The organism is Paenibacillus sp. FSL W7-1332, assembly GCF_037969785.1.
GTDB lineage: Bacteria > Bacillota > Bacilli > Paenibacillales > Paenibacillaceae > Paenibacillus_AQ.
Map to the genome: position 1 here is coordinate 3,199,518 of NZ_CP150209.1, position 57,671 is coordinate 3,257,188.

Annotated in this window: 51 protein-coding genes and 4 pseudogenes (2 of these 55 cut by a window edge); 45 read left to right on the plus strand and 10 right to left on the minus strand. The window is 47.9% G+C overall.

The window, feature by feature from the left end:
* The 15 genes from treC to MKX98_RS14380 form a co-directional block, all read left to right on the plus strand.
* A protein-coding gene (treC, locus tag MKX98_RS14310; protein ID WP_339223654.1) for an alpha,alpha-phosphotrehalase crosses the window boundary here: on the plus strand, positions 1-873 show its 3' portion. The gene continues 843 nt to the left of window position 1, outside the view; only the last 873 of its 1,716 coding nucleotides appear in the window; the start codon falls outside the window, past its left edge; its stop codon occupies positions 871-873.
* A gap of 26 nt (positions 874-899) precedes the next feature.
* The gene (gene treP / locus MKX98_RS14315; protein WP_339223657.1) at positions 900-2,930 is read left to right on the plus strand and encodes a PTS system trehalose-specific EIIBC component; all 2,031 of its coding nucleotides are present in this window, start codon (positions 900-902) and stop codon (positions 2,928-2,930) included.
* A 63-nt stretch (positions 2,931-2,993) separates the two neighbouring features.
* Positions 2,994-3,731 carry a trehalose operon repressor gene (treR, locus tag MKX98_RS14320; protein WP_339223659.1) on the plus strand — a complete coding sequence of 246 codons (738 nt, stop codon included), beginning with the start codon at positions 2,994-2,996 and terminating at the stop codon, positions 3,729-3,731.
* 187 nt (positions 3,732-3,918) lie between these two features.
* On the plus strand, positions 3,919-4,701 hold the full coding sequence (locus tag MKX98_RS14325) for an SDR family oxidoreductase (RefSeq protein ID WP_339223662.1): 783 nt from the start codon (positions 3,919-3,921) through the stop codon (positions 4,699-4,701).
* A 35-nt stretch (positions 4,702-4,736) separates the two neighbouring features.
* Positions 4,737-5,714: a BadF/BadG/BcrA/BcrD ATPase family protein gene (locus MKX98_RS14330; RefSeq protein ID WP_339223664.1), complete on the plus strand. Its 978-nt coding sequence runs from the start codon at positions 4,737-4,739 to the stop codon at positions 5,712-5,714.
* A 320-nt stretch (positions 5,715-6,034) separates the two neighbouring features.
* Positions 6,035-7,117: a Gfo/Idh/MocA family oxidoreductase gene (locus tag MKX98_RS14335; protein ID WP_127590332.1), complete on the plus strand. Its 1,083-nt coding sequence runs from the start codon at positions 6,035-6,037 to the stop codon at positions 7,115-7,117.
* A gap of 175 nt (positions 7,118-7,292) precedes the next feature.
* Positions 7,293-7,808, plus strand: coding sequence for a DUF3189 family protein (locus tag MKX98_RS14340; RefSeq protein ID WP_339223666.1), 516 nt, complete (start codon positions 7,293-7,295; stop codon positions 7,806-7,808).
* 279 nt (positions 7,809-8,087) lie between these two features.
* A complete protein-coding gene (locus MKX98_RS14345; protein ID WP_339223668.1) occupies positions 8,088-9,683 on the plus strand; it encodes a spore germination protein in 1,596 nt (531 codons plus the stop codon).
* 35 nt (positions 9,684-9,718) lie between these two features.
* Entirely contained in the window at positions 9,719-10,927 is a 1,209-nt protein-coding gene (locus tag MKX98_RS14350) for a Ger(x)C family spore germination protein (protein ID WP_339224438.1), read from the plus strand.
* Positions 10,928-10,936: 9 nt separating this feature from the next.
* On the plus strand, positions 10,937-11,176 hold the full coding sequence (locus MKX98_RS14355) for a hypothetical protein (RefSeq protein WP_339223670.1): 240 nt from the start codon (positions 10,937-10,939) through the stop codon (positions 11,174-11,176).
* 17 nt (positions 11,177-11,193) lie between these two features.
* Positions 11,194-12,318, plus strand: a complete 1,125-nt coding sequence (locus MKX98_RS14360; protein ID WP_339223672.1) for an endospore germination permease — start codon at positions 11,194-11,196, stop codon at positions 12,316-12,318.
* 383 nt (positions 12,319-12,701) lie between these two features.
* Positions 12,702-13,544 (plus strand): hypothetical protein, encoded by an 843-nt coding sequence (locus MKX98_RS14365; RefSeq protein WP_339223673.1) that lies wholly within the window; start codon positions 12,702-12,704, stop codon positions 13,542-13,544.
* Positions 13,545-13,948: 404 nt separating this feature from the next.
* Entirely contained in the window at positions 13,949-14,368 is a 420-nt protein-coding gene (locus MKX98_RS14370) for a hypothetical protein (protein ID WP_339223674.1), read from the plus strand.
* A gap of 20 nt (positions 14,369-14,388) precedes the next feature.
* Positions 14,389-15,411, plus strand: a complete 1,023-nt coding sequence (locus MKX98_RS14375) for a 2,3-butanediol dehydrogenase (protein WP_339223676.1) — start codon at positions 14,389-14,391, stop codon at positions 15,409-15,411.
* Positions 15,412-15,596: 185 nt separating this feature from the next.
* Positions 15,597-16,136 (plus strand): GrpB family protein, encoded by a 540-nt coding sequence (locus MKX98_RS14380; protein ID WP_339223678.1) that lies wholly within the window; start codon positions 15,597-15,599, stop codon positions 16,134-16,136.
* A gap of 52 nt (positions 16,137-16,188) precedes the next feature.
* Here the strand turns inward: MKX98_RS14380 and MKX98_RS14385 are convergent, their stop codons facing one another.
* Positions 16,189-16,995: a phytanoyl-CoA dioxygenase family protein gene (locus MKX98_RS14385; RefSeq protein ID WP_339223680.1), complete on the minus strand. Its 807-nt coding sequence runs from the start codon at positions 16,993-16,995 to the stop codon at positions 16,189-16,191.
* Between the two features lie 142 nt (positions 16,996-17,137).
* Here MKX98_RS14385 and MKX98_RS14390 point away from each other — a divergent pair, with 142 nt between their 5' ends.
* The 12 genes and pseudogenes from MKX98_RS14390 (at position 17,138) to MKX98_RS14445 (ending at position 31,186) form a co-directional block, all read left to right on the plus strand.
* Positions 17,138-17,944 (plus strand): helix-turn-helix domain-containing protein, encoded by an 807-nt coding sequence (locus MKX98_RS14390; RefSeq protein WP_339223682.1) that lies wholly within the window; start codon positions 17,138-17,140, stop codon positions 17,942-17,944.
* An 86-nt stretch (positions 17,945-18,030) separates the two neighbouring features.
* Positions 18,031-18,669, plus strand: a pseudogene (locus tag MKX98_RS14395) (EamA family transporter); the annotation flags it as partial.
* Between the two features lie 554 nt (positions 18,670-19,223).
* Complete coding sequence (locus MKX98_RS14400; protein WP_339223684.1) at positions 19,224-22,466, plus strand: hypothetical protein; 3,243 nt, start codon at positions 19,224-19,226, stop codon at positions 22,464-22,466.
* A gap of 410 nt (positions 22,467-22,876) precedes the next feature.
* Complete coding sequence (locus MKX98_RS14405) at positions 22,877-23,836, plus strand: ABC transporter permease subunit (RefSeq protein ID WP_071221841.1); 960 nt, start codon at positions 22,877-22,879, stop codon at positions 23,834-23,836.
* A 37-nt stretch (positions 23,837-23,873) separates the two neighbouring features.
* Positions 23,874-24,770, plus strand: a complete 897-nt coding sequence (locus MKX98_RS14410; RefSeq protein WP_194542376.1) for a carbohydrate ABC transporter permease — start codon at positions 23,874-23,876, stop codon at positions 24,768-24,770.
* Positions 24,771-24,833: 63 nt separating this feature from the next.
* Positions 24,834-26,426, plus strand: coding sequence for an ABC transporter substrate-binding protein (locus MKX98_RS14415; RefSeq protein WP_339223686.1), 1,593 nt, complete (start codon positions 24,834-24,836; stop codon positions 26,424-26,426).
* 106 nt (positions 26,427-26,532) lie between these two features.
* Positions 26,533-27,675 carry a GntR family transcriptional regulator gene (locus MKX98_RS14420; protein WP_233354846.1) on the plus strand — a complete coding sequence of 381 codons (1,143 nt, stop codon included), beginning with the start codon at positions 26,533-26,535 and terminating at the stop codon, positions 27,673-27,675.
* A gap of 267 nt (positions 27,676-27,942) precedes the next feature.
* The gene (locus MKX98_RS14425) at positions 27,943-28,902 is read left to right on the plus strand and encodes an AAA family ATPase (RefSeq protein WP_339223687.1); all 960 of its coding nucleotides are present in this window, start codon (positions 27,943-27,945) and stop codon (positions 28,900-28,902) included.
* Between the two features lie 14 nt (positions 28,903-28,916).
* A complete protein-coding gene (locus MKX98_RS14430; protein ID WP_220685497.1) occupies positions 28,917-29,555 on the plus strand; it encodes an RNA ligase family protein in 639 nt (212 codons plus the stop codon).
* A 375-nt stretch (positions 29,556-29,930) separates the two neighbouring features.
* Positions 29,931-30,254, plus strand: coding sequence for a hypothetical protein (locus tag MKX98_RS14435; RefSeq protein WP_339223690.1), 324 nt, complete (start codon positions 29,931-29,933; stop codon positions 30,252-30,254).
* Positions 30,255-30,380: 126 nt separating this feature from the next.
* Positions 30,381-30,644, plus strand: a complete 264-nt coding sequence (locus MKX98_RS14440) for a DUF4181 domain-containing protein (RefSeq protein WP_339224440.1) — start codon at positions 30,381-30,383, stop codon at positions 30,642-30,644.
* A gap of 92 nt (positions 30,645-30,736) precedes the next feature.
* Entirely contained in the window at positions 30,737-31,186 is a 450-nt protein-coding gene (locus MKX98_RS14445; protein ID WP_339223691.1) for a DUF1569 domain-containing protein, read from the plus strand.
* 108 nt (positions 31,187-31,294) lie between these two features.
* Here MKX98_RS14445 and MKX98_RS14450 read toward each other — a convergent pair whose 3' ends face one another.
* Both MKX98_RS14450 and MKX98_RS14455 read right to left on the minus strand, forming a co-directional pair.
* Complete coding sequence (locus MKX98_RS14450; protein WP_339223692.1) at positions 31,295-31,780, minus strand: hypothetical protein; 486 nt, start codon at positions 31,778-31,780, stop codon at positions 31,295-31,297.
* A gap of 102 nt (positions 31,781-31,882) precedes the next feature.
* Positions 31,883-32,533: a hypothetical protein gene (locus MKX98_RS14455; RefSeq protein WP_194542383.1), complete on the minus strand. Its 651-nt coding sequence runs from the start codon at positions 32,531-32,533 to the stop codon at positions 31,883-31,885.
* Between the two features lie 125 nt (positions 32,534-32,658).
* Between MKX98_RS14455 and MKX98_RS14460 the strand changes: the two genes are divergently transcribed.
* Together MKX98_RS14460 and MKX98_RS14465 are read left to right on the plus strand one after the other, a co-directional pair.
* Positions 32,659-33,135: a hypothetical protein gene (locus tag MKX98_RS14460; RefSeq protein ID WP_339223694.1), complete on the plus strand. Its 477-nt coding sequence runs from the start codon at positions 32,659-32,661 to the stop codon at positions 33,133-33,135.
* 21 nt (positions 33,136-33,156) lie between these two features.
* Positions 33,157-33,899, plus strand: a pseudogene (locus MKX98_RS14465) (siderophore biosynthesis protein).
* 79 nt (positions 33,900-33,978) lie between these two features.
* Here MKX98_RS14465 and MKX98_RS14470 read toward each other — a convergent pair.
* Positions 33,979-34,866, minus strand: coding sequence for an AraC family transcriptional regulator (locus MKX98_RS14470; protein WP_194542386.1), 888 nt, complete (start codon positions 34,864-34,866; stop codon positions 33,979-33,981).
* Positions 34,867-34,990: 124 nt separating this feature from the next.
* On the opposite strand from MKX98_RS14470, the gene MKX98_RS14475 reads away from it, so the two are divergent.
* The 10 genes from MKX98_RS14475 (at position 34,991) to MKX98_RS14520 (ending at position 47,641) form a co-directional block, all read left to right on the plus strand.
* Positions 34,991-35,773, plus strand: a complete 783-nt coding sequence (locus tag MKX98_RS14475; RefSeq protein ID WP_339223697.1) for a phytanoyl-CoA dioxygenase family protein — start codon at positions 34,991-34,993, stop codon at positions 35,771-35,773.
* Between the two features lie 190 nt (positions 35,774-35,963).
* Positions 35,964-37,721: a histidine kinase gene (locus MKX98_RS14480; protein ID WP_339223699.1), complete on the plus strand. Its 1,758-nt coding sequence runs from the start codon at positions 35,964-35,966 to the stop codon at positions 37,719-37,721.
* Positions 37,714-39,057, plus strand: coding sequence for a response regulator (locus tag MKX98_RS14485; protein WP_194542389.1), 1,344 nt, complete (start codon positions 37,714-37,716; stop codon positions 39,055-39,057). Before MKX98_RS14480 ends, MKX98_RS14485 begins: the two co-directional genes overlap by 8 nt.
* A 120-nt stretch (positions 39,058-39,177) precedes the next feature.
* Positions 39,178-40,902 carry an extracellular solute-binding protein gene (locus MKX98_RS14490; RefSeq protein WP_339223701.1) on the plus strand — a complete coding sequence of 575 codons (1,725 nt, stop codon included), beginning with the start codon at positions 39,178-39,180 and terminating at the stop codon, positions 40,900-40,902.
* An 82-nt stretch (positions 40,903-40,984) separates the two neighbouring features.
* A complete protein-coding gene (locus MKX98_RS14495; RefSeq protein WP_071221825.1) occupies positions 40,985-41,875 on the plus strand; it encodes an ABC transporter permease subunit in 891 nt (296 codons plus the stop codon).
* Positions 41,876-41,895: 20 nt separating this feature from the next.
* Positions 41,896-42,783, plus strand: a complete 888-nt coding sequence (locus MKX98_RS14500; protein WP_194542391.1) for a carbohydrate ABC transporter permease — start codon at positions 41,896-41,898, stop codon at positions 42,781-42,783.
* Positions 42,784-42,810: 27 nt separating this feature from the next.
* On the plus strand, positions 42,811-44,097 hold the full coding sequence (locus tag MKX98_RS14505) for a Gfo/Idh/MocA family oxidoreductase (RefSeq protein WP_339223703.1): 1,287 nt from the start codon (positions 42,811-42,813) through the stop codon (positions 44,095-44,097).
* A 415-nt stretch (positions 44,098-44,512) separates the two neighbouring features.
* Positions 44,513-45,670 (plus strand): type III polyketide synthase, encoded by a 1,158-nt coding sequence (locus MKX98_RS14510; protein ID WP_339223705.1) that lies wholly within the window; start codon positions 44,513-44,515, stop codon positions 45,668-45,670.
* Complete coding sequence (locus MKX98_RS14515; RefSeq protein ID WP_339223707.1) at positions 45,657-46,379, plus strand: methyltransferase domain-containing protein; 723 nt, start codon at positions 45,657-45,659, stop codon at positions 46,377-46,379. Before MKX98_RS14510 ends, MKX98_RS14515 begins: the two co-directional genes overlap by 14 nt.
* Before the next feature lie 59 nt (positions 46,380-46,438).
* Positions 46,439-47,641, plus strand: coding sequence for an FAD-dependent oxidoreductase (locus MKX98_RS14520; RefSeq protein WP_339223709.1), 1,203 nt, complete (start codon positions 46,439-46,441; stop codon positions 47,639-47,641).
* A gap of 83 nt (positions 47,642-47,724) precedes the next feature.
* Here MKX98_RS14520 and MKX98_RS14525 read toward each other — a convergent pair whose 3' ends face one another.
* Positions 47,725-48,315, minus strand: a complete 591-nt coding sequence (locus MKX98_RS14525) for a TetR/AcrR family transcriptional regulator (RefSeq protein ID WP_339223711.1) — start codon at positions 48,313-48,315, stop codon at positions 47,725-47,727.
* Positions 48,316-48,569: 254 nt separating this feature from the next.
* Between MKX98_RS14525 and MKX98_RS14530 the strand changes: the two are divergent.
* The 3 genes and pseudogenes from MKX98_RS14530 to MKX98_RS14540 all read left to right on the plus strand — a co-directional run bounded on the left by MKX98_RS14530 (position 48,570) and on the right by MKX98_RS14540 (position 50,291).
* Positions 48,570-49,145: pseudogene (locus MKX98_RS14530) on the plus strand (NAD(P)H oxidoreductase).
* 45 nt (positions 49,146-49,190) lie between these two features.
* Positions 49,191-49,823, plus strand: coding sequence for a nitroreductase family protein (locus MKX98_RS14535; protein ID WP_220685484.1), 633 nt, complete (start codon positions 49,191-49,193; stop codon positions 49,821-49,823).
* A 3-nt stretch (positions 49,824-49,826) separates the two neighbouring features.
* Positions 49,827-50,291 (plus strand): VOC family protein, encoded by a 465-nt coding sequence (locus MKX98_RS14540; protein WP_194542399.1) that lies wholly within the window; start codon positions 49,827-49,829, stop codon positions 50,289-50,291.
* Between the two features lie 130 nt (positions 50,292-50,421).
* Here MKX98_RS14540 and MKX98_RS14545 read toward each other — a convergent pair.
* Positions 50,422-51,782, minus strand: a protein-coding gene (locus MKX98_RS14545; protein ID WP_339219424.1) for an IS1182 family transposase whose coding sequence is annotated in 2 segments (ribosomal slippage) — positions 50,422-51,215 and positions 51,215-51,782 — 1,362 coding nt in all. Because the reading frame shifts where the segments join, the coding sequence is not laid out codon by codon here.
* Positions 51,783-51,934: 152 nt separating this feature from the next.
* Between MKX98_RS14545 and MKX98_RS14550 the strand changes: the two are divergent.
* A pseudogene (locus MKX98_RS14550) lies at positions 51,935-52,066 on the plus strand (IS200/IS605 family transposase); the annotation flags it as partial.
* A gap of 123 nt (positions 52,067-52,189) precedes the next feature.
* On the plus strand, positions 52,190-52,738 hold the full coding sequence (locus tag MKX98_RS14555) for a DinB family protein (protein WP_339224442.1): 549 nt from the start codon (positions 52,190-52,192) through the stop codon (positions 52,736-52,738).
* Between the two features lie 131 nt (positions 52,739-52,869).
* Here MKX98_RS14555 and MKX98_RS14560 read toward each other — a convergent pair whose 3' ends face one another.
* Complete coding sequence (locus MKX98_RS14560) at positions 52,870-53,331, minus strand: OsmC family protein (protein ID WP_339223713.1); 462 nt, start codon at positions 53,329-53,331, stop codon at positions 52,870-52,872.
* Positions 53,332-53,522: 191 nt separating this feature from the next.
* Positions 53,523-53,921, minus strand: a complete 399-nt coding sequence (gene mscL / locus MKX98_RS14565; RefSeq protein ID WP_339223715.1) for a large conductance mechanosensitive channel protein MscL — start codon at positions 53,919-53,921, stop codon at positions 53,523-53,525.
* Between the two features lie 485 nt (positions 53,922-54,406).
* Here mscL and MKX98_RS14570 point away from each other — a divergent pair, with 485 nt between their 5' ends.
* Positions 54,407-55,897 carry an Lsa family ABC-F type ribosomal protection protein gene (locus tag MKX98_RS14570; RefSeq protein ID WP_339223717.1) on the plus strand — a complete coding sequence of 497 codons (1,491 nt, stop codon included), beginning with the start codon at positions 54,407-54,409 and terminating at the stop codon, positions 55,895-55,897.
* A 153-nt stretch (positions 55,898-56,050) separates the two neighbouring features.
* Here MKX98_RS14570 and MKX98_RS14575 read toward each other — a convergent pair whose 3' ends face one another.
* Positions 56,051-56,743, minus strand: coding sequence for a DUF1796 family putative cysteine peptidase (locus MKX98_RS14575; protein ID WP_339223719.1), 693 nt, complete (start codon positions 56,741-56,743; stop codon positions 56,051-56,053).
* Positions 56,744-57,195: 452 nt separating this feature from the next.
* Positions 57,196-57,671, minus strand: partial view of a TetR/AcrR family transcriptional regulator gene (locus MKX98_RS14580; protein ID WP_194542405.1) — the 3' portion only. It continues 412 nt past the right edge of the window; only the last 476 of its 888 coding nucleotides appear in the window; its start codon lies beyond the right edge, outside the window; its stop codon occupies positions 57,196-57,198.

Consider the following 57,671-nt stretch of genomic DNA (forward strand, 5'->3'; position numbering starts at 1 on the left):
TCCATGACGTTCAACTTCCACCACTTGAAGGTAGACTATCCCAACGGGCAAAAATGGGAGCTCAAGCCTTATGATTTTGAGGAGCTGAAAAGAGTGCTCTCCGATTGGCAAATCGGCATGCAGAAGGGCGGGGGCTGGAATGCCCTCTTCTGGAACAACCATGATCAGCCGCGAGCGCTGACCCGGTTCACCAATGATGGCAAATACCGCACGGAAAGTGCAAAGATGCTGGCCACAACGCTTCACGGGTTACAAGGCACCCCATATGTGTATCAAGGCGAAGAAATCGGCATGCCCGATCCGAAATGGAATGATATCTCCGAGTTTCGGGATATTGAATCATTAAACATGTACACCATTCTCCAGGAGCAGGGTAAAACTCCGGAGGAGGCTGCCCACATCGTCAAAGTGCGCTCGCGCGACAACTCCAGATTGCCTATGCTGTGGAATGACGGTGACCAAGCCGGATTTACGACGGGGACGCCTTGGATCAAGATCGATGAGCGGTATCCGCTGATCAATGCGCAATCCGAAGTGGAGAATCCGCAATCGATCTATCATCATTACCGGAAGCTGATTGAATTGCGAAAGAACCTTCCGGTTATTACGGACGGTGAATATGTTCGCCTGGATGAAGGTCATCCCGAAATTTATGCGTATGCCAGAACGAACAAGGAGCAGACGCTTGTTGTCATTTCCAATTTCAGCGACCGCGACGTTTCGTTCGAGATTCCGAAGACGTTGATAGACAAGCTGACCGAAAGTCGATCGGTTCAACTGTTAATTGGCAACACAACGGAAGAACAGGCCCTTACTCCAACCGTTGAACTTCGACCGTATGCATCCTATATGTGGCTTATTCATAACAACTAAATTCATAATGTCAGGAGCGTAGAGCTATGGCCATTGATCGCAAAAACGTGGAGCGCATTGTCGAGGCAGTCGGCGGAAAAGACAATATCGAAGCCGCTACGCATTGCGTAACCCGATTAAGATTTGCCCTTGTGGACGACAGCAAGGTGGACTCCCAAGCCCTTGAAGCGAACGATCTGGTGAAGGGGCAGTTCTCGTCCCAGGGACAGTTTCAGGTCGTGATCGGACCGGGTCTTGTCGACCAGGTTTACGATGAAATGATGGATATCACCGGCGGAGCGAGAGTTTCGAAGGATGAAGTGAAGAACATTGCGAGCAAGAAGCAAAATCCGCTGCAGCGGGCGATCAAGACGCTTGCGGATATATTCATTCCGATTCTGCCGGCCATCGTCATGGCAGGTTTGCTGCTTGGTATCAACAATCTGCTTACGGGACCGGGTATCTTCTATGAAGGACAATCGTTGATTCAGGTCCATCCCGAGTGGGCGGACGTAGCCTCGATTATTAATCTGATTGCAAGCACTGCCTTTACTTTCCTTCCCGTTCTGATCGGATGGTCGGCGGTAAGACAGTTCGGAGGCAACCCGCTGCTCGGGATTGTACTGGGTCTGATCTTGGTAAATCCGGATCTGCTTAGCGCTTACCAGTATGCCGATGCCAAGCTGGAGGGTACTGTTCCCGTCTGGAACCTGTTCGGCTTTGAAGTGGAGAAGATCGGTTATCAAGGTCAAGTGCTGCCGGTTCTAGTCTCGGCTTATATTTTGGCCAAAATCGAGAAGTTCCTGAACAAACGCGTCCATGACTCCATTAAGCTGCTTGTTGTGGCCCCCGTGGCCCTGTTGGTGACCGGGTTCCTCGCGTTTGTTCTGGTGGGACCGATCACGTTTGCCATCGGCAACGTCCTCACTTCAGGTCTTGTCAGCATTTTTGATTCCTTTGCCGCTCTGGGCGGCCTGATCTACGGCGGACTGTACGCGCTCCTTGTCATCACGGGGATGCATCATACCTTCCTTGCAGTGGACATTCAGCTCATCGGCAGTGAAGGCGGAACGTTCTTGTGGCCGATGCTGGCATTGTCTAATATTGCGCAAGGTGCCGCAGCGCTGGCCATGATGTTTATCATGAAGGAACAGAAGGCGAAAGGACTTGCCGTTACCTCTTCCATCTCCGCTTTCTTGGGGGTCACAGAGCCGGCCATCTTCGGGGTCAACGTTCGTCATAAATATCCGTTTATTTTCGGCATGATCGGATCCGGAATAGCCGGTGTGCTGCTGGCTGTGAACAACGTTCTGGCTTCATCGATCGGCGTGGGCGGGATTCCGGGATTCCTATCGATATTCCCTAACCAGTGGGGCGTCTTCTTGCTCGGCATGGCGATTGTATTGGTCATTCCGTTCACAGGGACATTGCTGTTCGGGCGTTACCAGTTGTCCAAGCAGTCTCGACGTACAACGGAAGGGAATCCTGCTGGCTCGAATGCAGCAGAACAAGCTGTTCCAGCAGCATTGAACGGCAGTTTTCAATCCGAGTCATTCGACTCGTCAGAATCGGCGAATAGTCCAACTATGGAAGCGGCTCAACATGACGTGGTCGATATCATGGCACCGATCAAAGGGAAAGTGGTTCCCCTGTCTGAGGTGCCGGATCCTGCCTTCGCGGATAAACAGATGGGACAGGGCATTGCCATCCTCCCGTCCGAAGGAAAAGTGTATGCTCCATTTGACGGACAAGTCGCGCATCTGATTAAGAAGAGCAAACATGCCATTATTTTGACGGATACGAACGGAGTTCAGATCCTGATTCACGTCGGTATCAACACGGTCTCCTTGAAGGGAGAAGGATTCACGGCTCACGTGGAAACAGGTGCGGAGATAAGCAAAGGGCAGCTGCTGCTTGAATTCGATATGGATCGGATTCAGGAAGCCGGTTTACCCGTCATTACGCCGGTCATTATTCCAGATGGGCAGGAACATATTCAGGAGGTTACGGAGTTTGAAGGCGAAGCGTTTCTAGGCGAAAAGCGAGTGCTTCAGGTGACTCTCGGTAATGGAAGCTGACAGTTGCCGATGCAGCATGTAATAGCCGCTGGAAAATGGTACAATAACTGATGGTGATAAAGGATGACGAACAACATTTATTGGACGCTATACAAAGATTATGCCGACAAAATCGAAACCGGCACTCTGCAGCCCGGCAGCAAGCTGCCCTCGGAAAACGAGCTTGCGGCAACCTATCAAATCACTAGGGAAACGGTACGCAAGGGACTCAATTTGCTGGCACAAAACGGTTATATTCACAAGGTAAAAGGCAAAGGTTCTTTTGTGCTGGATACAGGCAGAATGAACTTCCCGGTAACGGGGCTCGTCAGTTATAAAGAGCTAGCGGAACGGCTAGGCCGAAAGAGCCGAACGATTGTATATGAGACGGAATGTGTTCCGGCCGGAGACGGAATTGCAAGGGAGCTTCAAATTCGTCCGGATCGGCTTGTATGGAGGGTCATCCGTGCCAGGGAAATCGAAGGTGAGCGCATCATTCTTGATATCGATTATTTGCTTGCCGACATCGTAACGGGTCTAACGAGAGATATTACCGGCGATTCTATCTATCAATACCTGGAGCAGGAGCTCCATCTGAAAATCAGCTACTCGAAAAAAATGATCTCCGTTGAACGAGTTACTACGATGGACCAGTCCTATATGGATCTTGGAAACGATACTCATGTCGTCGTAGTCCGGGGCTACGTTCATCTGGAAGATACCACGCTCTTCCAGTATACGGAATCGAGGCATCGATTGGATAAATTTCAGTTCGTTGATTTTGCAAGAAGAGAAACCAATCATGATTTTGGAGAGCAATAGAAGTGATTATGCAGCCGCGAATTTCATCGCGGCTTTTTTATGTTGTCTTGACACAGGCTTACCGGGGATTTGGTTAACGGGGCGATGTGCCGGAGAATAGATGGAATGAAAGAGGGAATTTCCTTCTTGATGTTGAAGCTATCTAGTAGGGATTGTCCAATAATCAAGGTAAAGGAGTCGATAGAACATGGACTTGGGACTGACAGGAAAAGTCGTGTTAATCACCGGAGGAAGCAGAGGGATAGGCCTTGAAACCGCGGTTACTTTTGCGTTGGAAGGGGCCAAGGTTGCGATTTGTGCACGGGATGAGGCGCAGTTAAAAGCTGCGGCAGCCCATATCCGACAAACAGCGGATATCGAAACGCTAACCATCGCAGCGGATGTTACGAAACCTGAGGATTGCATACAAGCGGTGAACGATACCGTGCAGCATTATGGACAGCTTGATATTCTGGTGAACAACGCCGGAACCGCCGCTGCCAGGCCATTTGAGCTGATCGACGACGAACAATGGGCATCGGATCTGGATCTCAAGCTGTTTGGCGCGATTCGATTTGCCCGTGCAGCTGTCCCTCATATGAGAGAGTCCGGCGGGGGTGCGATTATTAATGTCACGACCTCCTGGGCCAAAACGCCGCCGGCCTCATCCATGCCAAGCAGCGTCAGCCGCGCGGCAGGGCAAGCCATGACCAAGGCCATGAGTCACGATTTGGCGAAAGACCAGATCCGGGTAAACACCGTATGCATCGGAACGATACGCAGTGCACAGCTTGAAGCGCGTTGGAAACGTGAATCACCGGAACTCGCTTGGGAACAGTATGCCTGGGACCCGCGCCATAACATTCCGCTCGGACGTATTGGAAACACGGAAGAAGCGGCAAAAGTTATCGTATTTATGGCATCCGATGCTGCTTCCTATGTTACAGGCACTTCCATCAATATTGACGGGGGTTCAGCTCCGTCTTTGTAAGCCGTTAGCAATTAAGAACGCGGGAGGTCTTGGATGTGAAGCATGAGGTCGTGATCGGAATCGATGGAGGTGGATCGCAAACACGCGTCATGGTCAGCGATTTGTATGGAAATATTCTCTCCTATGCCGTTGGTGGAGCCTCCTCGATCCATAAAGACAGGAATGCACATAAGAATGTTCAGCAAACCATACGCATGGCACTTACCATGGCAGGCTGCAGATTGGATCAAGTCAAGGGTCTGTATGCGGGAATAGCGGGTTACGAGTCGGATCAAGACATGGAGTGGGTAACTCGTTTAACCGCGATCGAAGGACTCGGTTGCCCGAAATGGTACGTGAACGATTCTGTTGTCGCGCACACAGGTGCATTCATGGGGAATCCAGGAATCGTTGTTGTGTCGGGGACGGGATCCATGATTCTGGGAATAACCGAACGAGAGATTCCTATCAAAAATGTGGATTTTCACCATTACGCCGCCAGCGCAGCGAGATTTCTATCTTATGATGCTGTGTATCAGATGTTGGCCGGGAATATTCATCCATCCGATGAATCGTTGGTCCGTCAAATCCAAACCTATTGGGGAGTCGAAAATAGGGACCAGCTTCGAATGTTGGCGTTATCGGGCTTTATAGAAGATCAACAAGAGCGGGACAAGAAGTTCGGGGAGATGGCTCCACTTATCACGACAGCAGCTGAAGCTGGAAGCCCATTAGCTCGGAGCGTATGCGATGAAGGCATGAAACAAATCATGGTAGGTGTTGAGATTATAGGTTCATTTTTTAAGTCGGATCATGTATCGGTAACCGGCATCGGGAGTGTCGTAAACTGCGCTTATATGAAATCTAAGCTGATAAACAGCTTGCAATCTGGCATCAACAAGCAATATGAATTTCAGAACCCTCAATTATCGGCGGCTGCCGGCGCCGTGCTTATGGCATTTCGCAGTTTGGGTCTGCAGGTGGATTCCCATAGGGTTGAATCCATGCGCAGGCACCCTCATGCTACATGGTAGAATTCATTTTTTCTTCATAATTTATATTATGTAAACTGAGGATCATATGTAGTAAGAGCCCCATTTGCCTAATGATGTTCTTCTCATAAGGATGTCGTAATTTTATATATGATTTGTCGCATAGTTGGACTAAAAAAACGAGTGAGATGTGATACCTTATATGTGGATGTCATGGCAGCTAAGTTCATATCCGGAGACCGAAGAGATGTTGTGGCAGAATTACATACATAAAAGCCCGCCTGCTCTTTAAGGCGTTATGGATAGGCAGGACTTTATATTTGAAGTGATTAAAAATTAATGAAAAGTGATGGTGATGATTCATGTCTAAGGTGTATCGAATTGGAATTATCGGCTGTGGCGGTATCGCAAACGGGAAGCATCTGCCGAGCTTAAGCAGATTGAACAACGTGGAGCTTGTGGCATTCTGTGATATCGTCCTTGATCGGGCAGAAGCTGCTGCTAGCAAGTACGGGATTGAGGAAGCTAAAGTGTATAGCGACTATAAAGAGCTGCTGCAGGATCAAAGCATCGATATCATTCATGTTCTGACGCCTAATGACTCGCATGCCGAAATTTCCATTGCGTCCCTTGAAGCAGGTAAGCATGTAATGTGCGAGAAACCGATGGCAAAAACGGCTGCGGATGCCAAGCGGATGATGGAAACCGCAGAGCGCACAGGCAAGAAATTGACGATCGGGTACAATAACCGATTCCGTGAAGACAGTCTTTACCTGAAACAAGTATGCGAAGCCGGTGAGCTCGGAAATATTTATTTTGCCAAGGCTCATGCCGTACGGAGAAGAGCGGTTCCAACTTGGGGCGTGTTTTTGGATGAGGAAAAACAAGGCGGCGGGCCGCTTATCGATATCGGTACGCATGCTCTCGATTTGACCCTCTGGATGATGGATAATTACAAACCGAAGATCGTCCTCGGTACCACTTACCATGAATTGTCTCGCAAGGAGAACGCGGCAAATGCTTGGGGGCCATGGGATCCGGAAAAATTCACCGTTGAGGATTCCGCATTCGGTATGATTGTAATGGAGAATGGCGCGACCATCATGCTGGAATCCAGCTGGGCGCTCAATACGCTGGATATTGATGAAGCTAAATGTACGCTGAGCGGTTCGGAAGGCGGAGCCGACATGAAGAACGGTCTTCGCATCAACGGCGAGAAATTCAGTCGTCTGTACACCAACGAGATCGAATTGAATTCCGGCGGAGTGGCGTTCTATGACGGGAAGAAGGAGCAGGCTCCGGATGTTGAGATGAGAAGATGGATCGAGGCGATCGATCAGGATAAGGATCCTGTCGTAACCCCGGAACAAGCTTATGTCGTATCTCGAATTTTGGAAGCTCTCTACGAATCCGCAAAACTCGGCAAAGCCGTTTACCTGGACTAAGTTTAGATTTATATGATGATTTAATCATGCAAAAGCCCTGATGTTCAGGGCTTTTTTTATGTCGATCATATTGAATCTAGCAAAACTGTGGATAGGTGATGGGGAGGAATGGGATATAGTATAGATTAATGAGGCATAATAAGCTCATTACATCATGAAGGCAGGGTCATATGAAATGATATTTATTTATAATGATTACGGTGGAACCCATACAACCTCGCTGGCAGCCGCGTATCATCTAAATAAATTACCCACGCATCGGCAGCTTACTACAGACGAGATTCTGGCGGTTGACTGTTTCAATAAACTCAATACTTCCGACATGGGCAAACTCGTTTTCCACGGGCTGGATGAGAACGGGAATCCGGTATACACACTTGGAAGGGGCTCATCCAAAGTTGTCATTCCAGCTCTAAAAAATTTGAGCCTTATCCTTCAAGACAAATATCAGAACTCAGAGCCGATTGTATATTCCAATACTTCGCCTACCGTTCCATTGGTCATGACGATTGGGGGATTTTTAACTAAAAGATTAAAATTGAGTTTTATAGGCGATCCATTATTAATCGCAGGGGCGAAGCAGTGCTGCAGCAACATCCGTGAACTGGTTCTACATACCAAACAAACTGCAGCCGCGAGGTCTGGAACAGAGTCTGTAATCGTTATGGAGAACAAAAATTTCTCCGCATAGCTATTTGATATCCGCACTGACTGAGAAGATAATCCGGGATTCCACAGGTGTATCTTCTTTTTTATTTGCCCAAATATGCCTCAGTGTTTCTGTTATAGAGCTGAATCGTATGATACAAAATCACTCAATTTTCGTTCAGCCGCGTCATCCTGTGAGAGTGGATGTTATCGAAATTTCCCTTGGCCTGCTTGGTACACAGCAATGTGCATCAGACAGTTTACAGCTGGTTTTCTTCGGTAATAATGGGGGAATAGCATCTGAGAGAGGGAGGATGTTCCCATGCGGTATCGAAGAAGAACCGGCCATCCCGTCAATAACCGCATCAAAGATACCCTACCGGCTAACACATCGATTACAGATCCCGATGCCTTAAGCCCGGATATACAAAGCAATCTAAACCATATCAGAGCAGCCCTTGGCAACAGCACCGATATCGTGATCAGGGAAATTCCGCTGGATGAAGAGGAGATACACTATATCGCTATCGTTTATACGGACGGTTTGGCGGATCAAAAGATCATCTCGGAATCCATCATGATGGTAGTAGCAGATATTGCGAAATCCCGGGTCAGGGAAGATTCGGAACATTCGAAACCATTCGACGGGCAAAAGATATTAGAACAAATTTCCCTCGTCAATAATGAGATTCAGTCTATTACCGATTATAAAAAGTTGTTCCATTCCTTATTGTCGGGAGACACCATTTTTCTGGTAGATGGATTGAATCGAGGCATCGCGGCAGGTACACGCGGTTGGAAGGACCGCGGGGTCATGGAAACATCGGCGGAGAATGTCGTCCGCGGCCCGCGCGAGTCCTTTTCGGAGTCGCTGCGTACGAATACAGCCTTGATTCGCCGGAAAATCAAGGATCCTCAACTGTGGATGGAAACGCAACAGATCGGTCGAGTGACGCAGACGGATGTCGCCATGATGTACATTAATGGCATTGCAAACGAAAAAATTGTCGGGGAAGTCCGGGCCCGGCTTGGACGAATCGATGTGGACAGCATCTTGGAGAGCGGCTATATCGAGGAGTTGATCCAGGATAAGACGTTAACTCCTATTCCTACCGTTTATAATACCGAACGTCCGGATGTGGTTGCGTCCGAGCTGCTGGAAGGAAAAATTGCGATTATCGTGGACGGGACTCCGTTTGTTCTGATTGTTCCGGCTCTCTTTGTCTCTTTCTTGCATGCTGCGGAGGATTACTATCAGCGCGCGGATATCAGCTCTTTCCTGCGCTTGCTGCGCTACCTGAGCATATTTATTTCTTTGCTTGGACCTTCCCTCTATGTTGCCATAACCACCTTTCATCACGAAATGCTGCCGACAAGGCTCCTGTTCGGACTGGCTGGGCAGCGTGAGCAGATCCCGTTTCCTGCCTTTGTCGAGGCGGTCCTTATGGAGGTTACCTTCGAGATCCTTCGGGAGGCAGGCGTGCGGCTGCCCAAAAATATCGGATCGGCGATTTCCATCGTAGGCACATTGGTGATTGGGCAAGCCGCCGTTGAAGCGGGGATCATTTCGCCCGCCATGGTCATCGTGGTTGCGATCACGGCAATTTCAAGCTTCGTCGTTCCATCCTTTAATATGTCCATTGCTTTTCGGATGCTCCGGTTTCCGTTAATGGCTCTTGCCGGATCCTTTGGCCTGTTCGGCATCTTAGTGGGGATCATCGCCCTAATTCTCCATTTGTGCAGCCTACGCTCGTTCGGCGTTCCGTACATGTCACCTTTCGCGCCGTTAATTCCGGAGGGGCAAAAAGATTCGATATTGCGGCTCCCGCATTGGATGCTGCTGAGTCGCCCCCGACTGATGAATCAGAACAACCAAAAGCGCAGAAAAAGCACACCACCCCAAAAATCGCGGGAATAGATTATTGCAGACCAGCGGGAAAGTGAGTGAAATGGATGAAACGGATCACGGCGTTGATTCTCCTGCATATTGTCATCATGCTTCTTCTGAGCGGTTGCTGGAGTCGCAGGGAATTGAACGATCTGGCCATAGCGGTAGCCGCTGGGGTGGACTGGGTGGAAGGCCGCTATCGTTTAACTGTCCAGGTTGCCAATCCCGGGCAGCTCACCGCCAAAAGAAGTGGAGGTCCCCAAGCGCCTGCTACATTGTATACGGCAGAAGGGGACACTATTTTTGAAGCCTCGCGGAGGATGACACAGATCAGTCCGCGGAAAATTTATTTTTCCCATTTACGGATGTTTCTTATGGATGAGGCAATGGCAAAGGAAGGGATTGCCAAAGTTCTGGACTTGCTATCCAGGGATCATGAATTTAGACCCGATTTCTACTTGGTTGTGACCAAAGGAGCAACTGCGGAGGAAACGTTGAAAATCATGACGTCCCTGGAAACCATCCCTGCAAATAAACTTTACGAATCGCTGCAAATCTCCGAGAAGGTATGGTCACCCAGCATGGCCGTAACGCTGGATGAATTGATAAGTGATATTACCAGCACTGGAAAACACCCCGTGCTTACAGGATTAATCATAACTGGGAATCGGGACATCGGAAAAACGAAGAAGAATGTAGAAAATATTAATACGCCAAGCCAATTGAAATATTCGGGGCTTGCCGTTTTCAAAAGGGACAAGCAGATTGGGTGGTTAAACGAGAAGGATAGCAGAGGGTATCGACTTATTACGGGGCACGTGAAAAGCTCTGTAGATTTCATACCATGCCGCCGGAACGATGGCAAGGTTATTGTGGAGACGCTTAGGTCCGAAACGAAGCTGAAGGGAAGAATGGTCCAATCCCGTCCTCAAATGGATATCCGAATTAATATGGAGGGAAATATCGGCTCTGTAGAGTGCGGAGGCTTGGATCTGTCTCACCCTGATACCTTAAGAGACCTCGAAGTCCAAATGGAAGAAAGACTAACCCAAAGCTTAGAGGCGGTTATCGCTAAAGTACAAACGGAGCATAAAGTGGACATCTTCGGCTTCGGGGAAGCTTTTCGCCGTGCGCACCCGAAGGCGTGGAAAGGGATGAAGGACGAGTGGGAAGACCGATATTTTCCGAATCTCGAGACCCATATCCAGGTGGATTATAAAATCCGGCGTACAGGAACTACCAACGATTCATTTCTAAATGATATCAAGGAATGAGGCGATTTCATGCTCAACTTCGCGATTATAGCGGCTTCAGCCGGGATCGTAACCTGGCTGGAGCTGCCGAGGATGCTCCGGGAAAAAGAATACAGGGAAATCTGGGGGTTCGCGGTATTCATGATCATTGGCATGGGAATCAGCGTGGCTCAAACGGTCATGAAAGATATCCCAACTCCCTTGGCTATGATCACGGTCATATTCAAGCCGCTCAGTGATTGGCTTACTGCCATCGGTTTGATCCAATAAGAAAAGGAGCGGGAAAGATGCCCGTAGTCAAAATTTCACTGCGTCAGGTCAGCATATTAACTGCCTTGTATACGATCGGAAGCGCTATTCTTATCGTTCCTTCGAGTATGGCTTCCATCGCTAAGCAAGATGCCTGGATTGCCTGCTTGGTCGGTACCGGCCTCGGATTCATCATTCTGGCGCTGCAGCTGCAATTGTTCAAAAAATATCCGGAAACGAATTTAATGCAGTTGTCCGAGAAGCTTTTTGGAAAATGGATCGGCAAAACGATAAACCTTCTCTTCCTGCTTACGTTGTTCCTAGGCGGTCCGGCTACGGTGTTACATGAGATCGGTATTTTCATGACGATCCAGATGCTGCCGGAAACTCCGATTCAGGCGATCATCTTCCTATTTGGGGCCCTGGTTGTGCTTGGGGTGCGTTTAGGCCTTGAGGTGCTGGCTCGTTCAGCGGAAATGCTCTTTCCATGGTTTCTTCTTCTGTTTCTATCCATGAGTTTATTATTATTGTCAGAGATTAAATGGGAGAATGCTATGCCGATTTTGGAATCGGGGATTAACCCCTTCTTTCCAGCCGCCGTCTCTTTCGTTAGCATTACTTTTCTGCCGAATGTCGTGTTGATGATCATCTACCCGGGGGCCGTCAACCGACCGTCAGAAACATACAAAGCCGTTTATATCGGCAGTTTATTCGGAGCGATGGTGTTGTTTACGATTATTGCCTTAACGATCTTGGTACTGGGTCCAGACATAACAGCAAGAAACCTTTATCCAAGTTATATGCTGGCAAAAAAAATCAATATCGGCAATTTTCTTCAGCGGATTGAGGCGGTCATGGCCGTGATGTGGTTTATCACTTTATTTTATCGAATTTCCTTGTTTTTCTATGCCATAGCGATTGGGGTAAGCCAAATATTTAATATTAAAAACTATCAGCCTCTGGTCGTTCCGCTCGGTTGGATTCTGGCCGCGGTTTCCGTCTTCATCTATCCCAATGTTCCATTCAAGTTGGTATGGGATACTAAGACCTGGATTCCGTATACGATTACCATCGGATTTATACTCCTGCTTTTGTTGTTCGGCATGCACGGATTGCGTAAAATTGGTTCCAAAAAAAACAAAAAGTCCTCGAAATCCGCCTAAACGGTTGGAGGACAAAGTGGGTTAATTGATAATCCACAGAAATCGCTATTGAAATGGAAATAGCTTAGCTTGTGCGATCCGTCTACTTGTAGACGGTTTTTTTATGTTGAGCCGGCAGGAAAGGGAAGTTTATCTATTGCGCACTAATAGATGAAGTCACTCTGACATTATTAAGGAATAACGGCGATTGTGATTTATGTCAAATTCTTCATCCGTTCTTCGATGCTCCGCTACATAGTTGCCAATCCAGTCGCGAACAAGAGTAGAAGGGTCCGTATTGATCCTATCCATTGTCTGAAACCGACTGAAACCCTGCGTACCTGGCAGTCGTATATGATAATTGTCATCTCTGACATCGTTAACGGGAGGAGGAGATAAAACCCGTGGTCAAGCAACGCAAAAATAAACCCAGTCGTACAGGTATCCATACATATAAGCAGAAAGCGAGAAAACAACGTAAACGATCCGAAGACACCCGCTTCGATCGGTTCTGGTTTCGGATTATGGAAGCGATCGGATGGATTATCCTGCTTGGATCGCTTCTAATGTATTGGAATTCCGCCCGGCTCACGACCATTATAAACAAAGCTCAGCCGGTCCATCATTTGACATCCGAAATGACTGGCTATGTACGTCTCGAAGGTCAGGCTGGGGGAGAAGCGGCATATACGGATGAAGGCAAGCTCCAGGATCTTTATGCTCTGCTCCAGAAAGAGCCGTTCCGCTGGGAATGCGGCAAGGGTGGTTGCGATTACAAGCTGGATGATAACGGAAGCCACCAATCATGGGGAAGTTCAGAGCTTAACGGAGTAACGGTTCAGGCGGAACGGTTCAGGTTTTACACGGACTGGCTTCCGCTGAATTTTGCGACGGTTGACCCGAAACATGTCTCCCTGATTTACCAAGGAAATTCATCCCGACCGCTGCTGATGGAAAGTCCCAAGGGTACGGCTTACGGTTATTATGCCGTCTCCCCCGGGGATTGGGTGACGGTAATTGGCCGGGCTAACAAAGGCCAGTTGGAAGCCTTTCCCTTACCGGGGGACGATACGAAACATCCTGTTCTGCTGATCGGTACGAGTGTGGAACAGATGTTGTCGGAAGAGAAAGGAGTCCAGTCCGTGTATTTGATCATTTCTTGTATCGTCGCATTGATGCTGCTCCCTAAAATGATCGGAAGAACCAGGCGAATCACTCCATGGTTAAAGACTAGAAGAGCGAGATAGTATGAACTGCATACGGAGGCGAGGATCATGGCTGGGGGGAAGACCGCGGCTCTTGATATCCAAGGGTGCAGACACATTTGACATGAATAAAAACGAGGAGTAAAATGAATTCGCAGCTGCTTGAACAATTGTTCAAAACGAACGTTCAAATCAAAGAATCAACTTAACGAATAATTGGAATAGCAAATACATGTAGACAGGTAATGGATATCGAATGGTAAACGAAGAACAGGTACAGAATCAGGAAAAGGACGTAAAGCAGAAGAATTTTAGGGGCAGCGAAGAAGCTGTTTGCCGGAAAAGGTTTTGAAGGCACCAGCGTCAGGGAAATTTGCGACGAAGCAGGCGTTGCATTAGCGCTGGTATCCTACCATTTCGGAGGAAAGGACAAGCTGCTCTATGCTTTGTTCGAACCGCTTAATGAACATTTTGCGAAGCTGTCCTTCAACTTGGAGGAGCCAATCAACGCGCTTGAAGCGTTTATCCGTGGTTTTGTTGCATACCGTTACGATAACGAAGAGTTGATTCATATCCTGCAGCAGGAAATGATGATGCAAAGTCCCCGGCTCAAGATGCTTTCGAATGCCTATTATCCTTCTTGGGTACATCTAAGAGCCATACTGGAAGCAGGGAAGAGCCAAGGCGTGTTTCAGTTCGAATCGATTGTGTACGCCGTCCATTTTGTGATGGGGGTCGTTATCTTTTCCAGACAGAACCCGTTCCTCGAGCCAGTGTTCGGCGATTTGCCCCCTGCGGAGGACAACGCCGCGCAGGCAGCTGAGCATATTATTCGTCTTGTCTTGAACGGTTTGCATTCATCGTGAACAGCAAAGGGGATAACATCATGAGAGCAGCGAAAATATACGGAACTAAAGACATCAGGGTTGAAGAAACGGCCATTCCTCCTCTTGAAGCGGGAAAGATACTCCTCAAAGTGGATTATGCAGGCATATGCGGAAGCGACATGCATGAATATGTAGCGGGTACATTTCCAATCCGCACGCAGCCGGTTCTCGGACATGAATTCTCCGGTACGGTCGTTGAAGTAGGAGAAGGCGTAACCACTGTGGAGCCCGGTGATCAGGTGGCCGTTGAACCACTCATCGCTTGCGGCCATTGCTCCAATTGCCGAAGAGGGATGGTGAATCTGTGCTCGAACAGCGGCGGTTACGGTTATTCCATTTCTGGCGGGTTCGCGGATTACGCCGTTGTTAAAGAGGAGAATGCGTTTAAGCTTCCAGCTGAAATGGACGTTAAGCTTGGAGCACTCGTCGAGCCTACGGCCGTAGCGGTTCATGCGGTACGGCAAAGCACGCTGCGTCTTGGCGATACGGCAGCCATCTTTGGGGCTGGTCCGATCGGTCTTTTGCTCCTGCAAGCGGTGAAAGCGGCGGGAGCAAGCGAAATCATCGTCGTGGAAGTATCCGATGACCGCCGGGAGAAGGCGCTGGAGCTAGGTGCAACCCACGTACTTAACCCGGTTGAAGTCGATGCAGTTGCACGAATCAAGGAGCTGACGGACGGAGGAGTGGACGTAGCCTTTGATGCGGCGGGTGTGCAGGCTACATTCTTGAGCGGCGTAAGTGCGGTGAGAAGAGGCGGGGAATTCAAAGTTGTGAGTTTGTGGGAACAGCCGGTCACCTTTAGCCCGAACAGCTTTGTAAAGACCGAAGCCAAAATTACCGGTTCTTACGCTTACGCAAACCTGTTCCCCGAGGTGATTCGATTGCTCGCCGGAGGTATCATTGATGGGAACAAGGTCATCACAAGCCTCATACCGCTCGGCGATATTGTCGAGAAAGGCTTTGAAACATTGACCAATGATCGAAAACAATGCAAAATTTTAGTTGATATGCACTTGTCCTAATGAATCAGCCCTACCAAGATCTCTATGGTAGGGCTTTTCTATACTGTACCTTACGCCGAATTTAATGGGAGGTGGAATTATTATCCACTCAGTCTTCATCAAAGGCATTTTTTTATATATAATTAATTCTTACATATTTTCATAAACCACTCTTAGGTTAATAAAAGCAAAGCGAGGTGAGCGTGATGGAGGATACCATCACCATTGTAGAATATGCCCAAAGCTGGGCGGAAGCTTTTGAATCCGAAAAAGAAGCGCTGCTTTCGGGACTTGGTGCCGAAGCGGCAGCCATCGAGCATGTGGGGAGTACCGCGATTCCCGGGCAGGCATCCAAGCCGGTGATCGACATCTTTGTCGGTTTGACGCCGCTCCGGCCGGTCGCCTATTATGAATCAAGGTTTGATCCGGCTAGCTATACGCATATTCCAACCGGAATGCAGGGGAGATATTTATTTGCCAAGCGTACGGAAGGAAAGTGGACTCATAATGTTCACCTTATGATGTATGATGCGTTGTTCCATACGAGAAATGAAATTTTGCTGCGAGATTATTTGCGTAGTCATCCGGAGCTTGTCACGCAGTACGGCGCAGTAAAAAGGGCGGCTGCCCTAAACGCAAGTTCCATGGAAGCCTATACGAAGGAGAAAACCGCTTTTATTCAGATGGTTGTGGATGCGGCCCGAAGTGAGCTGGGGCTTCCGCTTCAGAATGTGTGGGAAGATTAAGATTAAAAACAGCGCGACAGCGCTATCAAGGTATACGCTGGTCGCATGAAATTTAATGGGGATATGCCGTATCAAATTCGACGCCGCACGGACCGCCATTCGAATTGATGTCGAGATTGACTTCCGTGCCGTCCTCCCGGAATAATGGCCGATAGAAAGCACCGATCCTGGCTGCCGAGGCGTTGGCGTAGTGGCAGATGAAGGCTCGGCGAAAACGGTTGGATTTGTTACGGTAGGAGCCGTGGATCAGGTTGCCGTTAAAGAACAGCACATCGCCTTTGTCCATGATCGCCGGGAGGGCCTTGCTGTCCTTGGGCGGCTTTACGAAATGGGTGGTGAACGACTCGTTCGAGTCGGCTTCCTCCGGGCACACCAGAGCATAATCACTTGTTTTCGGAACGACGAGCAACCCGCCGTTCTCTTCATTAGACGCATCGATTGCGGTCCACGCCGCGATACAGTTCCCCGGCTCGACCTGCAGGTAAAAGTTGTCCTGGTGCAGCGCTTGTCCGCGGGAACCCGGGGGTTTGTAATAGAACATGCTTTGAGCCGCGAGTGCCGGCTCGCCATACAAATCGGCCAGTACATCCATAACAGGCTTGTGCAGCATATATTTCATCGCGGTCGGATTAAAGCGGTGCGGATGCATCACACGGGGATAACGCTTCAGCGGTTCGACAACTTCCTCATCCAACACCGGCTCAAAGTGGCCAGGAACGGTAGTATGGCTGATCTCCTCAAACGTTGCTTCGATTTCTGATACCTCCTCCTGGCGGAAGAGCCCTTTTACGATTAAATAACCTTCCGTTTCGAACAATTGCAACTGTTCTTGAGTCAATACTCTTGGCTGCTTTTGCATGGGAATGCCTCCTGTACGTTTATTGTTTTTCCTATTGACAATAGAATATCGCCTGCTTAACTTGAGAGGAAGTCAGTTTTCTGCTTATTATTAACGGGATTCTGCTATTCTGTTATTACAGGTACAAAAGGAGGAGAGGTTCATGCGAACGCCGGCGGGCAGGCAGGTGAAACCCTTAGAAAGTACCGGTACCATATTCGGCGACCATTTCGATCAAGACGATGCTTATCGCTTACGTCGCCCTCATGGCATGAAGGATTGGCTGCTTGTATATACGCTGCATGGGGAGGGCTATGTCCGTACGCCTGCCGGAGAGAAGCGCTGCGGACCCGGGCAGCTTGGCCTACTGCGCGCCAATATCGCGCATGAATACGGAACAGTGAAGGGGAAACGCTGGAACTTCCTGTGGATCCATTATCCCGGACTTCCGGAAAACAGGATGCTGCGTTATGAGGAGTTTCTAGTCGAAACGCTGCCCGATGAACGTGTCCGTGGGCGAGTCGAGCAAGCATTTCGGAATGTACTTCAAGATTCACTGGATCGTTTGGACCTATGGGAGGCGCTGTGTGAGAATTCGTTGCGTGAAATTTTGCTCCTGCTTGCGCAGCGGATGAACAAAAGACTCGATCCCAGAGTCGAGCAGACTCTTGGTTTGCTGTCCCGATCGTTAAAAGAAGATATTCGAATCGACGAGATATCGCGAGAGATCGGAATATCGGGGTCAAGGCTGGCCCACTTGTTCAAGCAAGAAACGGGGTACACCATTGTGGAGCATCTGAATCAAATGAGGGTTCGCCATGCCGCCTTATTGATGACCCATTCCGGCCGTACGGCGAACGAAGCCGCGTTGGATGTCGGGTTTAACAGTTACAATCATTTTGCCGATCAGTTTCGCAAACAGTACGGGGTTTCGCCGAGGCAGTACCGCCAGGCGTGCAAGCCTACATGAAGGCTGCCAGGCTTACGTTATCCATGAATCGTACAAATAGAGCTGCCTGCAAGAGCGCTGTGTAGAATCACGCTGTACAACCTCCACTGGCCAGCAGCATGGCTTCGGTATTGAATGCAACGACGCCGATCTGGACCATGATCATCGGGTTGCTGTTCTTCGGCTCCGTGTTTAGGCGGATTCAATGGAGGGGCATGGGCATCGCGCTTGTCGGACTGATCATTCTGCTCGGCATTCGACCTGGATCATTTATTACCGTCGATTTCATTGGGTTTGCGACAATGATAGGTGCTACTTTGTGTTACGCCGTTGGTTCGCAGTTATCCAAACGTTTATTGGGCGGACTGAGTATGTATCAGTTAACGTTCGCTACATTGCTTGGGGCAATGGCAGGGAGTGGAGTGATCGCTCTTACAACGGAAACGGTTGAGCTTGCCAAAATCGCGGAGCCTGCCAATATAGGTTCTCTTGTTGGCCTGGGCATATTCGGTTCTGGCGTGGCCTATATTCTGTTCAATTATATGGTCTTGAAAGGGAGCCCCGAGTTCGCGACATCCGTCACTTATCTCGTGCCTGCAACGGCGATGATCCGGGGATATACACTGCTGGATGAACCGATTGGGTGGAGCCTGATCATCGGCCTAATTCTCATTTTATCCGGGGTGTTTATCACCAACCGTGGCGGACGAACACAAAAAGAAAGAGTTGCTGCTGTACCTAAATAACACTCAATAGCACCAAGAAGGACTGCTAAAGAGGCAGTCTTTCATTTTTTTATCCCCGCGTTGTACCTTAACTGAAGCATTCAAGAAATTAAGGGATTTCGATATAAACGAAAGTGAAGAATTTCCTAAAGAGCTTCCTAAAGAAGGAAGGATGCCGGATTTGAGACGAATTGACATTTTGCTCCGGACCGCTTAAATTGCGGCTTTTTTCTTGTTTACCGTCGGGTTTAGTTATTTATTTATTGGGTTCCAAACTTTAAATTTTCGATGAAGATTTTGCGATTATTCTACCACTTTTGCAAAATCCACTTTGACCCTTAACGAGACAAATGTAAGAAAGCAAAATAAATATCGATTGACACCATCTTGCTATTTGCCTAATATACGGGCCAGACGACCCGGGTCCAAGTTCTGGATTCTACTTACAAGGGCTTGTCAATGCATTGAAAAAGGAGGATCCGTATACAAAAACCGAGACGAACGCCCGTTCGATACCCGCATGCATGCGCAGTGGTCTTTCGGGAAGACAACGATTGATTCCAAGGAGGTTATTTATGAGATTTAGAAAAGGTGGCAAGTACCAGGTCTTGATGCTTGCAATTTGTTTTATATTGGCATGCTCAGGAGGCAGCGGTGTCGCAGCTGCTTCCGGGGAGAGCAGGCTGGCTCAAAAAACATATGGAACACCGGAAGAAATTCTGGTCCCGAACAACTATACGGTGGCTGTGTTCAACGGTACAACTGGCAAGGAAGAGGGCCGCAACGTGCTTTACGCGACCAGTAAAGGAAAGCCGGGGCATCTTAACGTGATCGACCTGGAGGATTATAAACTGCTGCGGAGCATTCCGATCGGACCCTCCGAAAGCTCATGGGCACATACAACGGCACCGGACGGAACATTGTTCCTTGCGGCTGACGGTGGCGGAGCCAGGCTGTGGAGTTACTCACCGGTTACTCATGTCCCTGTGCAAGTGGCACAGTTCGACGGCCAGTCGGTTCCGAACAGCATCACCACGGATGAACAGGGCCGCGTGTATGTCGGAACCTATCCCGGCGGCAAAGTGTATCAGTATGACCCGGCTACAAAGCAAACCAAAGATTACGGCCGCGTCATCGGGTTGCTTGACCAGGAATATGTACGCTCCATTGCTTACCAGGGCGGCAATATATATGCCGGCACCGCGCATAAGCAGATCGTACGCGTGAATTTAGCAACCGGGGAGAAAACAAATATCGCTGCTTCCCTTCCGATTAAAGAAGACACCGTGTATGACCTGAGCACGATTGATAACCGTTATTTGTTTGCCAGATATACGGACGGAAGCGGCATTCCTGGAGAGGCGTTTATCTACGATACGCAGACGGAAAGCTGGCTGGATGTTGTGCTCGAGAATGTAACGGGGCTGCACGCAACGGACTCGCTTGACGGAAAACTGTATTATATGTCCGACAAGAAGCTGAAAACGTTTAATCTTGCCACGCATGAGGTCGAGTTAACCGGAATGGAGTACAACAGCGGATTTCGGGGAGTAGATTGGGTTGAATTTCCCCATAATCCGGAATACCCAGGCAAAAATCTGGTGACCGTCCGTTATGACGGCGGCGTTACGATCATGAATATCGAAACGAAGCAAGTGCACCTGTTGCCGCCTGTTATTCCGGGTCTGCCCGGCGTTGTCAACCGGTTGAAAAGCGTGTCCGATACGGAGCTGATCACCACCGGCTCGCAGGCGCGATCCTCGCTCGTCGATCTGACGGATAACACCGCAACGCCGTTCAGCATCGGCCAAGCGGATAGCGTTCATGCCGTAGGCAATAAAGTCTATATGGGCGTGTACCCGGAGGGCGGACTGTACGAGTTCGATTTATCGACGGAGCCTGGAACGAACAATCCGAAGCGACTGGCCGTACTGGGCAACGATCAGGAGAGGCTGGTAGATATCTCCAGTTCCAAAGGCAAGCTCTACATTTCGACGATTTCCGGTTACGGCACGTTGGGCGGCTCGTTGACCGTTTATGATACCGTCACCGGTGAAATCAACGTTCATCGCAATGTCGTCCAGAATCAGAGCGTGCTCAGCACGACGGTACATGACGGCAAGGTGTTCGGTTCCACCACGATTCGAGGCGGACTGGGTTCTGAGCCGACGGAAGCGGAAGCGAAGATTTTTGTCTGGGATGAGGAGACGCAGCAAAAAATCGCCGAGTTTCCCCTTCGGGTTCCCGGACTGGATAAGCCGATATTCATCGGCGATCTTTCCGCCGGTCCGGACGGTTTGATCTGGGGGGCATCCTATGAGTATATTTTTGCGATCGATCCCGATACGTATCAAGTTGTGAAGAGCAAAAAAGTGTATCCAAGCTTAAACTTCAGCCAATGGGCTCACCACCCGCTGCGTTGGGCGGAGGATGGACTGCTCTATGTGCTGTTTAACAACAAACTGACGGTCATTGACCCTGAAACGCTGGAGCATCGGACATTAGCCGACACCTCCCGATTCGATCTACATGCGGACGGGAATCTCTATTTCACGGACATGCAAACCAATACGATTCTATATCGGATGGAAGTTGACGGTGAGGTCGTGGAGGAACCGCCGCATACGGCTGTTCCCGTCACCAATCCCGGCTTCGAAGAGGAGTTGAAGGGTTGGGGCCCGTTATTCGCTCCAGGCAACGGTTACCGCTATGATCGCAGCACAGAACGCAGTTTCACGGGAACGCACAGCCTGAAGATTACGGACACGCTGAGAACGGCATCTGTTGCCGTTCAGAGTGATCCTATTCCCGTCATTCCGGGAGAGGAATATACGGCGGGCATGAATCTCTATATTGAATCCGGTCAGCCTGGCTTTATGTTCCGATTCTTTGATAGCAATAACGCGACCATCTCCACCTTGGAAACCCATTTGGATGAATCGCGATTGGCCCAATGGCAGAAAGTGACGCTAAGAGGGAAGGCTCCAGCTAATGCGGCTTATGCAAAACTGATAGCGGTAACTTCCAGATACAATGTGGCAACAGCCTATTATGACGATTTCTTTGTAACGGTAAAAGACAGTGTGCCGCCCGTCTCCACGGTTAGTCTATCGCCTTCTCCCAACGAGAACGGCTGGGTGAATTCCGATGTGTCCTTGTCCATCTCTGCCGACCGCGCGTACTCCATTGCATACGCTGCGGAAGGGGCACAGCCAATAGAGAAGACTACAATAAAAGGGAATACGGCCCAGCTTGAAATCACGAAGGAAGGCGTCACGACGGTCACCTATTCCGCCACTAACTTCTCAGGCGTGCCTGAGGTTCCGGGGACGCTGAAGGTGCAGATCGACAAGACGGCACCTGTCGTTGAATTCACCGGTGAGCGTACGTACACCGTAACCGATTCTGTATACGTTTCGTGCAGTGCCGTCGACAGTCTGTCTGGGTTAGCTGACAATCCTTGTTCTCATTCACTGATTGAACGTCCTGCCTATTTCTTCGAGCCGGGATCCCACGATATCTCCGTCAAGGCAATCGATCTGGCGGGAAATAAAACGGAAGCGGTCTTTCGTTTCGAGGTGATTGTAACGTATGACAGCTTGTCCGCGCTTGCAGCGCATTTCGCCGCGAGCGATCCAGGACTCGCACAATCGCTGTCAAGTAAACTCCTCCATGCCAAAGAGGCCGAGAATAGAGGTAACACCTCTGCCAAGGAAGGCATGCTGAACGCCTTTTCCAATCAAGTTAGCGCACAATCCGGCAAAATATTGACGGGCGAACAAGCAAAAATACTTGCCAAACTGGCAGGTTACCTGTAAGCAGACGAAAGCTTCAGCCATTTTAAAAACACGACACTTTTTTTCCATATCGTCGTATCGTCGTCCATATAGTAGGAACAGCCGCGTGAATTACGCGGCTTTTTTTGTTGTCAACCAAACGCATGGAATGGATTGTTTCTCATCATTAACAATGGCTGTACCGTCGAAATTTGTCATAACAAAAGTGCAATTTATACTTCTAAAGTAGCAATTTTTCGATGTCATATTGACTGGAAATTGAATGCTAACTAGAATGTGTTATAACAAATAATCAATACATTCAAAATTGTTAGTACAAGTAAGTTACGAAAAGGAGGTGATGCATTGCCAACGGAAGCCGATATTAGTCGACCACCGTGGCTAATATTTACTTACTATTTTGATCGAGAAAAAGGAGGTCATGACAAAGCATGGACGCCCGATTAAACTCGGCATCCCCACAGCCCGCTCCAAAGTCCAACAAATGGACGCATGTTAAAAGGCAGCTCAAGCGAAATATCGGGTTGTATATCATTATCTCGCCGGCGGTGCTTTATTTTTTGATCTGGCATTATTGGCCGATGTACGGCGTTCAGATCGCCTTCAAGGATTTTATGCCTGGCCTTGGCATTTGGAACAGTCCATGGGTCGGGTTCGAGCACTTCGAGCGGTTATTTGACGCTTATTATTTTTGGACGATTCTGAAGAATACCATCGGGATCAGTTTATACGGTCTGTTGGTTGGCATTCCCGCTCCGATCTTGCTTGCGCTTTTGTTCAACGAGATTCGAAATCGTAAATTCCGCTCATTCGCCCAAAGCATCTCCTACGCACCGCACTTCATTTCGGTTGTGGTCGCGGTCGGTATTCTGTTCTTCTTTATCTCGCCGACGAATGGCGTCTTCAACTCCATCCTTGTTTCCTTGGGGAGGGAACCGGTCGATTATCTGGCAGAGCCATCGAAATTCTGGCATCTATACGTCTGGTCGGGCGTATGGCAAGGAGTTGGCTGGTCTTCGCTCATCTACAGCGCTGCCATCTCGGGCATCTCGCCTGACCTGTATGAGGCGGCTTATATGGACGGGGCCAGCAAATTTCGGCGAATTTGGCATATCACGATTCCCGGCATCGTTCCGACCATCGTGATCCTGTCCATCTTGAGCGCCGGCGGCATCATGAGTGTCGGCTTCGAGAAAATTCTGTTGATGCAAAACGCGATGAACCTGGAAACCTCCGAGGTGATCTCCACTTACATGTACAAGAGCGGACTGCTTAACACCCAATACAGTTTTTCGGCGGCAGTCGGCCTGTTCAACAATGTGATCAATTTTATCATCCTGATTATCGTTAATGCGGTTGCACGCAAAGCGGGGGAGACCAGCTTATGGTAGAGGTCGTCGATGCAGGATTAAGGAGGGAATGTAAGAAGTGCTGCTGAACATCAAACGAACGCCTGGAGAAAAGCTGGCCGATATCATCATTCTAGTGCTGTCCATTCTGGTAATCATCGTCATTTTGTACCCGCTTCTCTTTGTCTTGTTTGCTTCATTTTCCGATCCGCGCCAAATTTGGGACAAGCCGCTGCTGCTGTTCCCGGCAGGCTTCAATCTTGACAGTTATGCCAAAGTGTTCGAGAACAGCGAGATCTGGAGAGGGTATGCCAATACGCTTCTGTATACATTCATAGGGACGGCGATCAATATTATGATGACGGTATTTGGCGCTTATCCGCTCTCCAGAAAGCGTTTTTACGGCAAGGGACTGTTTACGCTGCTGTTTGCTTTCACCATGTTTTTCGGCGGCGGGCTGATCCCTCTTTATTTGGTAAACAAGGAGCTCGGACTTCTGAACACGATGTGGGCCTTGGTACTGCCTGGTGCGATCAGCGCCTACAACATGATTATTATGCGAACCTACTTCCAGACCCGGATTCCGGTGGAGCTCGAAGAGAGCGCCTACGTCGACGGCTGCAATGATTTTCATATGCTGTATCGAATTGTGCTGCCTTTGTCGATGCCGATCATTGCCGTAATGATCCTGTTCTACGGGGTCGGCCATTGGAACTCATATTTTGACGCTATGATTTATTTGACGGATCGTAGTAAATTCCCGCTGCAGCTGATTTTAAGAGAAATACTGGTTCAGAACGACTTCAAGGAAATGGCCGGAATATCGGTCGGTGCCGAATATGCGGATCAGATGATGGTCAAGGAAGGCTTGAAATATGCGATCGTTGTATTATCCGCGCTGCCGCTGCTCCTGTTGTATCCGCTGCTGTCGCGTTTCTTTGAGAAAGGCATCATGGTGGGAGCTATCAAAGGGTAAGCCGATATTGAGAGCGGTTATTACCGCTTGGAACTCATAATCATGAAAAGAGGGGATATGGATATGAGAAAAGGAATGAAACTTCTGCTTGCCATAACAATGTCATTTTCGTTGACGATTTCCGCCTGCGGCGGTTCAGGGGGGAAGGCGGAGCCGGAACCGGCCGGAACGGACGGAGATCCCGGGAACATCAAGCTAAGGATCGTCAAGCGCGGGTATACCGATGTGCATCCTCCGGCCGATCAATTATGGATGTGGCAAAAATACGAAGAAATGTCCGGCATTCAAGTCGAATTTGAGGAGCTGGCGGGTTCCGCCGTCAACGAACGAAAAAATGTCATGCTTGGCTCCAACGACCTCCCGGATGCATTCTATCGCATTGCTTTCGGTACCGACGAGCTGATGAAATACGGCAAACAGGGCTTATTTGTTCCGCTCGAGGACCTGATTGAGCAGCATGCTCCGAATTTGAACAAACTCCTGAAGGATAATCCGGACATTAAGGGAGCCATCACGATGTCGGACGGGCATATTTATGCCCTGCCTTACGTCGATTTCTCTAAAGCGTTCAATTCCGTTCGCCTGTATATCAATAAGGATTGGCTGGATGAAGCAGGGCTTGAAGTGCCCAAGACGACCGAGGAGTTCCGACAAGCGCTCATGAAGGTTCGGGAGAAGGACAGCTCCCGTCTCGGGTGGGTGCTTGAATCGCAGTACTGGACTTTCCTGGAGAGCTTTCTGGCCGGCAGCTTCGGCATGGGGGAAGGCGGTGCCAAGGCATTCGGTCAATATCTATATAAGGACGCGGACGGACAGGTTAAGACAACGTTTAATGATCCGAAGTACAGAGAGCTGCTCCGTTACATGAGCGATTTGTACAAGGACGGGTCACTGGCCCAGCAAAATTTTACGACAGGCTATGATTATGCGAAGTGGTCTACGGACGGCTCCAACAATCTGATCGGTTCGTTTGTATGGGAAGGACCGGGATATATCGGTAAGGATGCAGCCGAGAACTATGTGGGCATTCATGCCCTCGAGGGGCCGAACGGGGATAAAGTCGCCGGGGTGCTGGGGCCGCCAGCCAAAGGGATCTTCGGCTTTGTCATCACCAACAAAAACAAATATCCGGTTGAAACCATCAAGTGGATCGATTATTTCTATGGGGAGGAAGGGATTAACTTTGCCACCTTTGGACTTGAGGGCGAAACCTATGATATGGTTGACGGCAAACCGAAATACAAGGATGAGATTCTAAATTACAAGGGCGGCGTGCAGTTGGGCGCTTTCCAATATGTTGATAATGTGTATGGTGCTTATTATCCATATGTTGAGCCAGACGACGATTTGCGGATGGCGGCGCGTGGGACGACGGTAGCCGACGAGATTAAGGCGGATCCGGCTGAGCTGGATCAGTTAGCGCCCCAAGAGCTTTGGCCAGATTTTGTTCCTACGGATGAGGAAGCCAATCAAACGAGCGCGATCCTGACCGATATCAATAAATACATTGAGGAGATGCGGGTGAAGTTTGTGACGGGGAAAGCCAGCCTGGACACGGACTGGGATAACTACGTAAAGACTCTGGACAAAATGGGAGCCCAGAGCTACTTGGATATCAAACGAGCGCAGTATGAACGTTATACAAATGTAAAGTAATCGAAATGACTCGAAGTAGGAAGATAGGAGCGGTTTACATGCCAATGATGCAAACGCTATAATTTTAGTACGACAAGATTTACACTGGAAAATAGATATAGATGGGATGAGAACCAAGTTGACCAAAGACAATAAACCACCGCTGTATCGCGTGATGATGGATGAGCTGAAATCACAAATTTCTTCAGGCCACTATGCTCCTGAAGCCCAGCTTCCTACGGAGTCCGAGCTAAGCTCCACCTTCGGCGTGAGCCGTATTACAACAAGAAGAGCGCTTGAGGAGCTGGAGCGGGACGGGTTTATCTACCGTGTCAAGGGAAGCGGCAGCTTTGTTAAACCCCGGCAACGTGGGCAGGAGCAGCGGTCGGTTGGAATGGATAAAATGATATCGCTGATCCTGCCTTCCGAAGACGATCGCGGCACGATGGGATATATTCGCGGAGCTTCGGACTGGCTCAACGCGAACGGTTACTATTTGAGTATTCACCAAAGCGACTACGATTCCCAGAAAGAACGCGATCTGCTGGAAATGCTGACCCGAAAGGGCATTGCGGCCATTATATTGTATCCGCGGAACGATCAGACGAATTACGACATTCTGCATCGACTTTGCCTTGAGGATTATCCGATCGTGACGATCGATAAATATTTTGACAGTCTGCCGCTTGGGGCGGTGGTTTCTGACAATTTCAGTGGATCCTATCAAGCCGTATCCAGGCTGATTGAGCTCGGTCATCGAAAGATCGCGTTTCTTACAGCAGTCAGCATTGAATCAACCTCCTCGGTGCGCAACCGGTATTTCGGATACTGCCAAGCGCTGAAGGACCATGGACTTCCTGTGGATAGCCGTTATATCAGGCTGAATATGAAGGATTATCGAGAGAAGGTTGGCTTTGAACGATTTTATAATGAGCTGCTGGACTCTTACCGGACGGAAGGGGTAACGGCTGTTCAGACGGAGAATGATCTGATCGCCGCCAACCTGCTGAACCGCTGTTTGGAACGAGGGATCCGTATTCCGGAGGATATTTCGATCATAGGCTTTGATAATAATCCTGTCACAGAGCATGTCATGATTCCGCTGACCACCGTTGAGCAGAATTTTTACGAGATTGGACGCCAAGCTGCCGAACATGTTGTAAACTGGCTCGAGAGAGGGAAACAGACACCGGACCGGACACTGATCCCCGTCAAGCTGGTGGAGCGTGATACAACCGCAGCAGCTCCGAGAGGGAAAGTCACGAAGTAGATAGGATAGAAAGGATGATATGAAGGCTGATTGCCGGGCAGGGCTTCTTCCTGTTGCAATCAGCCTTTTTATAGGTATGTAAAAGTTGAGTATAAAAATTCTCTACTTACTCAATCACTCCGAAAGGATGGTACATTATTTAGAGGCATGGACTTCGATAAGCGCTGTCCATTTGAGAGATCTACCTGACCAACAGGCGATTTGAACTCCCTCCGAACACGTAAAGATGACACCTAGCGAACCAAGACATGAAAGGAGGTGAACAACATGTGTACGATTCATATGCTGGTGGGGATACCCGGCAGCGGAAAAAGCTATTATGCCAAACAATTATGCAAAAGCGAGCGGGCCGTCATCGTTGCGACGGACTCGATCCGTGAAAGATTGTTCGGCAGCGAATCCAAACAGAAAAATACGTATCTGGTATTTGATGCAGCTTTCGCCGAGATCGAACAGGCGCTTGCGTCCGGACGAAATGTCGTTTTTGATGCCACCAATGTCAGCCGGGAGCGGAGACAGAAGTTCCTGAAGCGATTTGGCGATCGATCGGTGGAATGCCATATCTGCACAACCCCTTATGAAGTGGCTCTGGAAAGAGTCAAGGGACGAAAACGCCGGCTCGACGAGAAGATCATGACGAAATATGCCAAGAACCTTGAATTTCCTGTCATGAGAGAAGGATTCAGTGATCTGCATCTCGTTCATGAGCACGGCGAAACGCAGCTTACAAGAGAAGAACTGGAAGTGCTGTTAACACGCAGACCGGGTCATGATGAGTTATTTCTCTACTTGTCTCAATCTCCCTATTTCAATGTGATGCTGGGATATGATCAGGAGAATCCGCATCATTCCAAAACGTTGTCGGAGCATACGTATGCCGTGCTGGAATATATCAATGCTTTCTATGAAGGCGAGCATCTGCTGGCTATGCAATTAGCAGCGCTGTTCCATGACGCGGGCAAGCCGTTCTGCAAAGTATGGAAGCAAGCAAGAGGGTACTATTCCTATTATGGGCACGAGCACGTATCGGCAAGCATTGCCTGCCATACATTGAAGGACCTTGGGTATGATGATGCATTCATTCAGCACGTCGTTCAACTTGTGAGCTTTCATATGGAAATTTTGCATGGAGGGGATGCAGGGGCATCCAAAATCTATCATTTGTTAGGCGAAGATAGGCTGGCTGAGCTGTATTTCTTCGCAGAAGCCGATACCTTCGGCAAATAAGGAGGTGAACAACGATGAAAATAAAGTATCCCAAAACGATGCATTTGCCTTGGTCCAGAGGGTATACGGATGACGATAAGATTTTACGAAACACGGACCATTTTACGGGACAGGAGGTCGTCATTACCGAGAAAATGGACGGGGAGAACACCACGATGTACCCCGGTTTCATTCATGCGAGATCGCTGGACAGCAAGGATCATCCTTCCCGTCATTATGTGAAGACGCTGCATGGGGGCATCAAGTATATGATTCCGGAGGGTTACCGTCTCTGCGGGGAAAACGTATATGCCAAGCATTCGCTTTTGTATTCGGCGCTGCCGTCCTACTTCATGCTGTTCTCCGTATGGAATGAGTTGAATGTGTGCCTGTCATGGGATGAGACGGAGGAATGGGCGGAACGTCTGGGGCTGGTCACGGTTCCTGTCTTGTACCGGGGAATCTGGGACGAGGATGCTGCCAAGTCTTGTTATACGAAGCAGTCAGACTGCGGCGGGGAGCAGGAAGGTTATGTGGTTCGGCTGGCTTCCGCATTTGCATATGACGACTTTAAGCGCAGCGTTGCCAAGTTCGTTCGCAAGAATCACGTACAAACCGACGAACATTGGCTAAGCAAACCGATCGAACCGAATCAATTGGCAACTGCGGAATAGACGATGGGTGAGTGTAATAAACATTAAATATTAGAAAATGAGGTGCTGATCATGTAATTCCAGATTGCTTTTTATATGAGATAATGTAAATAGATAAAGACAGGAGCTGCCGCTTAAATCGGGGCTTTTTTTATTGTTGTTTGTACATAGGGTTACCACATTTTGTTAGTTCAAGTATAATGAACCTATACATATGGATCAGAATACAGACCCTCATTATTTCATGATAGGAGTGTAAAGATGAATATGAAGATGTTTCGAGTTTCTGCTCCTTCAGGGATCAGATTGATGATATCGATGTTGATTTTAATCGCTATTCTTCTTGGAAATATAATAAGAGGCCATGAAGAAAGGGACTTCTTTTATTATGCCTGCATGGTGTGGTTAGTTTTTTGTTCCGCCGTATTCCTCATCTCCGTATATCGAACCTATCTGATGAAACCAGGCATGTTGGAAATGACTCAAGACGGAATCGTCATAAACGGTACAGTAATTAACGTTGAAGCTGTGAAATGTTTGCTGATCAACCATGACAGGAAACCGGTGGTCGGGATTAAACTGAAAGGGCGTGCAATCGTACCTCTAAAGTTATGTTTTACGTTCGCGGAGGAGCAGACGGAGGGAATCAGGCAGCTGGAGTTTTGGGCACGCGAAAGACAGGTGAAGGTGTCTAAAGTTTTTTTTATGAGATGGCTGTAGAAAGCACTTACTTATTATTCCACTTAAAGGAGGATGATAATGGAGGGGTTATACTCATTTATTCTCCTTGTTATTTGTGTTGGTCAATGGGTCTTAAGGAAGATCATCGACGTCGGCGAGGAAGAGATGCGTGATACACCGGTGCATAAATGGTATCTTCTGGGCTCATGGGCTTTATTAATTCCGATACTCATCCTTATATGGACGATGGATAGGAGCAGACCCAATCCCATATGGCCGTTCTTATTATCCGTAATCTTCTGCTTTCGCGGATATATGGAGTGGAAATACATGCGTGAAAGCAGGCACCATCAAGTTTCAATCCTATTGGCTGCAGTTTCGCTTTTCTTCACAGGATTGATGATATTCATTCTCTTATTAAAATATTAAAAAAAGCAATCAAAAAGAAATGTCCCGGAGATGGGTCAGCTATAATGTAATCAGGTGTTTAGACATGGATTACATTATGGGGAGAGGCTAACATGAATAATATGTTCAATCATGTAGATATGACTCAAATCTTAAACCGAATCGACGCATTAAGCGCTCAATCACAACCGGTATGGGGAAAAATGGATGCTGCCCAAATGCTGTCTCACTGCTCCGCGTTCCAAGACATAGCCATGGGCATCACAAACCCGCCAAGAGGCTGGTTAGGTAGGTTGGTAGGGAATCTCGCGAAGCCTGTGTTTTATAATGAAAAACCGTTACCCCGCAATATGTCTACGATTCCGGATATTTTGATTGCGGATCCAAGAGAATTTGAAACGGAAAGAGAACAATTGAAAGAAAAAATTATAGCATTCCAAAAGAACGGACCTGAGCGATGTACCACGCATCCTCATGCATTCTTCGGTAAATTGACTCCGGAGCAATGGGGGAGGGGATTATACAAGCATCTGGACCATCACTTGAAACAGTTTGGTGTGTAAGGCTCAAGAAACCTGTGCAGTATGGATGCTTATATCCCCCCGTAGAGCCATCCCAACGAAGGTTGGCTCTACGAGGTTGAAGGGTTTTGCTGCAGATTATGTATTTTTTTATAACCAATCCTCGTATTTCTCCATAGTAAACTCGCCTTCCAGCTCCAACCGGGTATCCGGCTTACTGCCGTCATAATAGTTGACGTCCATCGTCGTACCCGTCCAATATACGTAAAATACGCCATTTCCTCGATACTCGATACGTCCCCGGTTATCATTCACCTCTTGGTGTTCAAAATAATACAGCCTTGCATCCAGGCTTCTGGAGTTCTCGTTGTAACCCTGGGCAATCGTAAATTCCAGCGGAGCAAAGACATCGAGTTTTAACGTATCCAGATAAATCGTAAGCTCCGCATCCGGATTGTTCAATAATTCATTCGAGTCCGGTAAAGACTGGAGCGGCTCGGGTTCCGTCTCTGTCTCGAACCAGAGCATGATTTGCGGCCGTTCATTGACTTGGCTGCGGGTTGCATAGGCTTTGGATCCGGCCAAAGCGTGTTTTTCGGTTCCGTTATAACGGATTAAAGTTAAAGTTCCTGTCATGCGAATCTCCTTATTTATTATCTCTTATGAACATTGAATCATCGCACCTTTCGATTACATATACCTTGTAATGGTACGGTTAGATTAAACGATCAGACATCTTTACTGAAGCGATAAATATTCCAGCAGGGCATCCATTTGCTCGCTTCCCAAAAGATCAGTCAGTGATGGCATCACATGGGCGAGAAAATCCGGTTTGGTCTCATAGGTTTCTTCGTCGCTGGTTTCACCTTGGAAATGAAGAGCACCTTGAATGAGAATGGACAGCGCGTGAAAGCAATCCGCAAGCGAATTCGCGATCAGCTTTGGCTCGCCACCTTCGAATGCGGCATATACGGGCGAACCACTGGCTTGGACGTCTACAATCAGCGGATCATCATTCACATTGGCAATGACGAGGTGATGGGCTAGCCAAGTGCTCGATTCCACGATTTCACCACCGTCGCTAATCCAGCGATAACCCAATTGCTGCCGGGCCAGATGCTCAGGAGAAACAAAGTAGATAACCGCCGATTCTCCGATCTCAACCGCCGCGTTTTTCATTTTATGGGTTCCTTCGGCCATAGCGTCAATCATCTCATAATGGCTATATAGATAGGTCAGCTCAGGGGACAGCGTGATACGTTCATCCACGGGTGGCATCCGGACCTCGGACCGCTGTCGTATTTCATGATCGGTGAAGAGCCCGAAATCCCGATTATATAAGTCCTGTTGTTCTATGAATCTCGTTAAAGCGGCTTCCAGTTCCAGCATTTATTTCATCCCTTCCAGCATATTAATCGAATTATAACACGCCAAGTCACCGTGGGTTAAGCGTGGGGAATACAAACTCAGGAATGCAATATGGTAGAATATTCCCTATGAGGAGGCAACGAGAGATGAAATATGAGTTCAATATTACAGCGTCAATTTCCCAGCTCGTATGGTATCCGGATGAATGGTCTGACGAGTATAAGGTGCACCCGAACTTCCAAGCGGTGATGGATCTGCTTGGCATAACCGTTCCCGTAAGAAATATATATGAACGGTACTTCGATAGTCCTGTGAACAGCGGACATGTTCTGGTATTCCGTGAGGTGGAGGATTCGGTTTCCTGCATCGTGCTGGACACGTATCGCGATCCGCTGGATCAGCTGGATATGATTCAATTGGGTTGGCGGAGCCATAGTGGGGATTATGAGATTCGCCGGCTATCCCGCAAATTTTATGATGAATGTGAGTTTGCGGTCCGCTATCAGGAAGGACAATCGGTATTGTACGAACTGCTGTGCGAAGATCGATACCCACGGCAATTCCATTATGATACAGTTTTTGAGCAGAAGATGAAACGATTTGTGAATCTCATGGATTCATAAAAGCCTAAGGAGTGAGCAAGTTTGAATATTTCTAAAGCGAATCTTCGTCCTTTTCCAGCTTATGAGGATATATGGAGCGGTACCGGCAGCATTTTCTCCCGATTCTCTCCCTGAACCTGAAATGTCTCTTTCCCGAGGAGGATCAGTGGCTGCACTTTGTATCCGTTAAAGAAATTCACGAAGGCAGTGTCGGTGAAGAGACGGCCTCCGAACACACGGCGTACACGAAGGAGGATATGTTTGGTTTTGATGTGGTGGATGGTAAATATCGCTTCGAGACCGGTTGGAACTACTTCTTGCTCGAGCAGGAACCCGATCATGAAACACTGATAGAAGCCTATGCCGACAATGAGCGGGACTTCATGGCTCGCAAGCAATTCTATGAAGAGAAGGGACATATCTTCCCATACTCGTCGTTCGGTCGCGCTGCCGGATCGTCGGATGAGCTGAAAAGTGAATACCAGGAAAAGCTGGAGAAGGGCTGGGGATTGAGCTTTCCTGAGATCAACGGACTCCTGGATGACATCGGATATATGTCGGAAGAAGCCCAGCGGGATCTGCAGGAGGAGGGCGAGTCGCTGGAAGATTGGCTCAGGTTTGAGCAGACCAATCTGCTTCATGTGCCTCGTACGCCGGAGGGAGAGACATTTACATATATAGGTCGGTTAACGGGATATTTCTTTCAGGCCTACGGGGCTGATGCGTTATATCTATTCTACTCAAAGGAACTGTGCAAGGCAGTCATTTGCTTGGAATATACTTGAACTGCGACTTAACCTAGGCAATGATGACGAATGTCCAGGTTAGAAATACAAGCAGCCTCGTGAATGGAGGGCTGCGAGATCATTCTTGTTGATCCGCCTCTAAGGCCCATTTCGCTCGATAAGCGGCAGGGGGGATGCCCTTGAACTTGGTGAACAGTCTTGTGAAGTAATGAACGGATGAGAACCCGGTTCGCTCTGCAATCACCTTGATGGGATCTTGGGTGTGCTGGAGCATTAACTCGGCTGCCCGGATTCGTTCGGTGCGAACCATAGTGGTAAAGGATTCATGAATGCTCTCCGCAAACAATCGGGATAATTGCCGCTCGGACACATTCAGGTAAGCCGCCACTTCGGGTAGTGACACAGGCCCGCTGAGATTGTCTCTTATGTACAACTTTGCCTTTTGAATGAGTTGTAGCGCGGATGATAGGAGTGGAGCGCTTTCGAAGCTGCCGGAAGCCCCGAGCAGTCCAGGAAAGGATTGCAGGAGTACATGCGCCAGCTTGGGCAGAAGCGATGCAGGCAGCGAGTCATCGGATTCCGACCGGATCAGCATGGATTTCCATATTTGGGTGGCGGGTGATTCGCCCGCATGCTCGGTCCAAACAGCACATCGATCAAGCGCTTCCATGTATTTCACCGATACATCGGGAGCTGACGGTTTCTCTATCGCTTCGAACGCAACGAACAACAGATTCAGATCGTGAACGTCTTTAATCTGATGTAACCGACCTGGGCGTGTACAGAAAGCTACCCCTTCATATAAGGGATAAGTCTGATTTTCGTCCGTATATACACCGGTCCCGCCGTCCACATAACATATCTCATAGAATGAATGCCGATGTATGGAATTGGCCGTCAAATGCCGGACGGTCCCCCAGTAATGGACAAGAAATGAGAGGCTTTCACCCTCAAGCCGTCCCGCATAACGATTAAGGCGTTCCTCGCTTTGGCTCCAATGATACAAGGCAGTTTACAGCTCCTTTGGCGTAATTTTGCAAAACGTCGTCATCCCCGTGCAAATACGATTTCGCTTGCCCTTACTATAATTAAACTAGATATTCCATAAAATATCGAGAGGGTGCATGGTGATGATTGACGAGAAGGATGTGCAATTTTACAAAGAGAATGGGTACCTGCTGGTCCGGGGCGTTTATAATCAACAGGAAGTTGAGGATATGAGAGCGGCAGTTGATGGGATCATCCAGAGGGCGGCACGCGCCAAATCGGATCAAAACCATGCCTGGCAAGGTGACTTCCTGCCGCCTGAGCAGCTTAAGAAGCTGGTCCTGAAAGGTTTTCACGATGTGCACTATCATGATGCCGCGTTCATGCGAGCGGCAATCCATCCCCGTATGACAGAAGTTTTGAACGGAATCATCGGACCGAATGTGCAGCTGCATCACTCGAAAATGCTGGTGAAGCCTCCTGCTAACGGGGCCGCGTTTCCCATGCATCAAGACTATCCGTATTTCCCACATCGCGATCACACCATGTTAGCAGCCAGCGTTCATCTCGACGATGCCGATATGGAGAACGGCTGCCTATGCGTTGTGCCGGGGTCCCATAAACAGGGGGTTTTGCCGCATATCGGCGCTTACTATTTGAACCACAAGGAGTTTCCATTATCTTCGGGAACCCCGTGCCCAGCCAAGGCGGGCGATGTGCTCTTCTTTAATTACTTGACCATTCATGGCTCGGACGTGAACCGGAGCGATCGAACGCGGAGAAACATCCTATACCAATATCGTGATGCAGCGGATGTCCCTACAGCGGATGTTCACTTCGATTGGGGAATGGGCCTAATGGTAAGCGGAACCAATCCGGATTTCAACAACGTGAAGCCAAAATATGAAATCATCGGTTCGAAGTGACCACATCATAGTGCTGATCCCTTTGCTGAATTTAAAGCAGCTTAAAGCCCCCTGCGGGGCTTTTTTCTATGCCTGAAATTCATGGCTGTTCATGTTCACAACTAACATGTAAAAATATTTCGTTGTAATGTCAGCCAGCCCCCCTATACTAGATGATAATAGATCGGTTGATACAAAATGGGGGGAACGCATGAAACTTCAGGCTCCGGGCAAAGCATCGAAATGGTTTGTATATCAGAAAATCGTCATCGTTTTTATTCTATTATTACTTCCTCTCATCTCGATGAATATTTGGTTGAATTATAAGGGGATGTCCGTTACGAAGGAGTCCCTCTTGAACTCCGCGACGGCGGGCGCATCCTTCTATTCCAAACAGCTCGATAAAGAGATGTATTTTATCCGGAATTTACAGCTGCAGCTGTTAAATGACAAGGATCTGCAGAAGCTGAGCTTTCGGGGCAGCATGCTGGAAGACTATGAAGAGGTGGAGCTTATTGACCAGGTCAGGGATCGGCTTGCAACCCTCATGGTCTCCAGCGAGTACATTGTAAGCGCCGGTGTTTACGTAAAAGATATCGGGAAAACGATCTCCACCACAACGGGCGTAACCAACACGCCCAATAAGGAAATGGAACGGATATCTTCCATGATGTCGGTTATGCCCAAGCCTTCTTTTTACCGCAGCGGTGACCGGATTTTTCTGATTGAGACCGAAAACAACGGCGGCATCTGGTCCTACATCGAAATTTCCAGATCCAAGCTGCTGGGGGCTTTAAGCGAAATTGCCAAGCTGTATCCGGAATCCGAAGTATTACTCGGGAGTAAAGAAGGGGGGACCATATTAACGACAGCTTCGCGGGATGATGAGTCATCCGAGATTTTGAGTCATATCCTGGACAATCCCAGCCCGGAACAAAGTGTATCGGGGACGGGGGAACTGGATGGCGTAGACTATTTTATCATCCAGAATGAAGTTAGCGCGCTGCATCTGTCCCTGGTCATGTATGTGAACCAAAATGAAATCACGCGGCCTTTAAGCCAATTCATTACATGGTTTTATACGTTGTTTATTCTAGCGGTGACCGTCATGGTGCTCTATTCGTTCTCGGTTAATCTGATGATCCACAGGCCTCTGTCCAAGCTTGTCAAAGCCTTTCATATGATCGAAACCGATAATTTGAACATCATGATCGATTCCAGAAGCAAAGATGAGTTTCATTACGTATTTAACGGGTTCAACAGGATGGCGCATAAGCTCAAACATTCGATTGAGGAAAACTATGAGCAAAAATTAGCACTTCAGCACTCGCAGCTGAAACAGCTGCAGTCCCAGATCAATCCGCATTTTCTATATAACAGCTTCTTCAATATTTATATGATGTGCAAGGTTGGAGACTCGGACAGCGCAGCGGAGCTCTCGCAAAAGCTCGGAAGCTACTATCAATACATCACGAGAAGCGGCTCCGACGAGGTTCCTTTCTATACGGAATACAAGCATGCTCTCGATTACTGCGAGATTCAAGGCATCCGCTTCTCGAACCGGATAACATATGAGCATAGAGAAATTTCGGACATCCCTCCGTTCATTACCGTTCCGAGACTCATCATACAGCCTATTGTAGAAAATGCGTTTGAGCATGCGTTCGAAGACGGCATGGAGGAGGGGAAATTGTACATCAGCAGCGATTACCGGGAAGGACAATTGCGCGTGACGGTGGAGGATAACGGGAAGTTGCTAACGAATGACATGCTGCAGCGTTTGCAGGATAAGCTTGCGATGGATTCGAAGCATATTGAAAAAACAGGTTTAGTCAATGTGAACAACCGGCTTCAGCTTAAATACGGGCCAGGCAGTGGATTATTCATCTCGCGCAGCGCCTATGGCGGCTTAAAGGTGGATCTGATCATGATCATCGATGGGATAGAGGAGGGGCATCATCATGTATAGACTGTTGATCGTAGACGACGAACCTGTCATCGTTAACGGCTTGGTTCAGCTATTTCAGGAGCATGCACAATTGGAACTGGATGTATGCAAAGCTTATTCCGCCAAGGAAGCGCTGGAGATTGCCATGAGAGTGAAGCTGGACATTCTCGTCAGCGATATACGAATGCCCCATAAGAACGGGCTTCAACTGATAGATGAAATTACATACTATTGGCCGCATTGCCGAATCATTTTCTTGACCGGTTACAGTGAATTTGATTATGTACATGAAGCACTGCGAAAAAACGTGGATAATTACATCCTGAAAACCGAAGGAATCGATCCGATTTTTCAAGCTGTTCAAGAGGCCTCCTCAAAGCTTGATGAGGAGAATCGTCGCAGAATCCAGGCGGAAAAGGCAAAAGTGCATTTTCAAATCGCCGAGCCTCTGCTGAAACGGGAGCTGATACGTAAGGTATTGAAAGGAGAACCTGTTCATCGTTTATTGTCCGAGCCTCGCTATGAAGAAGTGGAGTTCCGCATTGATGTAGACCAGCCGGCATTCTTTATCATGGGAAGGATCAGGGGCGCAGCGGAGACGAAAACAAAGGATGTGGCGCAAGCTGTTCAGATGACGTTTATCAACGATTTGCCCTCCTCATTTACATGTGAGCATGCTGTTCTGGACGATGCCTTACAGGTATGGCTGCTGCAGCCGGATGCGGAGCTTCGGAATCGTTTTCGCGGGGATGAGCCGGAGTATGAGCTGCATTGGCACAGGTTTATATCCTATATGAAGGGCATCCTGGAGCTGGTTCAAAATGAATGCGAGGAACTGCTCGGTGTTCATGTTTCTTTCGGGATATCCGGCAATCTGCTACATAAGTGGGATACCTCGGGGCAGCAGCTTGATGTTATACAATCCATGCTGCAGTGCAGGGCTGCGCTTGGTCAAAATATGGTCATTGTGGACATTGAAAAGGCTAAAGAGCTTGAAGATAACGGGCGAGATTACGACCGGTTCAAGCAGGATGATATGAAATTCGATGTGATCGACCAGATCCATAACTATATTTTGGAGCATTTATCCGGGGACGTCTCCTTGACCGCGATTGCGGAGGAAGTCCATTTTAACCCGTCCTATCTGTCTCGCTACTACAAGCAGCTGACAGGGCAGAACCTGCTGGAGTATATCCAGTCGAAGAAGCTGGAGGGAGCGCTCCATCTGATGCTGCATACGAATATGAAACTGCAGGAGATTGCCACTCGGCTCGGATTCGAATCTGCTTCTTATTTCACGACATTTTTCAAGAAAAAGATGGGGGTTTCCCCTCAGGAATACCGAAATACCCAATAAGTAAAAAAAGTGAAAGAGATGTAAAAAACTTAAAATTGATAGCGCTTTCGGCCGGAATCTATAATGAGACGTAGGCAGCACGGATTTCAAGATTACGCCAGATAAAGGGGGAAAGCAATCATGAGATGGATCAAACTAGCGAAGATGATGTTGATTAGCACGATGACGCTTTCGGTAATGGCTGCATGCTCGAATCAGGTAAAAGAATCTGAAGGGACGCCGGTCAAAACCTCTACAGAGGGTGCAAAAACCAATACAGCACCGCCCGACCCTCTAGGCAAATATCCTGAAACGGTCACGGTCACGCAAGTGCTCGGCTACAATCCGCCGGAGGATCCGCGGACGCCGCAAGGGATTACACCTGAACAGAATGCTTACTTCAAAGATCTCAAAGATATGCTGAACATTGAGGTTCAGTACAAATGGACGGTGCCTTCCAGCCAGTTTGAACAGAAGTTTTCATTAGCCATGGCTTCGGCGGATCTGCCGGATGTGATGGAACTGGACCAGAAGAACTTCGAGAAGCTGAAGAAGCAGGGGATGCTTGCCGATCTTACCCAAGCTTACAACGACTTTGCTTCACCAGCACTGAAAAAGTACATGGAGTCTGACGGCGGATTTGCGATGAAGACGTTTACGTCGGAAGGCAAGCTGCTCGCGATTCCCGGATTTGAGGATCCTTTCCTGTCTACCCAGCTGCTCTGGATCCGGAAGGACTGGCTCGACAACCTGAATTTGCAGTCGCCGCAAACCATGGATGAGCTGGAACAGGTTGCAAGGGCTTTTGTGCAGCAGGATCCGGACCAAAACGGTAAAAGTGACACGTACGGTATCGCGATGCAGAAGAATCTGTTCTTCTGGGGCTTTGACCTGAGAGGTTTCTTCAATGGATTTGGCGCTTATCCGTCCATCGGGGACAATCAGTCGGCCTGGATTAAGGACGACAGCGGCAAGCTTATACCTGGACTCATTCAGCCGGAAGTAAAGACCGCCCTGGGCAAGCTTCAGTCCTGGTACAAGGAAGGAATTCTGGATAAGGAATTTGCCTTGAAGGACGAGAACAAGTCCGTTGAAGATATTACCGCAGGCAAGGTCGGCATTTCCTACGGCGAATGGTGGTATCCGAACTGGCCATTGAATCTCAATGTCGATAAAGATCCTAAGGCAGAATGGATTGCCCTTCAAATTCCCGGGCTGGATGGACCCGGGAAGTCGATGGTGCCCAAAATTCGCAGCAACAAGCTCGTGGTCGTGAACAAAAAAATGAAGAATCCGGAAGCTGCCATTAAGATGATCAACTTCTACATCGAGATGGGCAACAAAAAGTACATGGATCAGAATAAAGCGGAAAAAGGATATGTATACAATTGGTTCAACCCACGGATTTATAATCCGGCCCAAATCGATACGATCTATACGGAAGTAAACAAAGCGCTTGACGCGAACCAATCGGAAATCACGCTGGATGACGAGAACTACAAAAATGTGGCCGACGTCTTCAAAGCAACAAAAGATTACCTTGCCGGTAATACCGCAGATGCCTCGAAAGGCGTGAATTGGGGCCAGTATTTCAGTCGGGCGGCGAAAGACGGCGGCTGGGGAATGACGCGTCAAATCAAAGAAAAACAGGCATATGTGAACAATGAATTCTACGGCCTTCCCACGGCAACGCAGGTGGAGAAGGGATCCCAGCTCGATAAACTGATGCAGGAAACCTTCACTAAGATCGTCATGGGGGCTTCGCTGGACGAATTTGATAAATTCGTTCAGAGCTGGAAGTCGCTTGGCGGCGATCAGATTACGCAAGAGGTCAACGATTGGTACGGCCAGCAGAGTGCCAAATAATCTTTGAATGATAGAACGGGAGGATAAGCCTTTATGAAGTTGGCAGATTCCTCCCGTTTTAAATGGACGGGGAGGTTCATCTGTGAGAACGCTGAAAAAAGAATATCTGCTGCATTTGATGTTGCTGCCTGGAGTTATCGTCACGTTAATTTATGCTTATGGGCCTATGGCCGGCCTCGTGATGGCTTTTCAACAGTTTGAGCCGCTGGCCGGGTTCTTCCACTCGGATTTCGTTGGCTTTGATAATTTTCGATATGTATTTGAACTGCCCGATTTCAAGCAGGTACTGTGGAACACCATTGTCATTTCCGTATTTAAAATGATTTTGTTTTTACTGGTGCCTCTGATCCTGGCACTGCTTCTCAACGAAGTCACCCGAAGATGGTTCTCGCGCTTTATCCAATCCGCCATCTTCCTGCCATTCTTTCTGTCCTGGACGGTGCTTGGCGGCGTCATCATAGAATTGTTCTCCTTGAATGGTCCGGTAAACGGCTTGCTGGGTGCGCTCGATATGGAACCGATCATGTTTATGCTGGATAACCACTGGTTCCGTGGGATCATTATCGGTTCGGACGTATGGAAAGGAATGGGCTATAACATGATTGTTATGCTCGCAGCCATAACAGGAATCCATGCAACATTGTATGAAGCTGCAGAAGTAGACGGAGCGGGAAGATGGAAACAGATGATTCATATTACGCTTCCCGGCATGGCACCGATTCTCATCCTGCTGGGTGTATTAAGTCTTGGCGGAATTCTCAATGCCGGTTTCGAACAGATTCTGATTATGTACAACCCGACGGTTTATGAAGGTGCGGATATTATCGATACCTTCGTCTATAGACTCGGAATGTTCAGTCAGCAATTCGGACCTGCCGCCGCAGTCGGCTTCTTTAAATCCGTCATCTCCCTGGCACTCGTGGCTGTGACGTACTATGCGGCTTATAAATATAACAATTATCGGATCTTTTAGGCTGGAGTGGAGGTAGGAAAATGCACAAACCAACGATCAGCAGAAGGCTGTTTGTAATCTTGAATACGCTGGTTCTATCCGCAATCACCTTGCTCGGCATCATTCCGTTCATTCATTTGCTCTCGATTTCGTTAAGCTCGAATACGGCGGCGATGGCGGGAGAAGTGAGGCTCTGGCCCGTCGGCTTCAACCTGGATGCTTACCGGTATTTGGGTGAAAAGGTGGAGTTTTTTCGATCGTTTCAGGTTTCGCTTACACGGGTTGTATTAGGAACGGCGGTGAATATGTTTTTGGTATTCATAACCGCATACCCCTTATCGAAATCCAATTATCAATTTAAGTTCCGAACGCCGTACGTGTGGTTTTTTGCCATTACGATGTTTTTCGGCGGGGGCTTGATTCCCACTTATATGATCGTAAAGAATACCGGCTTGATTGACTCCGTATGGGCGCTGATTCTTCCTGGGGCGCTCAATGTTTGGAACATGGTCCTCATGCTGAACTTCTTCAGAACGATCCCGAAGGAGCTGGAAGAGGCTGCAACGATTGACGGCGCCGGACACTGGAGAATATTATGGCGTATCTACCTGCCGGTTTCCCTGCCGTCTATTGCAACGATCGGCTTGTTTACCATCGTGGGACACTGGAATGCCTGGTTTGATGGAATTCTATATTTGAATTCACCGGATAAATATCCGCTGCAAACCTATTTATCCACGCTCATTATGTCAATCAACTCCCAAATGACCTCGATATCGATCGAGCAGATCAAGGCGATGGAGAATTTGAGCGAGAAAACGCTCCGGACTGCCCAAATATTCATGGGAGCGCTGCCGATCATGGTCGTCTATCCGTTCCTGCAGAAGTATTTCGTTAAAGGGATGACGGTTGGCAGCGTTAAAGAATAAGCACTTGCAAAAAAGGAGAAGAATCGGATGAATAAAGTTAAGGTTGCCCTCATCGGAGCAGGGCTGCGAGGCATCAATTATATGGAATATGCCCTGCTCCATCCCCATGAGCTTGAGGTGGTTGCCGTCGCGGAACCGAATCAGCAGCGGAGGGAACAGTTTAAAGCTAGGCATGGCCTTGAAGATTCGGCCTGCTTCGAGAATTGGAATGATTTCTTTGCAGGGCCCAAGCTTGCAGACGCGGTATTGATATGCACCCAGGATAAGCAGCATTTCGAGCCGACGATGCGGGCGCTGGAGGCCGGTTACCATGTGCTGCTGGAAAAGCCGATGTCTCCAGATCCCGAGGAGTGCATCCGGATGGGCGAGATGGCTTCGCAGGCCGGGCTGGTGTTTTCCATCTGTCACGTGCTGCGATATACACCGTTTTTCACAACTTTAAAGGAACTGCTGGAGCGTGAGACCATTGGCCAATTGATGTCGATCCAGCATAACGAGAACGTGGGCTATTGGCATCAGGCGCACAGCTTTGTCCGGGGGAATTGGCGTCGTAAGGAAGATTCCAGCCCTATGATTCTCGCCAAATCCTGTCATGATCTCGACATTTTGCTTTGGCTTGCCGACTCGGATTGCCTTCGTGTATCCTCTTTTGGCTCACTGAGTCATTTTACGGCAGCGCAGGCACCGGAAGGCGCACCCAAGCGCTGTCTGGATGGATGCCCGGTCTCGGATCAGTGTCTCTATTATGCGCCTGATCTATATTTGACAGAGGATACGAATTGGCCAACGTCGGCGATCAGTGATGATATGAGTTATGATGCCCGTTACAAGGCGTTGCTGGAGGGGCCATATGGCCGCTGCGTATACCATTGCGATAATGACGTTGTGGACCATCAGGTCGTCAATCTGGAATTTGCCAACACCGTGACGGCTGCATTTACGATGAGTGCGTTTACGCGAGATGTCAGCCGCACGATCAAGCTGATGGGAACCCGCGGGGAAATCCGCGGCGCCATGGAGAAGAATGAGATCGAGATCATTCACTTCGGCAGCGGCAAGATCGAGCGAATATCTTTTGAGGATAGAGGCGGGCATGTCGGACACGGCGGCGGTGATGTGGGCCTGATCAAGGATTTTCTGAGACTGGTGCAGTCAGGGGGAAGCGATCAAGGGCTGACTTCGGCAAGCCGTTCCGTTCAAAGTCATCTCATGGCGTTTGCGGCTGAGCAGTCGAGAGTGGATGGAAAGGTCATCTCGATAAAGGAATTTGAGCAGCGGTTTAGCCCTTCAATGAGCACGAAGTCCGGGAACTAATAGTTAGATACTCAAGCCTGGTTGCTGCTGCAATCGGGCTTGTTTTGTATTCCAGAAAGGTAAGAGATATATCTGATTTATCTGAGCAAGTCTCCGTTCCCGAGTGACTGGTTATGGTGAAATAAATCTAGAAATTCAACCAAATTTCTTGAAGGCTTGCTTTAACCGATAGGAGATGACGATTATACGATATTTAAAAGATATTCAGGAGCCGGGGATGGTTATGTAGCCAAGGAAACCACGAAAACCGTGGTATTTTTGCGACTGCGGTCATGCGTATGAAACGTTCGGTTTGAATTGGATATAATTTGCTATGCTCGGGTTATCCTAATCTCAAGAGTATGTCTTTGAACGAATTCAAAATGCCCAGGGAAGGGTAATCATGTTTAATTCCAAGACGATACAGGAGGTTAGCATGAAACATACAAACGGTATATCCGATGTTGGGATACTCGGGATGGGCACTGCATTGCCGGTACATTCGGTGGCACAGTCGGATATTGCGGATTTAATTGCTTCTACGCTGCAGGATCAACCCGACCTGGCCCGCTTTGCTCGAAGAGTATTTCGATCCTGTGGTGTCGAAACTCGTTATACTTGTGAATCCAATTACCTTGGTTCATCGGAAGAATGCCGCTATCTGCCTTCCCATGACGAATCGGACATCCCGACTACCGAGGAACGAATGGATACATACAAGCGGGAGGCCCTCCCGCTTGGCATAGAAGCAGCCGAGAAGGCAATGAAAGATGCCGGTATCTCACCGGATCGAATCACGCATCTCATTACGGTCAGCTGCACGGGCCAATACCAGCCGGGCATGGATGTGCTGTTGATTCGCCATTTGGGGCTTTCTCCGCGCGTCAATCGTCTGCCGTTGATATTTCAGGGATGTGCTGCGGGCCTTAAAGCGATTCAAATGGCAAGGGATGTTGTCAGAGGAGCGCCGGCTTCACAGGTTCTGATTGTGTGCGTGGAGCTTTGCACCCTTCATTTTCAGCCGGTCAAGGAGAGGGAAGCGCTTTTTGCTGCTTCGTTTTTCGGTGATGGTGCCTCCTCTTGTGTTATCGGTCACCCGGAAACGGATCATCAACATTATTTGGAGCTCGGCTCGGGTTATTCGGTCGTGCTCCCGGATTCAACGGAGGATATGACGTGGGAGGTAGGCAATACAGGCTTTGATCTTTTTTTATCGCCGCGTATTCCCAAGCTGCTCGGTACTCACCTGGAGGAAGAAATGCGTGTTCTGCTGAAAGGAGATAAGCTCCCGGAATTGTGGGCCATCCATCCTGGCGGAAGGGGCATCGTGGATTCTGTCCAAGAAGTCATGGGCCTGACCGATGAACAAACCAAGTACAGCAGGGACATTTTAAGAACGGCGGGGAATCTCTCCTCCGTGACCATTATGTTTGTGCTGAGTGCGATGCGTAAGGAGATGCAAGAGCTGAACAAAGCTTCCACGGAGGGGGTAGCCATGGCCTTCGGCCCAGGCCTGACCGCGGAGCTTATGCGATTTACCTACATGAAGGCATATACGTCATCGGTCAAGGATCTGGACCATGTCCTTCTTTAGAACCTTATCCATCCGGGCGCAGGAAGAGGAGCTTATGGATGACTTTTCCATGGGAGGGGAAGAGTTGATCGAAGCGCTGAAGCACTTAAGGCGACTGAATCGAATTTTCGCGGCGCCTGGTCCTACCTTAGACGGCGTTGAGAAGCTTTGGAAATCGATTGGCAGCCCGAGTACCCTTAGCATCATGGACGTAGGGGCAGGTTCAGGCGATGTAAACCAGAAGCTGCTGCAATGGTCAGATCAAAGGGGCATCAAGCTGAATATCACCTTGGTCGATATGACAAAAGAAGCATGCGATGAGGCTAAGCGCTTGTTTACGAACGAACCGAGGATTCAAGTTCGGCGCGCCGATGTTAGAGATTTACCCGATGCATCGGCTGATATTGTGACAGGTTCCCAGTTCATCCATCATTTCCAGGGTGAGCAGCTGGTGGAGATGGTGACGTATATGTTGAGAGCTTCTATTTACGGGGTCGTGATCAATGATATTCATCGGCATCCGGTACCCTACACGGCAGTCTGGCTTACGACGCGCATCATTTCCCGCAATCGTTATATCCGCCATGATGGTCCGTTATCGGTTGCTAAGGGATTCAAAGGGAAGGATTGGAGAGAGTTGAAAAAGCAGCTCAATCACGACACCATGACCTATAAATGGAAGTCGTTGTTCCGTTATTCCGTTGTTATCCCGAAACAGGGGACTCGCTAGTCCTCTGCTCGTTACCAAATGAATGTTCTTCATGCAAGCTATAAGGCAGGTGTTCATATATGTCAAAGCAAGCGGATGTCATCGTCATTGGAGCGGGAGTAGCCGGCACAAGCTGTGCACTACAGCTTGCAAAACAAGGACATCGTACGATATTGCTGGACCGGCAATCCTTTCCGCGCCATAAAACCTGTGGTGAATTCATGTCCCCAGAGACCAAAGAGATGCTGGACTATCTAGGGGTCCAATTACGTGAAACGGTTGAGCCTAGTTCCATGGACCACGCCAAAATCGTAATGCCGCACGGCGGTGAGATTAACGCTCCGTTACCGGGGCAGGCAACCGGGATCAGCCGCTATGAATTGGATCGCCTGCTGCATGAGCATGCAGTGACCGCGGGCGCGGACATTGTCACGGGAACAACCGTAACCAACATTCAGAAGCTGGATGATCATCGGTATGAAGTCGACGCAAGGCAAGGGAATGAGGCCGTTCGATATGAGGCAAGGGCCGTTATTGGTGCGTACGGTACAAAAAGACCACGTAGCGTTGCATCTGCCGAGGCGTATCGGGATGACACCGTGTATGTTGGTGTAAAATCGCATTATAGCGGCATTACGATCCCTGCTCGGGTTGAGCTGTATTTTTGCGAGGGGGGTTATGTCGGAATTTCGCCGATTGAAAAGGGGATGATCAATGTAGCCGCGTTGCTGACCCTGAAATCAGTGCAGGGCAGCGGCAAATCGGTGCCGGAAATTCTACGGGCCGCTTCACGTACGAACAGAAGGTTAGCCGAACGAATGGCTGAAGGGGAGCCTGTTTCGGGAACCCAGGTATCGATTGCCCCGCTTCATTTATCCAATACGCCGTATCCATGGTCGGAATATCCGCATATCGGCGATGCGATGCTGATGCTTCCGCCGCTGTGCGGGGACGGGATGTCGGTTGCTCTGCGATCATCATGGCTATGCTCCGGCTGGACACACAAATATTTACATGGAGAAATAAACTTCGAACAATGGCGAGACCAATATACGCTTGAAGCTATTCGTACGTTTAAGGAGCTTCTCAGAAGGGCAAGGAGAATTCAGAACCTGGCTTTTGCTAAAACCAACCGCTTCTATCCAGGCATCGCCCGGATGATTCCAGGATTGGCGTCCTATATCGTAAAAGCTACCCGGTTATCCGAAACGGGCATAGAGTATGAATGGATGGATGAGACGACAGACGGTGCTTCAGAATACAACGATCATGAAGAACGTTAAGGTACATTATTCGATGAAATCGATGAGATCCGTTAACAAATATGAACAAGCAGGCAGTCGATCAGAAGGATCGGTTGCTTTTTTTATTTTCTAAATATTAGCTCACTAATTTTTGTGAGAAACTTCGCCCATTTCTCTTGAAACTGCGGGTCGCCGGGTTCGAGGCCCGTTATCATCTTGGTAACATCCCCATAGACAAGTGGGTAAGTAGTCAAAGCAGAGATTGCCAACGTTAGCAATTCGGGGTCTAAATCCTCTGATATAAGACCTGCTTCTTGCTTCAATTTGATATCTTCCACGTAGGATTGAAGAGTTTCTTCTCTTCTTTGTTTTCTTGCAACTTGTTGCGGCTGTGTTTCAAGAGCTTCCCAAGCGGTGAACCTTAAGAAATCCATTCTAGTTTGACTGAAAATTCGGAACCGATGCTCCGCAATATCCACTGGATTAGGAGGGAAGATAGCCCAATCCGGCGTATCGACTTTCAATTGATCTAGAACAGCCACTAATAGTTCTTCTTTTCCCTTAAAATAATGATAAATCAGTTGCTTTTTTACATCAGCGTTTTTTGCAATGACTTCTATCCGCGCACCTGTATATCCCTTATCGAAAAACTCTTTTCTTGCGGCCTCAAGAATATTCTTTCGTGTACGTTCAGCATTTCGAATTTCCCCCATTGTAGTACCTCCGTTCCCATGCTAGTTAATATGAATGATACATTCTAAATGAACAGGAGTCAAGTTTAACTGAAATTTTATTAAGTTCTACTTGACACTTGTAAAGTTATAATTTAACATTTGGTCAGTAGCCGCGATTTCCACTTTGTTCCATTATGGTGGATAGACTGAAGGCTTGTTGCCGAGGTCCAAACCAATGTAAGCGGCGCTGCAGTCATTATGACAATCACGAGAGAAAGGAGGTTGAATCCCGTTTGAAGATACTAACCGTCGTAAGCCATCCGAGAACGAATTCTTTAACCTTTGCGGTTTCTGAGAACTTTGTACAGGGTCTTACAGATTCAGGGCATGAAACGGAAGTTTTGGATTTACACCGCATCCATTTTAACCCCGTATTATGGGAGGCTGATGAGCTCGATTGGTCTGCTGACCATAAAGTCTATTCGTCGGAAGTAGAAACTGAAATGGAACGGATGAAGTAGCATGATGTATCTTGCTTATGTATCTCGATTTGGTGGTACAGTGTACCAGCTATGCTAAAAGGGTATATCGATCGCGTATGGAATAATGTTTTCGCGTACGGTTCAAGTAAGCTACATCATAAACGGGTGTTATGGATTGGTCTGGCTGGCGCCCCGGCAGAGCATTTTGAGAAGAGAGAGTATGACACATTGTTCGCTAACCATCTGAACATCGGAACTTCCAACTATACGGGAATATCCAACTCCAAGGTAGAAATTTTGTACAATACCTTGGATTCAAACCCGGAACATCACCATAAGTTGCTGAGTCAAGCTTATGAGCTTGGCCGGAACTTTGGACATCAATGAAAGATAAAATCGGTGTATCAAACATTAAAAAGAGGTGTAATTAATATGACGACAGTAGCAGAAAACAATGTTATCCATGTTATGAAACAACGCAGCAGTATTCGTAAATATCAACAAGGGGTCGATATTCCTCAAGAGACGCTGAATCAGATTTTAGAAGCAGCGGCCACCGCTCCTTCAGCATGGAATCTTCAGCATTGGAAGTTTCTTACCATCCAGGATCCGGAAAACAAAAGTCGTATACTGCCTATCGCATATAATCAGCAACAAGTTGTTGACGCTTCGGCAGTAATTATTGTACTCGGTGACACGAAAGCGAATGAAAATGCTGAGATCGTATATGGGGAAACAGTTCGTGCAGGCTTCATGACAGAGGAAGTTAAAAATCAAATCGTCAGCTCTATAGATAGTTATTACGATAGCAACGAACATGCCGGGACACATGATGCTATTCGAAATGCAGCCTTTGCAGCAATGCAGCTTATGTTAGCCGCTAAGGCGCATGGAATTGATTCAGGCCCAATGGGAGGATATGATGCAGAAGCTTTAAGGAAAGAATTAAATATTCCTGATCGTTATATTCCGGTGTTAATGTTAACTTTAGGTTATGCTGAACAACCGGCGCATCAAACGAATCGCTTCCCCTTGGATCAGTTAGTTATCCGTGAACGGTTTTGATACATGGATAAGAACATTTTAGACACTAACGTCATCGCTCAAATCGGCTTGGTTGTTAATGACATTGAAGCAACGAGTCAGGCATATGCCGATTTCTTCGGCATAGAGAATCCCGGGTGGTTCTGGTCGGATATATTCGATATCGAAAAAACCGAGTATAATGGCATGCCCACGGAAGCGCGAGCAAAGCTATCTTTTTTCAAACTGGGATCGATCCAGCTGGAGTTGATCCAACCGGACCATCATCCGAGCACATGGCGAGAAAGTTTGGATCGGAACGGTGAAGGCTTTCATCATATCGCTTTTCATGTAAATGGCATGAAGGAGAAAATCAGCATACTGCAGCGCAACCAAATCCCCATCCAGCAAAAAGGGGAAAATGCCGGGGCAGATTACGCTTATGCCTACATGGATACGGTTCCTCAATTGAAACTGCTAATTGAGTTGCTTGAACAGGAGAAACGTTAAATTGCTGTAAATGCAGCAACTTTGAAAGCCGCATGGAATGCGGCTCAGATTGTCGAGAAACCCTGCACTTTTTTCAAAGTACAGGGTTTCTCCCTTTTTAAGTGGTCAATTCAAGAGGGGAAATGGGGGATTACCCCCTGTTTTCCAGGCGATCCAAGTGGATCGCCATCTTCTTCATATTCTGCACGGTTGCTGTCATCAGAGCTTGTTCCCTGACGTTTTGCAACCCGCGCAACCGGCAATAGCGAAACCCATGGAGCTCTTTGGCATCCGCGAAGCTTCGCTCAATCGTTTCTTTTCGTTTTCGGTATAAATACTTGCCGGATCGACTGAGCCGGTTGTTTCGCACCCATTCCTTGCTGTCTTCCCAGACATGGCGCGTGACGACCTTGCGGTGATTCCGTGAACGGGTACATTGCTCCAGCATCGGGCAAGTCTTGCAGTGTTTCGGATCGGAGGCATATTGCCGGTATCCTTCTCGATTCGTGGTGCGATACAACAATTCATGCTGGAGCGGACAAATATAACGGTTACGCTCGGCATCATAGGTAAACTTCCACTTCGGAAATAAGCCTTGGGTCGGATGAAATCTCCGGTGAGCAATCACTCCAAAGATCCCCCGTTCCTGCAATCCTTTGCAGATGGGGGTTGTTAAATAGCCTGAATCCAGGGCAACGGCTTCAACTTCAAAACCAAATCGCTCTCGTTGGCGATCCAAACGCGACAAATACGGTACAGAATCATGGACGTTTCCCGGCGTGACGTGGACATCGGTAATCAGATTGTACTTCAAATCAACGGTCCGGTGATCTAAATAAAAGAATCCTTCCGGTTTCCCGTCGCGAATCATATAACCGCTATCCGGGTCGGTTTTGCTCACCTTGATTTCTTTCTTCTCGACCACATCCTCTCTGGGTTTTAAAGCTTTTTTCCATGCGCCTTCCGGTCGGCTTCTACTGCGCCATTGAGTTCGTCCATGTAATCTCGTGTGTTTTGTAGAACCTGCTGCTTGGTGTACTGGTGTTTGTTCGCATTGGCCTTCACATGCGTGGAATCCGAAACCAGGACTCGTCCGCCGACCATGCGATGCTCGATTGCCTGCAGCACAATCTCATCGAAGATATCTTGAAAGATATTAGTGTCTTTGAAACGAGTCCGTCGGTTCCAGCTAATGGTGGTATGGTCCGGAACTTTGTCTGTCAATCCCAAACCAAGAAACCAACGGTATGCCAGATTCGTCTGAATCTCGCGTTCCAGTTGACGCTCTGAACGAATGCCGTAAAAATAACCGAGGAAAATCATCTTAAATAACACGACAGGATCGATGGCTGGTCGCCCATTATCAGCACAGTAAAGCGGACGGACCTTTTCGTCGATGAAAGAGAAATCGATATACTTGTCCACTTTACGGAGCAGATGATCTTGAGGAACCAATTCTTCAATCGAAACAAACTCGTAAGCCTGCTGTTTTTCTCGGTTAGAACGCAACATATTTAACACCCTTCCGAACGGTTTATTTACTAATATTATATAATATTAACGCGGTGTCGTGTTGAACTAAATACACAAAAAATAGCTGTCGAGACTTTCTCGACAGCCTGAGCCGCATGGAATGCGGCTTTTTCTGTTGTGACAAACTGGAAAAATTCTAGGCGGAGGGATACTACGTTAGCACGGTAGGCTTAAATGAAGCAAAAGTCGCTAAATGTATTCGTGAACAAAAAGCACATGACCAAGCGGTTGATAAACTGAGTGTAAAGAAGTACGAAGATCCACGGATATTGTGTCTATGTATGAACGATTTTGTTGACATTATACAAACGTTGTTTTATTATGTTTACAAATTATATAGACAAATTCTAATATTGTTTGCGATAATTATTGAATGGAGGGGCGTTATGCAGGATGGAAAATATTCACCTAATCCGACCGGAGTTATTCGTAGTACTCTTGATTTTCAGTTCCAAATCGCTTGGCAGATGCTCGATTTACATCTAACGGGGCTTCAAGATGAGGAATTCCATTGGCGACCGGCTCCCAAGGGGCTCCATGTTTATCGTCAATCTGGAGTCTGGCTGGCGGAATGGCCTGTATCCGAGGAGTATGGAATTGGCCCGCCGAGTATTTCTTGGCTGACATGGCATATCACCTACTGGTGGTCTATGGTACTGAATCATTCGTTCGGCAGCGGGACATTGGTCCGTGAAGACATCCATTCCCTGGGTAACATCCAAGAGACCAGAGATCAAATACATGAAATGAGCTGCGAGTGGAAACGTGAAATGTCGGCTTTGACGGACGATGCGTTCCTTTCTACGGAGCGGACCTTGTGGCCTTTCACGGATAAGCCTTTTCATGAATTGGCTGCCTGGCTAAATCTAGAGATGATGAAAAATGCGGCCGAGATCGGTTATTGCCGTTTCCTTTATGCTGTTCACAAGCAATAATACATGTATCCATGGGATCATAGCATGATCTTTACCTGCGGTATCCCTGAAGAGGGATTCGAAATACGATGTAAAATGAAGGGCTGCTACGTTGCTTATTGCAACCTGGCAGCCCTTAGTATGTAGATTAATTAAGAGTTTGTCACTTCGTTCTCGATGACGATGCGATTTAATTTCAAATTTACCGGCGCCGCTATCGTATCGCCTACAGGGAACTTACGCTCCAGGAATTCAACGAACTGTTCAACCTTCTCGGCGGGCGAAGGGGTTTTGATGTAGAAGGTGTATCGAATATCGGAGTATCCTGGGCGTACGTCAGAGCGGTTAAAGAATCCGTCAAGGTCAAGATCTCCTTCTACGTCAACCCGGAAATCTTCAAGGATAACATCGAATTTTGGCGCATATACACGGGCCACGATCGATTGGCATGCCCCCAGGGAGGCGAGCAGAGCTTCAACGGGGTTCATTCCGGTATCCGTACCTCCAAGGCTTTTCGGCTCATCGATGACGAATTCGAACTGCCTTACATTTGTAACAACCTTGACCCCTTCTTGCAAATGGGCAGTTGCTTTGAACGTTTGGACACTTGGCATATAACACATCTCCCTTTTCCTGGACAGGCCCAATCATGGGTGATCTGTCTCTATATTTAAATATATAGTATTATACTAGGTTTAGTAAGGATTATAATTCCAATTAACATGATCTGTCAATAAAATAAGTACAAAACGATAAAGAGAGTGTGTTCTCGTATCGAAAACACACTCTCCAGATCAGTTCCATATTATTTTTCGGAGGCCTTATTTTGTTGTTTCAGCAAATCGCGAATTTCTGTCAACAACAGTTCTTCCTTCGATGGAGCCGGCGGCTCTTCCGCCTTCGTTTCTTCCTTGCGTTTGAAGCGGTTAAGTGTACGGATGAACATGAAGATCGAGAAGGAGACGATCAGGAAGTCCACGACCGTTTGCAGAAATACTCCATACGTCAGGGTTGCATCCCCGATGGTCGCTTTTAGTCCTGATAGATCTACCCCGCCAAGAATTAATCCAAACACCGGCATGATGATATCACTCACCAAGGAGGATACGATTTTGCCAAAAGCAGCACCAATGATAACCCCAATGGCTAAATCCAGCACGTTACCCTTAAGCGCAAAGGTTTTAAATTCTTTTAACAAATTCATAATACGTCACCTGCTTTTCAATCCAAAATGTAGGGCGGCCATTAATCTACCACTCGAAATATCCTATCAGCAACTAGTGGAATGCGCAAGATCGTTAAGTCGTATCTTTTTTTACGGAAACGTCGTAGGTGAGCGGCCGCTTGCCCGTACAGGTTGACCAATAGGTGGCATTCATGATAAGTTTTTTAATATTCGCAAGATAACGAGATCGAATGAAGGAGGGATAAAGCGATGACTGAGTTAGAGGTTGTAGATGTTTATGTGAACCTGTCGATACTGGGAAGCATAAGACAAGGTTCACACCATAACCAATCAGATACCGGAACTTTATCCTTCTATACTTATACTCAGGCAATTTAGCGATGGTTTGATCTTCGCTTGTTTCTTTATGGTATAGTTGGTTAACGTAGCGTAGAACGCACCGGATTTCTGGTGTTTCTGCGCTTTTTTTCGTTCTGAAATTTTGCCATAGAGGGATGAGGAAAATGTCATTAATCAATGTTTCTAACCTTTCGTTTGCTTATGATAGCAGCTATGATCCGATATTCGAACAGGTGAGCCTTCAAATCGATACCGATTGGAAATTAGGATTTACCGGAAGAAACGGCAGGGGGAAAACCACGTTTCTCAATCTGCTGCTAGGCAAGTACGAATATAGCGGGAATATTTCGGCATCCGTGAGTTTCGAATATTTCCCTTACCCTGTCAAGAACAAGGAGTATCTCACTCTGGATATCATCGAGGAGATCTATCCGGAGTATGTTCATTGGCAAATCGTGCGCGAGCTTAACTTGTTAAAGGTTTCGGAAGATGTACTGTACCGGCCTTTTGCGTCATTATCTAACGGAGAACAGACGAAAGTGATGCTGGCAGCGTTGTTTATCAAGGAAAACCGCTTCCTCTTGATTGACGAACCGACCAATCACCTGGACATGCATGCGAGAAAATTGGTCAGCGACTATCTCAGCAAGAAAAGCGGATTTATTCTGGTGTCGCACGATCGATCATTACTGGATCACTGCGTAGACCACATCCTGTCGATCAATAAAACCAATATCGAGATCCAAAAAGGCAATTTTTCCGCATGGTGGGAAAATAAAAAGCGACAGGATCAATTTGAGCTTGCCAGTGACGAGAAACTGAGGAAAGATATCAAACGTTTAACGGATTCTGCCAGGAGGACGGGGAATTGGTCGCACGAAGTGGAAAAGTCCAAAAACGGCACCAGGAATTCAGGCTCCAAAGTAGATAAAGGCTATATCGGCCATAAGGCAGCTAAAATGATGAAACGCTCCAAAAACCTGGAGCAGCGACAGCAGTCCGCCATTGAGGAAAAATCGAAGCTTCTTCAAAATATCGAGAGCTCCGAGAGTCTGCAGATGTTCCAACTCGATTATCATAAAAAACAACTGGCCCAGCTGGAGGATATCTCCATTTCATACGGTTCCAAGAAGGTGTGTGAACACTTGAGTTTTACGATTGAAATAGGGGACCGAATTGCCCTCTCGGGCAAAAACGGTTCTGGAAAATCCAGTATCCTTAAATTGATATGCGGAGAAGAGATGCAAATCACGGGCCAGTTCAGCAGGGATAACCAGCTTAAGATATCTTATGTGTCCCAGGACACGTCCCACCTACAAGGCAGCTTGACGGACTATGCTATAAGCAGCGAGATTGATGAAAGCCTGTTTAAATCCATACTGCGAAAGCTCGATTTCTCCAGACTTCAGTTTGAAAAGGATATTTCGACCTATAGCGGGGGACAGAAGAAGAAGGTGCTGATCGCTAAAAGCCTTAGTGAGCATGCTCATTTGTATGTTTGGGATGAACCGCTTAACTTTATCGATGTGATCTCTCGCATGCAGATCGAAGAGTTATTGCTCGGATATGCACCGACGCTTCTGTTCGTGGAGCATGATCGTGCATTTTGCGAGAATGTGGCAACCAAGATCGTTGAGCTTGATGGCAATCCATGAAACTAATGAAGAATGTTATCCCCAGATGGAACGAGAGTATGATTAAGCTGGTCAAGTTCCTTAATAAGTAATAGCAAAAAAAAGCTGCCCGCTTATTAGCGGCAGCTTTTTTACGTTTCGTTGTCATATCCAACAGCAGCTCTTACAGTTTACTTAGTCCTTCCAGTAGCCGGTCAAATAAAGCCCTTCCATCGCGTGATTCCAAATGGATTCATCATTAGGACGGTCGATGGGAACCTGGAGGGTGCAAACGCCGTCGATCCCCCAATTCAATTCTTGCACATTTTGAATATCATGCATGGTTCGAAGAAAAAGTATATTACACGTGCCGGCTACGAACGAGGATAAGACGGCATGAAGCAGAGCAGCCTCCGGGGCATTCACTTCCCCCCACCTGATAAACAAAACGGATCGGCTGTTGTTTAGAACTTCATAGAATCTGTGAATGCGAAGATTTATCTTCTCTTTATAAGAAGCATACGATTGCGTCCAATCTTGATTGGGCCAAATCGGGAAGTCATGTACGGAGATCATATCATATTGCGTATCCAGTATGAAATGAGCATCATGGTACGGTCTTCCTTCAGCAGGCGTGGCGATTCCATCCTCCAAAAGAGCCGAAGTACCTTCAATCTTCCGCATATGCTCAAGTTCCATAAATCCGATGAAGCGGTTGCTCAATAACCGGGTTACATCCGAAATGGAGTTCGTTATCATCCAATCAAGCGGGAAAGAAAAGCGTCTTAGTTGACGCTGCCGCAAATTGATCGATGGCCCGCACCAGCTGCCCAAGCTGATGATCACATCATAGGCGCCTTTCACATCTACCAGCTTCACATTTGTCACCACTCTCTCATATACGTCTATGATTATCGTATTCAGCCTCTTTTCGGGACGTATGGACATTTATAGGTAGGGAACTGTTTGTTTTGATCGGAGTGTCTTACAAAAATGTAAGCTTGTAGAAAGGTTAATCGATAAGTGAATCTTTCATTATGGTTTAGACTGGGGTTAATGAACATATAAGAAGGTGATATATGATGAGAAATGTGATGATCATTTTATTTGCAATTACAAGCATTATGCTGATGGGGACGTGCAGGGAACTGGAGTTAGAACAAGCAGAATGCGGGGAGATGCATTGAATTGGGGATCAAGCGAAGGTCGAACACATGTAACAACATACGTACCTAAAGAAAAGAAGCCGCAAAGCAAGCAGCTTCTTTTCTTTGAATGATTCCACGGACAGATTCCAATGTGAAGAGACAGAGAGGGCTAGGGCTTCCTTGGTTATCCTCTCAATTACTTTCTAGAATCAACTGCTGCAGTTGATTGGTGTAGAAAGTCAGCTCATTCTCCGAAGACAGATCCTTAAGCAGCGCTTGGATTAGAAAGGAACGTGGACGTTCAGCGGTGAACTCTTCCCGCAGCATCGCGGCTACCTCAGACAAGTCTTTTTTTCTGGAGTTCGTGATGGACATATCCGGGATAATCGACTCAATCGTATCCATCAACGCCGTTCTTCGTATTTCTTGCGTATGAGTAAGTGCCTCTAAATCAACCATCGAATATTCCTTCATGAGTTCATCGGTGAGCAGGGGACGGGGAGCACCTTGTTCCAATCCCAGCATGAGATCATCCATTCGCTCAGCAATGAAAACAGCCAATTCCTTTTGAATGAGCGGTTTGAATCCAAACAAGACATGAAAGGTATACTCGCGGATCAATCCGTTAAAGACGGCTGTAGCATCCCATTTCCATTCCTCTATCGAAT

What these genes read in the sequence shown, in the direction of transcription:
- treP (WP_339223657.1), top strand. Translation starts at nt 900, where the DNA reads ATGGCCATTGATCGCAAAAACGTGGAGCGCATTGTCGAGGCAGTCGGC.
- treR (WP_339223659.1), top strand. Translation starts at nt 2,994, where the DNA reads ATGACGAACAACATTTATTGGACGCTATACAAAGATTATGCCGACAAA.
- MKX98_RS14325 (WP_339223662.1), top strand. Translation starts at nt 3,919, where the DNA reads ATGGACTTGGGACTGACAGGAAAAGTCGTGTTAATCACCGGAGGAAGC.
- MKX98_RS14335 (WP_127590332.1), top strand. Translation starts at nt 6,035, where the DNA reads ATGTCTAAGGTGTATCGAATTGGAATTATCGGCTGTGGCGGTATCGCA.
- MKX98_RS14340 (WP_339223666.1), top strand. Translation starts at nt 7,293, where the DNA reads ATGATATTTATTTATAATGATTACGGTGGAACCCATACAACCTCGCTG.
- MKX98_RS14345 (WP_339223668.1), top strand. Translation starts at nt 8,088, where the DNA reads ATGCGGTATCGAAGAAGAACCGGCCATCCCGTCAATAACCGCATCAAA.
- MKX98_RS14350 (WP_339224438.1), top strand. Translation starts at nt 9,719, where the DNA reads ATGAAACGGATCACGGCGTTGATTCTCCTGCATATTGTCATCATGCTT.
- MKX98_RS14355 (WP_339223670.1), top strand. Translation starts at nt 10,937, where the DNA reads ATGCTCAACTTCGCGATTATAGCGGCTTCAGCCGGGATCGTAACCTGG.
- MKX98_RS14360 (WP_339223672.1), top strand. Translation starts at nt 11,194, where the DNA reads ATGCCCGTAGTCAAAATTTCACTGCGTCAGGTCAGCATATTAACTGCC.
- MKX98_RS14375 (WP_339223676.1), top strand. Translation starts at nt 14,389, where the DNA reads ATGAGAGCAGCGAAAATATACGGAACTAAAGACATCAGGGTTGAAGAA.
- MKX98_RS14380 (WP_339223678.1), top strand. Translation starts at nt 15,597, where the DNA reads ATGGAGGATACCATCACCATTGTAGAATATGCCCAAAGCTGGGCGGAA.
- MKX98_RS14385 (WP_339223680.1), bottom strand. Translation starts at nt 16,995, where the DNA reads ATGCAAAAGCAGCCAAGAGTATTGACTCAAGAACAGTTGCAATTGTTC.
- MKX98_RS14390 (WP_339223682.1), top strand. Translation starts at nt 17,138, where the DNA reads ATGCGAACGCCGGCGGGCAGGCAGGTGAAACCCTTAGAAAGTACCGGT.
- MKX98_RS14400 (WP_339223684.1), top strand. Translation starts at nt 19,224, where the DNA reads ATGAGATTTAGAAAAGGTGGCAAGTACCAGGTCTTGATGCTTGCAATT.
- MKX98_RS14405 (WP_071221841.1), top strand. Translation starts at nt 22,877, where the DNA reads ATGGACGCCCGATTAAACTCGGCATCCCCACAGCCCGCTCCAAAGTCC.
- MKX98_RS14415 (WP_339223686.1), top strand. Translation starts at nt 24,834, where the DNA reads ATGAGAAAAGGAATGAAACTTCTGCTTGCCATAACAATGTCATTTTCG.
- MKX98_RS14420 (WP_233354846.1), top strand. Translation starts at nt 26,533, where the DNA reads ATGAGAACCAAGTTGACCAAAGACAATAAACCACCGCTGTATCGCGTG.
- MKX98_RS14425 (WP_339223687.1), top strand. Translation starts at nt 27,943, where the DNA reads ATGTGTACGATTCATATGCTGGTGGGGATACCCGGCAGCGGAAAAAGC.
- MKX98_RS14430 (WP_220685497.1), top strand. Translation starts at nt 28,917, where the DNA reads ATGAAAATAAAGTATCCCAAAACGATGCATTTGCCTTGGTCCAGAGGG.
- MKX98_RS14435 (WP_339223690.1), top strand. Translation starts at nt 29,931, where the DNA reads ATGGTGTGGTTAGTTTTTTGTTCCGCCGTATTCCTCATCTCCGTATAT.
- MKX98_RS14440 (WP_339224440.1), top strand. Translation starts at nt 30,381, where the DNA reads ATGCGTGATACACCGGTGCATAAATGGTATCTTCTGGGCTCATGGGCT.
- MKX98_RS14445 (WP_339223691.1), top strand. Translation starts at nt 30,737, where the DNA reads ATGAATAATATGTTCAATCATGTAGATATGACTCAAATCTTAAACCGA.
- MKX98_RS14450 (WP_339223692.1), bottom strand. Translation starts at nt 31,780, where the DNA reads ATGACAGGAACTTTAACTTTAATCCGTTATAACGGAACCGAAAAACAC.
- MKX98_RS14455 (WP_194542383.1), bottom strand. Translation starts at nt 32,533, where the DNA reads ATGCTGGAACTGGAAGCCGCTTTAACGAGATTCATAGAACAACAGGAC.
- MKX98_RS14460 (WP_339223694.1), top strand. Translation starts at nt 32,659, where the DNA reads ATGAAATATGAGTTCAATATTACAGCGTCAATTTCCCAGCTCGTATGG.
- MKX98_RS14475 (WP_339223697.1), top strand. Translation starts at nt 34,991, where the DNA reads ATGATTGACGAGAAGGATGTGCAATTTTACAAAGAGAATGGGTACCTG.
- MKX98_RS14480 (WP_339223699.1), top strand. Translation starts at nt 35,964, where the DNA reads ATGAAACTTCAGGCTCCGGGCAAAGCATCGAAATGGTTTGTATATCAG.
- MKX98_RS14485 (WP_194542389.1), top strand. Translation starts at nt 37,714, where the DNA reads ATGTATAGACTGTTGATCGTAGACGACGAACCTGTCATCGTTAACGGC.
- MKX98_RS14490 (WP_339223701.1), top strand. Translation starts at nt 39,178, where the DNA reads ATGAGATGGATCAAACTAGCGAAGATGATGTTGATTAGCACGATGACG.
- MKX98_RS14500 (WP_194542391.1), top strand. Translation starts at nt 41,896, where the DNA reads ATGCACAAACCAACGATCAGCAGAAGGCTGTTTGTAATCTTGAATACG.
- MKX98_RS14505 (WP_339223703.1), top strand. Translation starts at nt 42,811, where the DNA reads ATGAATAAAGTTAAGGTTGCCCTCATCGGAGCAGGGCTGCGAGGCATC.
- MKX98_RS14510 (WP_339223705.1), top strand. Translation starts at nt 44,513, where the DNA reads ATGAAACATACAAACGGTATATCCGATGTTGGGATACTCGGGATGGGC.
- MKX98_RS14515 (WP_339223707.1), top strand. Translation starts at nt 45,657, where the DNA reads ATGTCCTTCTTTAGAACCTTATCCATCCGGGCGCAGGAAGAGGAGCTT.
- MKX98_RS14520 (WP_339223709.1), top strand. Translation starts at nt 46,439, where the DNA reads ATGTCAAAGCAAGCGGATGTCATCGTCATTGGAGCGGGAGTAGCCGGC.
- MKX98_RS14525 (WP_339223711.1), bottom strand. Translation starts at nt 48,315, where the DNA reads ATGGGGGAAATTCGAAATGCTGAACGTACACGAAAGAATATTCTTGAG.
- MKX98_RS14535 (WP_220685484.1), top strand. Translation starts at nt 49,191, where the DNA reads ATGACGACAGTAGCAGAAAACAATGTTATCCATGTTATGAAACAACGC.
- MKX98_RS14540 (WP_194542399.1), top strand. Translation starts at nt 49,827, where the DNA reads ATGGATAAGAACATTTTAGACACTAACGTCATCGCTCAAATCGGCTTG.
- MKX98_RS14555 (WP_339224442.1), top strand. Translation starts at nt 52,190, where the DNA reads ATGCAGGATGGAAAATATTCACCTAATCCGACCGGAGTTATTCGTAGT.
- MKX98_RS14560 (WP_339223713.1), bottom strand. Translation starts at nt 53,331, where the DNA reads ATGCCAAGTGTCCAAACGTTCAAAGCAACTGCCCATTTGCAAGAAGGG.
- mscL (WP_339223715.1), bottom strand. Translation starts at nt 53,921, where the DNA reads ATGAATTTGTTAAAAGAATTTAAAACCTTTGCGCTTAAGGGTAACGTG.
- MKX98_RS14570 (WP_339223717.1), top strand. Translation starts at nt 54,407, where the DNA reads ATGTCATTAATCAATGTTTCTAACCTTTCGTTTGCTTATGATAGCAGC.